Source organism: Pseudomonas sp. NPDC077408 (genome assembly GCF_050269105.1).
Classification (GTDB): Bacteria; Pseudomonadota; Gammaproteobacteria; order Pseudomonadales; family Pseudomonadaceae; genus Stutzerimonas.
Genome location: NZ_JBNNHS010000002.1, coordinates 56,770 through 112,195, shown reverse-complemented (window position 1 = coordinate 112,195; position 55,426 = coordinate 56,770). Strand labels below are relative to the sequence as shown.

General features: G+C 58.7%; 59 protein-coding genes and 1 other RNA gene (1 of these 60 cut by a window edge). 36 read left to right on the top strand and 24 right to left on the bottom strand.

Annotation, left to right across the window (positions count from 1 at the left end):
- The 7 genes from mreC to tldD form a co-directional block, all read left to right on the top strand.
- A protein-coding gene (mreC, locus tag ACQKEK_RS05620) for a rod shape-determining protein MreC (protein WP_499142207.1) crosses the window boundary here: on the top strand, positions 1-624 show its 3' portion. It extends 345 nt beyond the left edge of the window; the window shows 624 of its 969 coding nt (coding positions 346-969); its start codon lies off the left edge, out of view; the stop codon is at positions 622-624.
- The gene (gene mreD, locus ACQKEK_RS05615; protein WP_128120057.1) at positions 621-1,109 is read left to right on the top strand and encodes a rod shape-determining protein MreD; all 489 of its coding nucleotides are present in this window, start codon (positions 621-623) and stop codon (positions 1,107-1,109) included. The genes mreC and mreD overlap by 4 nt, the downstream gene beginning before the upstream one ends.
- Positions 1,110-1,178: 69 nt before the next feature.
- Positions 1,179-1,769, top strand: a complete 591-nt coding sequence (locus tag ACQKEK_RS05610; protein ID WP_499141486.1) for a Maf family protein — start codon at positions 1,179-1,181, stop codon at positions 1,767-1,769.
- 89 nt (positions 1,770-1,858) lie between these two features.
- On the top strand, positions 1,859-3,316 hold the full coding sequence (gene rng / locus ACQKEK_RS05605; protein ID WP_128120055.1) for a ribonuclease G: 1,458 nt from the start codon (positions 1,859-1,861) through the stop codon (positions 3,314-3,316).
- Positions 3,317-3,365: 49 nt separating this feature from the next.
- A complete protein-coding gene (locus ACQKEK_RS05600; RefSeq protein WP_499141484.1) occupies positions 3,366-7,166 on the top strand; it encodes a YhdP family protein in 3,801 nt (1,266 codons plus the stop codon).
- 45 nt (positions 7,167-7,211) lie between these two features.
- Positions 7,212-8,057, top strand: a complete 846-nt coding sequence (locus ACQKEK_RS05595) for a carbon-nitrogen hydrolase family protein (protein WP_499141482.1) — start codon at positions 7,212-7,214, stop codon at positions 8,055-8,057.
- A gap of 2 nt (positions 8,058-8,059) precedes the next feature.
- Positions 8,060-9,502, top strand: a complete 1,443-nt coding sequence (tldD, locus tag ACQKEK_RS05590; protein WP_499141480.1) for a metalloprotease TldD — start codon at positions 8,060-8,062, stop codon at positions 9,500-9,502.
- Positions 9,503-9,569: 67 nt separating this feature from the next.
- Here the strand turns inward: tldD and yjgA are convergent, their stop codons facing one another.
- On the bottom strand, positions 9,570-10,091 hold the full coding sequence (gene yjgA / locus ACQKEK_RS05585) for a ribosome biogenesis factor YjgA (RefSeq protein WP_128120051.1): 522 nt from the start codon (positions 10,089-10,091) through the stop codon (positions 9,570-9,572).
- A 106-nt stretch (positions 10,092-10,197) separates the two neighbouring features.
- On the opposite strand from yjgA, the gene pmbA reads away from it, so the two are divergent.
- A complete protein-coding gene (pmbA, locus tag ACQKEK_RS05580) occupies positions 10,198-11,544 on the top strand; it encodes a metalloprotease PmbA (protein ID WP_128120050.1) in 1,347 nt (448 codons plus the stop codon).
- Between the two features lie 96 nt (positions 11,545-11,640).
- On the opposite strand, the gene ACQKEK_RS05575 is transcribed toward pmbA, so the two are convergent.
- The 10 genes from ACQKEK_RS05575 to ACQKEK_RS05530 form a co-directional block, all read right to left on the bottom strand.
- Positions 11,641-11,913 (bottom strand): HPr family phosphocarrier protein, encoded by a 273-nt coding sequence (locus ACQKEK_RS05575; RefSeq protein ID WP_499141477.1) that lies wholly within the window; start codon positions 11,911-11,913, stop codon positions 11,641-11,643.
- Between the two features lie 8 nt (positions 11,914-11,921).
- The gene (rapZ, locus tag ACQKEK_RS05570) at positions 11,922-12,779 is read right to left on the bottom strand and encodes an RNase adapter RapZ (protein ID WP_064480521.1); all 858 of its coding nucleotides are present in this window, start codon (positions 12,777-12,779) and stop codon (positions 11,922-11,924) included.
- A 329-nt stretch (positions 12,780-13,108) separates the two neighbouring features.
- On the bottom strand, positions 13,109-13,573 hold the full coding sequence (ptsN, locus tag ACQKEK_RS05565) for a PTS IIA-like nitrogen regulatory protein PtsN (RefSeq protein WP_128120048.1): 465 nt from the start codon (positions 13,571-13,573) through the stop codon (positions 13,109-13,111).
- A 6-nt stretch (positions 13,574-13,579) separates the two neighbouring features.
- A complete protein-coding gene (gene hpf / locus ACQKEK_RS05560) occupies positions 13,580-13,888 on the bottom strand; it encodes a ribosome hibernation-promoting factor, HPF/YfiA family (protein WP_045424707.1) in 309 nt (102 codons plus the stop codon).
- Positions 13,889-13,966: 78 nt separating this feature from the next.
- Positions 13,967-15,484 (bottom strand): RNA polymerase factor sigma-54, encoded by a 1,518-nt coding sequence (locus ACQKEK_RS05555; RefSeq protein WP_499141475.1) that lies wholly within the window; start codon positions 15,482-15,484, stop codon positions 13,967-13,969.
- 145 nt (positions 15,485-15,629) lie between these two features.
- On the bottom strand, positions 15,630-16,355 hold the full coding sequence (lptB, locus tag ACQKEK_RS05550) for an LPS export ABC transporter ATP-binding protein (protein ID WP_045424713.1): 726 nt from the start codon (positions 16,353-16,355) through the stop codon (positions 15,630-15,632).
- Positions 16,355-16,903, bottom strand: coding sequence for a lipopolysaccharide transport periplasmic protein LptA (lptA, locus tag ACQKEK_RS05545; protein WP_045424716.1), 549 nt, complete (start codon positions 16,901-16,903; stop codon positions 16,355-16,357). The genes lptB and lptA overlap by 1 nt, the downstream gene beginning before the upstream one ends.
- Positions 16,890-17,462 (bottom strand): LPS export ABC transporter periplasmic protein LptC, encoded by a 573-nt coding sequence (gene lptC, locus ACQKEK_RS05540; RefSeq protein WP_499141473.1) that lies wholly within the window; start codon positions 17,460-17,462, stop codon positions 16,890-16,892. The genes lptA and lptC overlap by 14 nt, the downstream gene beginning before the upstream one ends.
- An 8-nt stretch (positions 17,463-17,470) precedes the next feature.
- Entirely contained in the window at positions 17,471-17,992 is a 522-nt protein-coding gene (locus ACQKEK_RS05535; RefSeq protein ID WP_046163080.1) for a KdsC family phosphatase, read from the bottom strand.
- The gene (locus ACQKEK_RS05530) at positions 17,993-18,967 is read right to left on the bottom strand and encodes a KpsF/GutQ family sugar-phosphate isomerase (RefSeq protein WP_499141471.1); all 975 of its coding nucleotides are present in this window, start codon (positions 18,965-18,967) and stop codon (positions 17,993-17,995) included.
- Positions 18,968-19,227: 260 nt separating this feature from the next.
- Between ACQKEK_RS05530 and ACQKEK_RS05525 the strand changes: the two genes are divergently transcribed.
- From ACQKEK_RS05525 to hisC, 11 genes are all read left to right on the top strand, one after another.
- Positions 19,228-20,043, top strand: a complete 816-nt coding sequence (locus ACQKEK_RS05525; RefSeq protein WP_046163078.1) for an ATP-binding cassette domain-containing protein — start codon at positions 19,228-19,230, stop codon at positions 20,041-20,043.
- Positions 20,036-20,833, top strand: coding sequence for a lipid asymmetry maintenance ABC transporter permease subunit MlaE (gene mlaE / locus ACQKEK_RS05520; protein WP_128120042.1), 798 nt, complete (start codon positions 20,036-20,038; stop codon positions 20,831-20,833). Before ACQKEK_RS05525 ends, mlaE begins: the two co-directional genes overlap by 8 nt.
- Complete coding sequence (mlaD, locus tag ACQKEK_RS05515; RefSeq protein ID WP_045424730.1) at positions 20,833-21,291, top strand: outer membrane lipid asymmetry maintenance protein MlaD; 459 nt, start codon at positions 20,833-20,835, stop codon at positions 21,289-21,291. Before mlaE ends, mlaD begins: the two co-directional genes overlap by 1 nt.
- A gap of 10 nt (positions 21,292-21,301) precedes the next feature.
- On the top strand, positions 21,302-21,952 hold the full coding sequence (locus ACQKEK_RS05510; RefSeq protein ID WP_499141468.1) for an MlaC/ttg2D family ABC transporter substrate-binding protein: 651 nt from the start codon (positions 21,302-21,304) through the stop codon (positions 21,950-21,952).
- Positions 21,945-22,271 carry an STAS domain-containing protein gene (locus tag ACQKEK_RS05505; RefSeq protein ID WP_499141466.1) on the top strand — a complete coding sequence of 109 codons (327 nt, stop codon included), beginning with the start codon at positions 21,945-21,947 and terminating at the stop codon, positions 22,269-22,271. Before ACQKEK_RS05510 ends, ACQKEK_RS05505 begins: the two co-directional genes overlap by 8 nt.
- Complete coding sequence (locus tag ACQKEK_RS05500) at positions 22,271-22,753, top strand: phosphate-starvation-inducible protein PsiE (protein WP_499141464.1); 483 nt, start codon at positions 22,271-22,273, stop codon at positions 22,751-22,753. Before ACQKEK_RS05505 ends, ACQKEK_RS05500 begins: the two co-directional genes overlap by 1 nt.
- A 99-nt stretch (positions 22,754-22,852) precedes the next feature.
- Positions 22,853-23,092 (top strand): BolA family protein, encoded by a 240-nt coding sequence (locus ACQKEK_RS05495; RefSeq protein WP_045424742.1) that lies wholly within the window; start codon positions 22,853-22,855, stop codon positions 23,090-23,092.
- A 102-nt stretch (positions 23,093-23,194) separates the two neighbouring features.
- Complete coding sequence (murA, locus tag ACQKEK_RS05490) at positions 23,195-24,460, top strand: UDP-N-acetylglucosamine 1-carboxyvinyltransferase (RefSeq protein WP_446697542.1); 1,266 nt, start codon at positions 23,195-23,197, stop codon at positions 24,458-24,460.
- A gap of 115 nt (positions 24,461-24,575) precedes the next feature.
- Positions 24,576-25,205, top strand: coding sequence for an ATP phosphoribosyltransferase (hisG, locus tag ACQKEK_RS05485; protein ID WP_045424748.1), 630 nt, complete (start codon positions 24,576-24,578; stop codon positions 25,203-25,205).
- A 131-nt stretch (positions 25,206-25,336) separates the two neighbouring features.
- Positions 25,337-26,647, top strand: a complete 1,311-nt coding sequence (hisD, locus tag ACQKEK_RS05480) for a histidinol dehydrogenase (RefSeq protein ID WP_128120038.1) — start codon at positions 25,337-25,339, stop codon at positions 26,645-26,647.
- Positions 26,648-26,765: 118 nt separating this feature from the next.
- On the top strand, positions 26,766-27,821 hold the full coding sequence (gene hisC, locus ACQKEK_RS05475; protein WP_499141461.1) for a histidinol-phosphate transaminase: 1,056 nt from the start codon (positions 26,766-26,768) through the stop codon (positions 27,819-27,821).
- Between the two features lie 256 nt (positions 27,822-28,077).
- On the opposite strand, the gene algW is transcribed toward hisC, so the two are convergent.
- Positions 28,078-29,235, bottom strand: coding sequence for a Do family serine endopeptidase AlgW (gene algW, locus ACQKEK_RS05470; RefSeq protein ID WP_045424755.1), 1,158 nt, complete (start codon positions 29,233-29,235; stop codon positions 28,078-28,080).
- 216 nt (positions 29,236-29,451) lie between these two features.
- On the opposite strand from algW, the gene ACQKEK_RS05465 reads away from it, so the two are divergent.
- The 3 genes from ACQKEK_RS05465 to cysN all read left to right on the top strand — a co-directional run bounded on the left by ACQKEK_RS05465 (position 29,452) and on the right by cysN (position 33,216).
- Positions 29,452-30,210: a Nif3-like dinuclear metal center hexameric protein gene (locus ACQKEK_RS05465; protein ID WP_499141460.1), complete on the top strand. Its 759-nt coding sequence runs from the start codon at positions 29,452-29,454 to the stop codon at positions 30,208-30,210.
- A gap of 177 nt (positions 30,211-30,387) precedes the next feature.
- Complete coding sequence (gene cysD, locus ACQKEK_RS05460) at positions 30,388-31,305, top strand: sulfate adenylyltransferase subunit CysD (protein WP_463287431.1); 918 nt, start codon at positions 30,388-30,390, stop codon at positions 31,303-31,305.
- Positions 31,306-31,317: 12 nt separating this feature from the next.
- Complete coding sequence (cysN, locus tag ACQKEK_RS05455; RefSeq protein WP_499141459.1) at positions 31,318-33,216, top strand: sulfate adenylyltransferase subunit CysN; 1,899 nt, start codon at positions 31,318-31,320, stop codon at positions 33,214-33,216.
- A 418-nt stretch (positions 33,217-33,634) separates the two neighbouring features.
- Here cysN and ACQKEK_RS05450 read toward each other — a convergent pair whose 3' ends face one another.
- The 6 genes from ACQKEK_RS05450 to ACQKEK_RS05425 form a co-directional block, all read right to left on the bottom strand.
- Positions 33,635-34,072: a YtoQ family protein gene (locus ACQKEK_RS05450; RefSeq protein ID WP_499141457.1), complete on the bottom strand. Its 438-nt coding sequence runs from the start codon at positions 34,070-34,072 to the stop codon at positions 33,635-33,637.
- A 200-nt stretch (positions 34,073-34,272) separates the two neighbouring features.
- Positions 34,273-35,169, bottom strand: coding sequence for an ABC transporter ATP-binding protein (locus ACQKEK_RS05445; protein WP_499141456.1), 897 nt, complete (start codon positions 35,167-35,169; stop codon positions 34,273-34,275).
- On the bottom strand, positions 35,166-36,002 hold the full coding sequence (locus ACQKEK_RS05440) for a hypothetical protein (RefSeq protein WP_499141454.1): 837 nt from the start codon (positions 36,000-36,002) through the stop codon (positions 35,166-35,168). The genes ACQKEK_RS05445 and ACQKEK_RS05440 overlap by 4 nt, the downstream gene beginning before the upstream one ends.
- Before the next feature lies 1 nt (position 36,003).
- Positions 36,004-36,813 (bottom strand): ABC transporter permease, encoded by an 810-nt coding sequence (locus ACQKEK_RS05435; RefSeq protein ID WP_499141452.1) that lies wholly within the window; start codon positions 36,811-36,813, stop codon positions 36,004-36,006.
- A gap of 357 nt (positions 36,814-37,170) precedes the next feature.
- A complete protein-coding gene (locus ACQKEK_RS05430; protein ID WP_499141450.1) occupies positions 37,171-37,602 on the bottom strand; it encodes a hypothetical protein in 432 nt (143 codons plus the stop codon).
- A 22-nt stretch (positions 37,603-37,624) separates the two neighbouring features.
- On the bottom strand, positions 37,625-37,810 hold the full coding sequence (locus tag ACQKEK_RS05425) for a prepilin-type N-terminal cleavage/methylation domain-containing protein (protein WP_499141448.1): 186 nt from the start codon (positions 37,808-37,810) through the stop codon (positions 37,625-37,627).
- 502 nt (positions 37,811-38,312) lie between these two features.
- Between ACQKEK_RS05425 and pilB the strand changes: the two genes are divergently transcribed.
- The 5 genes from pilB (at position 38,313) to yacG (ending at position 43,272) form a co-directional block, all read left to right on the top strand.
- Positions 38,313-40,019 carry a type IV-A pilus assembly ATPase PilB gene (gene pilB / locus ACQKEK_RS05420; protein ID WP_499141446.1) on the top strand — a complete coding sequence of 569 codons (1,707 nt, stop codon included), beginning with the start codon at positions 38,313-38,315 and terminating at the stop codon, positions 40,017-40,019.
- A gap of 2 nt (positions 40,020-40,021) precedes the next feature.
- Positions 40,022-41,242, top strand: a complete 1,221-nt coding sequence (locus tag ACQKEK_RS05415; protein WP_499141444.1) for a type II secretion system F family protein — start codon at positions 40,022-40,024, stop codon at positions 41,240-41,242.
- Positions 41,243-41,246: 4 nt separating this feature from the next.
- Positions 41,247-42,110, top strand: coding sequence for a prepilin peptidase (locus tag ACQKEK_RS05410; RefSeq protein WP_499141442.1), 864 nt, complete (start codon positions 41,247-41,249; stop codon positions 42,108-42,110).
- A 359-nt stretch (positions 42,111-42,469) separates the two neighbouring features.
- A complete protein-coding gene (coaE, locus tag ACQKEK_RS05405; protein WP_128120170.1) occupies positions 42,470-43,078 on the top strand; it encodes a dephospho-CoA kinase in 609 nt (202 codons plus the stop codon).
- The gene (yacG, locus tag ACQKEK_RS05400) at positions 43,075-43,272 is read left to right on the top strand and encodes a DNA gyrase inhibitor YacG (RefSeq protein WP_128120029.1); all 198 of its coding nucleotides are present in this window, start codon (positions 43,075-43,077) and stop codon (positions 43,270-43,272) included. Before coaE ends, yacG begins: the two co-directional genes overlap by 4 nt.
- A gap of 54 nt (positions 43,273-43,326) precedes the next feature.
- On the opposite strand, the gene ACQKEK_RS05395 is transcribed toward yacG, so the two are convergent.
- Entirely contained in the window at positions 43,327-44,019 is a 693-nt protein-coding gene (locus ACQKEK_RS05395; protein WP_128120028.1) for an energy-coupling factor ABC transporter permease, read from the bottom strand.
- 93 nt (positions 44,020-44,112) lie between these two features.
- Positions 44,113-45,150 (bottom strand): NADP(H)-dependent aldo-keto reductase, encoded by a 1,038-nt coding sequence (locus tag ACQKEK_RS05390; RefSeq protein WP_499141440.1) that lies wholly within the window; start codon positions 45,148-45,150, stop codon positions 44,113-44,115.
- A 393-nt stretch (positions 45,151-45,543) separates the two neighbouring features.
- Here ACQKEK_RS05390 and rplM point away from each other — a divergent pair, with 393 nt between their 5' ends.
- From rplM to ACQKEK_RS05355, 7 genes are all read left to right on the top strand, one after another.
- The gene (gene rplM / locus ACQKEK_RS05385; protein WP_019342644.1) at positions 45,544-45,972 is read left to right on the top strand and encodes a 50S ribosomal protein L13; all 429 of its coding nucleotides are present in this window, start codon (positions 45,544-45,546) and stop codon (positions 45,970-45,972) included.
- A gap of 14 nt (positions 45,973-45,986) precedes the next feature.
- Positions 45,987-46,379 carry a 30S ribosomal protein S9 gene (gene rpsI / locus ACQKEK_RS05380; RefSeq protein ID WP_021209313.1) on the top strand — a complete coding sequence of 131 codons (393 nt, stop codon included), beginning with the start codon at positions 45,987-45,989 and terminating at the stop codon, positions 46,377-46,379.
- A 263-nt stretch (positions 46,380-46,642) separates the two neighbouring features.
- A complete protein-coding gene (gene petA, locus ACQKEK_RS05375; protein ID WP_128120026.1) occupies positions 46,643-47,236 on the top strand; it encodes a ubiquinol-cytochrome c reductase iron-sulfur subunit in 594 nt (197 codons plus the stop codon).
- Positions 47,236-48,447, top strand: coding sequence for a cytochrome b (locus ACQKEK_RS05370; protein ID WP_128120169.1), 1,212 nt, complete (start codon positions 47,236-47,238; stop codon positions 48,445-48,447). The genes petA and ACQKEK_RS05370 overlap by 1 nt, the downstream gene beginning before the upstream one ends.
- Positions 48,447-49,256 (top strand): cytochrome c1, encoded by an 810-nt coding sequence (locus ACQKEK_RS05365; protein WP_499141437.1) that lies wholly within the window; start codon positions 48,447-48,449, stop codon positions 49,254-49,256. The genes ACQKEK_RS05370 and ACQKEK_RS05365 overlap by 1 nt, the downstream gene beginning before the upstream one ends.
- Before the next feature lie 85 nt (positions 49,257-49,341).
- Complete coding sequence (locus tag ACQKEK_RS05360) at positions 49,342-49,959, top strand: glutathione S-transferase N-terminal domain-containing protein (RefSeq protein WP_127840021.1); 618 nt, start codon at positions 49,342-49,344, stop codon at positions 49,957-49,959.
- Between the two features lie 12 nt (positions 49,960-49,971).
- A complete protein-coding gene (locus ACQKEK_RS05355) occupies positions 49,972-50,385 on the top strand; it encodes a ClpXP protease specificity-enhancing factor (RefSeq protein WP_128120023.1) in 414 nt (137 codons plus the stop codon).
- An 88-nt stretch (positions 50,386-50,473) separates the two neighbouring features.
- On the opposite strand, the gene ACQKEK_RS05350 is transcribed toward ACQKEK_RS05355, so the two are convergent.
- From ACQKEK_RS05350 to ACQKEK_RS05335, 4 genes are all read right to left on the bottom strand, one after another.
- Entirely contained in the window at positions 50,474-51,052 is a 579-nt protein-coding gene (locus ACQKEK_RS05350) for a BON domain-containing protein (RefSeq protein ID WP_499141435.1), read from the bottom strand.
- Positions 51,049-51,642, bottom strand: coding sequence for a phosphoheptose isomerase (locus tag ACQKEK_RS05345; RefSeq protein ID WP_128120021.1), 594 nt, complete (start codon positions 51,640-51,642; stop codon positions 51,049-51,051). Before ACQKEK_RS05345 ends, ACQKEK_RS05350 begins: the two co-directional genes overlap by 4 nt.
- Before the next feature lie 109 nt (positions 51,643-51,751).
- Positions 51,752-52,120, bottom strand: a complete 369-nt coding sequence (locus ACQKEK_RS05340) for a YraN family protein (RefSeq protein WP_499141433.1) — start codon at positions 52,118-52,120, stop codon at positions 51,752-51,754.
- Positions 52,117-53,883, bottom strand: a complete 1,767-nt coding sequence (locus tag ACQKEK_RS05335; protein WP_499141431.1) for a penicillin-binding protein activator — start codon at positions 53,881-53,883, stop codon at positions 52,117-52,119. Before ACQKEK_RS05335 ends, ACQKEK_RS05340 begins: the two co-directional genes overlap by 4 nt.
- A 92-nt stretch (positions 53,884-53,975) precedes the next feature.
- Between ACQKEK_RS05335 and rsmI the strand changes: the two genes are divergently transcribed.
- The gene (gene rsmI / locus ACQKEK_RS05330; RefSeq protein ID WP_413818149.1) at positions 53,976-54,881 is read left to right on the top strand and encodes a 16S rRNA (cytidine(1402)-2'-O)-methyltransferase; all 906 of its coding nucleotides are present in this window, start codon (positions 53,976-53,978) and stop codon (positions 54,879-54,881) included.
- Between the two features lie 94 nt (positions 54,882-54,975).
- Positions 54,976-55,334: RNase P RNA component class A (gene rnpB / locus ACQKEK_RS05325), an RNA gene on the top strand.
- Positions 55,335-55,426 lie beyond the last annotated feature (92 nt).

Below are 55,426 nucleotides of genomic sequence, written 5' to 3'. Positions count from 1 at the left end.
ACCCACCGCATCCTGATTGACAAGGGGGAGCGCGACGGCGTGTTTCTCGGCCAGCCAGTGCTCGACGCCAGCGGGCTGATGGGTCAGGTCGTCGAGGTCATGCCCTACGCGGCACGCGTGTTGCTGTTGACAGACGTGACGCACAGCATTCCAGTGCAGGTCAATCGCAATGGATTGCGCGCCATTGCTGTTGGCACCGGGAGCCCGGATTATCTCGAGTTACGTCATGTCGCCGAGACGGCGGACATCAAAGAAGGCGATCTTTTGGTCAGTTCCGGTTTAGGGCAGCGCTTTCCCAGTGGCTATCCGGTTGCCCAAGTCACGGAGGTGGTTCGCGGCTCCGGTCAGCCCTTCCTGATCGTTCGCGCCATTCCAACCGCCATGCTCAATCGCAGCCGTTACCTGTTGCTGGTCTTCAGCGATGCAAGGACGCCTGAAGAGCGAGCGACTGCTGCGGCCCAAGCCCAGGAGTCCGCCGACCGCAAGGCGGAAGAAGCAACGGCTGGCGACAGTGCGGTTTCGGAGCAGCCGGCGCCCGCCGCGCCCGCTTCACCAACAGGGTCCGATACGCCATCGCCATCGCCATCCCCTGCACCTGCACCTGCACCGGAGGAGCGGCCATGATCAATGGTCGTTCAAACAATGGCTGGGTTATCTGGCTGTCGCTGTTGCTGGCGCTACTGCTGAGCGTGGCCCCCATGCCCCAGAGTTTCGGCTTGGCGCGTCCGCTCTGGCTCGGCATGTTCATCGCTTACTGGGCAATCGCCCTGCCGCATCGAGGAGGGATGGCAGCGGCCTTCTTCTTTGGGCTGATGCTGGATGTGTTGTCGGGCACTTTGCTTGGGCAGAACGGCTTACCACTGCTGTTGATTACCTTTCTGGTGCTGAGCCTGCAACAGCGCCTGCGTATGTTCCCGTTGCTTCAGCAAAGCCTGGTGCTGCTGGTGATTCTAGGAATCGGGCAACTGGTGCAGTTGTGGCTCAATACACTGACCGGCAACCGACCACCGACACTGTTGTTTCTGGTCCCCGTACCGGTCAGTGCACTCTTTTGGCCCTGGGTGTTTGTCGGGCTGGAATGGGCGCGGCGGCGCTTCAACGTCTATTGAACTTCCAGACGGCTTTCGATCGTTGTTCGGATGTGTGAATCTGCTGCGCTCGTCCACCAAGGAGCCGGCATGCCCATTTTGTTTCTTGCCTCCGCGTCGCCACGACGCCGTGAATTGCTGACTCAGATCGGCGTTCCATTCTCTCTTCTTTCCGTCGCTATCGACGAAACGCCCAGCGCGGCGGAAGCGCCTGACGTCTATGTCCAGCGCCTGGCGCGGGAGAAGGCCTTGGCTGGCCTGTCGCTTGTAAGCGACGACTCTGCTTGTGTGATGGGCGCAGACACGACGGTTGTGCTCGATCAGCAAATTCTGGGCAAGCCGGTCGACAAGGCGGATGCTCTGGCAATGCTGGGCGCCCTCTCTGAGCGTGAGCACGAGGTGATGACGGCCGTTGCATTGGCTAACCGGTCGGGTTGCGAGGTGCGTCTGGTTACCAGTCGGGTGCGCTTCCGACCGATCAGTGCCGACGAAGCCGAAGCCTACTGGGCCAGCGGCGAGCCTCAAGACAAGGCAGGCAGTTACGCGATTCAGGGCTGGGGTGCGGTCTTCGTAAGCGCGCTGGAAGGCAGCTATTCGGCAGTGGTTGGGCTGCCGTTGTGTGAAACGGCCCAGCTGCTCGACGCATATGGGCTCCGCTACTGGTGTAAAAGCTCGGTATAGAGCCTGGGGCTTGGCGGCTTATGCCGTTAGAATCGAGCCAACTCGTCAGCTTCGGCTGCTATACCCACCGCCATCGGCCGAGAACAATAATGAGCGAAGAAATCCTGATGAACATCACCCCCATGGAGTCGCGGGTGGCGGTGGTGGAAAACGGTGTCCTGCAGGAAGTGCACGTTGAACGCACCCAGCGTCGGGGCATCGTCGGCAATATCTACAAAGGCAAGGTGGTGCGGGTGCTGCCCGGCATGCAGGCGGCTTTCGTCGACATCGGGCTGGAACGCGCGGCTTTCATCCATGCCTCGGAGATCTCCAGCCGTGAAGGCAATGCTGTCGAACCGATCAGCGCCTTGGTCCATGATGGGCAGGCCTTGGTCGTGCAGGTGACCAAAGACCCGATCGGCACCAAGGGCGCGCGGCTGACGACCCAGTTATCGATACCTTCGCGCTACCTCGTGTACATGCCCAAAACCAGCCATGTCGGAATTTCTCTGCGTATCGAGGATGAAGGCGAGCGCGAACGTCTCAAGCAAGTAGTGGCTGAGTGCGTTGCGGCCGAAGGGATCAAGGAAACCGGTGGCTTCATCCTGCGCACCGCAGCGGAGGGCGCCGGCAGCGATGAGATTCTGATGGACATCCGCTACCTGCGCCGCTTATGGGAGCAAATCGACGGGCAGATGAAAACGGCCGGCGCGCCCTCGATCATCTACGAGGACTTGTCTCTGGCCATGCGCACCCTGCGTGATCTGGTCAATCCGCGTATCGAGAAGATTCGCATCGACTCTCGGGAAAACTTTCAGAAAGTCAGCCAGTTCGTCGGTGAGCTGATGCCCGAGCTCGGCGAGCACCTTGAGCATTACCCCGGTGAGCGGCCGATCTTCGACCTGTACAGCGTCGAGGACGAGATCCAGAAAGCGCTCGAGCGCAAGGTCATGCTCAAGTCTGGCGGTTATCTGATCATTGATCCGGCCGAAGCGATGACCACCATCGACGTCAACACAGGTGCTTTCGTCGGTCATCGCACCCTCGAAGAAACCATTTTCAAGACCAACCTCGAGTCGGCCACCGCGATTGCGCGCCAGCTGCGACTGCGCAACATCGGCGGCATCATCATCATCGATTTCATCGACATGGAAGATGAAGAACACCGGCGCCAGGTTTTGCGTACGCTGGAAAAGCAGCTTGAACGCGATCACGCCAAAACCAACATCATCGGCATCACCGAGCTGGGCCTGGTGCAGATGACCCGCAAACGCACCCGCGAAAGCCTCGAGCAGGTGTTGTGCGAGCCCTGCATGTGTTGCCAAGGGCGGGGCAAATTGAAAACTCCGGAAACCGTCTGCTACGAGATCTTCCGGGAAATCCTCCGTGAAGCGCGCGCGTACCAGCCTGAAGGCTATAGGGTACTGGCGAATCAGAAGGTCATTGACCGGCTGCTGGATGAGGAGTCGGGCAACGTCGCTGATCTCGAGAGCTTCATTGGCCGCTCGATCAAATTCCAGGTGGAGACCATGTATTCCCAGGAACAGTACGACGTGGTGCTGCTCTGACTAGATGCAAGCCTGGCCGCTTGGGCCTGGGCGTGCGGAGCGTATCCGTATGAGTCGGCTCTTGGCTATCGTGCTGGCCGTTTTGCGCCGCAGCCTCTGGCTGGGTGCAATGGGCCTCATATTGCTTGCGCTCTATGTGAGCCTCGGGCGGCAGTTGGTGCCGCTAGTGGCTGAATATCGCCTCGAGGTTCAAGACAAAGCGCGCGACCTGCTCAATATGCCGGTTACGCTCGGCCAGCTGGAAGGTCGCTGGGAGGGCTTCGCTCCTCAACTGGTGGCCCATAATGTGATTCTCGGTGAGGGCGACGGGGCGGTGCGCCTGGATCGTTTCGCTCTGGTGCCTGACGTTTCGGGCAGTCTTCTGGCGCGACAGCTGAAACTGGATACCGTTGAATTGGCCGGCCTACACCTCGATCTGGTGCAGACGGCTGAAGGTAAATGGCGTGTCGATGGCCTGCCCGAGCGGGCTGACCAACCGCCTCTGAACCTGTCGCAGCTGATCACTCGATTGCAGAGTATCGGGCATCTTCGGTTGCTGGATAGCCAGATTACCGTTGAGGCGCTCGACGAAGCGCCTCTGACGTTGACTTACGCCAATCTCGAATTGCACAGCCTGGGACAGCGTCTAGCGCTGGATGGTCGCCTGTTGCTTCCCGATGGGCAGCCGCTGAGCCTGCATGCCGAGGCGCAGGTGCAGCCGAAGGATTGGCTGGCCAGCGACGCTGAGCTGTACCTCAGCTTGCCGCAAAGTGACTGGGCGGCCTGGTTGCCTGCGAGCCTGACTGGAAGCTGGAACCTCGAGCAGCTCAAGGCGGGCGGCGAGGTGTGGCTCGACTGGCGCGAGCGCGGACTGTTTCGAGCAGTCGCTCGGCTGAATGCGCCCGCGGTGCAGTTGGGCCGGCAGCCAGATGGTCCGTTAACGATCGAGGATCTCGTGGTAAATGCCTACATTGACCGAGCGAGCGAGGGCTACCGGCTCCAGTTCGACGGGCTGGCGTTCACCTTCGACGATGACCGTTGGCGGGATACAACGCTGGTTGCTCAGCAGAATCTTGCTGAGGAGAGCTGGCGATTGCAGGCTGATCGCATCGCTGTCGCGCCGGTGGCAAAACTGGTTGAGGCGATACTGCCACTGCCTGAGTTGGCCAGCGAATATCTGCGAGGTCTTGCTCCCAGCGGAACGCTGCGCAATCTGCAAGTCGATTACCGGCCCGCGGCGACCAGTGACGAGCGCCTGGCCTTCACTGCCAACCTCGATGCAATCAGTATCGCTGCTCATCAGTGGGTGCCGGCTGTGCGCAACGTCAGCGGCGAGGTGCGGGGCAATCTGGGCGGGGGCGAGCTGCGCTTCGATAATCGGGATTTCGCGCTGCATCTGGCCAAACTGTTTCCGCGCCCCTGGGATTATCAACGTGCCCGTGGACGCCTGCGTTGGACCCTTGACGATCAGGCGTTCACCCTCGCCGCGCCCTACCTGCAGGTGGAAGGCGAAGAAGGCCATATCGCTGGCGATTTCCTCATCCGTCTGATGCGCGATCCAGCGGCTGAGGACTACATGGATTTGCGTGTTGGCCTCTCAGATGGGGACGCGCGCTACACCGAGAAGTATTTACCAACACGCTCGCCAGCACTGAGCCCGGCATTGACCGAGTGGCTGACCACCGCGATTCGCGGCGGCACCGTCGAGCAGGGTTATTTTCAGTATCAGGGCTCGCTGAACAAGGACGCTGCGGTGACAGCACGCAGCCTGAGCCTGTACTTCAAGGTGAAAGATGCCGAGTTAGCGTTCCAGCCGGGCTGGCCGGTGTTGCGTGAAGGTCGCGCAGAGGTGCTCATCGAGAACAGCGGAGTACGCGTGCGCCTCGCCGATGCACGGATGCTCGACAGCCGTGTGCACGACGCGACGGCTGAGATCCTTCGCAACCACGATGCCCAGGCGCCAATGCTGAAAATCAACGGGCAGGTCGACGGCTATATTCGGGATGCATTGACCCTGATGCAGGTGGCGCCAATCGGCACGAATACATTATTTGCCGGTTGGCACGGCGATGGGCCGTTGAGCGGCACGCTCAAGCTGGGCATCCCTCTAGCCAAAGGCGGGCAGCCTCAGGTCGATGCCGAGTTTTCGACGGCTGATGCCTCTCTATACATCGCACAGGCGGATCTGCAAATCGGGGCGCTGGACGGTGCCTTTCGCTACGACAGCGAACGTGGCTTCAGTGCAAAGGCTTTTCAGGGTCGCGCGCTGGGCAGTGCGATCAAGGGGCGGGCATTTGCGTCCGGCGAACCGGGCAGACCATCCACGCGGATCGAAGCGACCGGGACGGTCGGCGTGCCTCCACTTCTGGCCTGGCGCAACATTGAACAACCCTTGCCTGCCTCAGGGACGCTGCCCCTGCGCCTGAGCCTTTTTCTGAGTAGTACGGACAACCACCTGCAGGTGGACTCTTCTCTGTTGGGCACCACGTTGGCGCTTCCTGCGCCGTTCGGCAAAACGGCCGGGGAGCGGCGCGACACGACGTTACGTATGACTTTCGGTGGTGAGCGGCAGCGCTATACGCTCCGATATGACGCGCTGGCAGCACTGACCTTCGTCGCGCCGAACAACGACTGGCGCGAGGGCGGCGGTGAGTTGGTGCTCGGTGGCGCTGCGGCGAACCTGCGCACCGATGAGGGCTTCTATGTGCGCGGGAGCGTGCCGCGCTTCGATCTGAGCGAGTGGCAGACCTTGCTGGATCAATATGGCGGAGCGGCAACGGCTCCAGGCGGTTCGATGTTACGGCGCGCTCAACTCGAAATTGGTGTCTTTTCCGGACTTGGTACCGAGGTCGAAAATCTTCACATCGACCTGCAGCGCCGGCGAGCAGGCTGGCGGCTTGGCTTGCAGAGCGACACGGTGGCGGGGACCGTTCGCTTGCCAGATGCCGAGGGCGAGCCGATCGCGGTTGACCTGTCGCGCTTGCGCTTTCCGGGCGCCGAACCAAAGGACGCTGAGGCGCCGCTTCAGGATCCCCTGGCTGGCGTCGATCCGAAGGCTCTGCCTGCGGTTGATATTGCCGTAGCCGAACTGCTGCGGGGCGATGAGCTGCTGGGGGCGGGCGCATTGAAGATGCGACCCAGCGCAGAGGGGGTCACATTCCTTGACCTCAACCTGAATCTCAAGGGGCTGAAGATCGGCGGTACTGGCGGCTGGAACGGTTCGCGGACCTGGTACAAAGGTCGGTTGGAGGGTGGGGATCTTGCCGATGTCTTGCTGGCCTGGGGCTTCGCGCCCTCGACCACCAGCGAGGATTTCCGGCTGGACGTGGATGGCGGCTGGTCGGGCTCACCGGCGGTCTTCGCGCTAAATCGGTTCTCCGGCCGGCTCGACGCTCGGTTACGCAAAGGCCAGCTCCGTGAAGTAGACGGCGGCGCGCAGGCGCTACGGGTATTTGGCTTGCTGAATTTCGATTCGATTGGGCGGCGGCTGCGGCTGGATTTTTCGGACTTGTTCAGCAAAGGCCTGAGCTACGACCGAATCAAGGCCGAGTTGCGTGCGACGAACGGCGTCTACGTGACGACCGAGCCGCTGACAGTCGCAGGGCCCTCCAGCAACCTCGAGCTGGATGGCCGCCTGGATCTGGTCGAGGATCGGATCGACGCCAAGCTGTTGGTGACACTCCCGGTCAGCAACAACTTACCGTTGGCTGCGCTGATTGTCGGCGCACCGGCCATCGGTGGCGCCCTGTTCGTCGTCGATAAATTGCTGGGCGACAAGGTCGCACGCTTTGCGACTGTTCAATACAGCGTCGAGGGGCCTTGGCAGGCACCGAAAATCAGTTTCGATAAGCCCTTCGAAAAGCCCAACTGATCCGCGTTCCGACAGATGGAAGCGTGCTGCAGAGAGAGTCCCAGTATGACCCTAGCGGTTATCCAGATGGCCAGCCAGGCCAACATCCAAGCGAACCTCGCCAACGCCAGACGGCTGCTGGAACGGGCCGCTGAGGCGGGCGCACAGCTTGCGGTGCTGCCAGAGAACTTCGCAGCCATGGGCCGCACCGATCTGCCGGCGGTCGGGCGTGCCGAAGCCGAAGGGATCGGGCCGATACTGCCCTGGTTGAAACGGACTGCCATCGACCTCAGGTTATGGATAGTTGCCGGCACGCTACCGCTGCCGGCGGATGGTCAGCCGCAGTCCAAGGTTCGGGCTTGCTCGTTGCTAGTGGATGATCAGGGGCAGCGAGTAGCACGCTACGACAAGTTGCATCTGTTCGATGCGCAAGTCAGCGATGCGCGTGGCCGCTATCAGGAGTCGAATGACTATGCGGCGGGCGACCGCTTGGTGGTCGTCGACACGCCGGTTGGTCGGCTGGGCATGAGTGTCTGTTACGACCTGCGATTCGCTGAGTTGTACACGGCTCTGCGTCTGGCTGGAGCCGAGTTGATCAGTGTTCCGTCGGCGTTTACTGAAGTGACCGGCCAGGCGCATTGGGGGATGTTGTTGCGCGCGCGGGCCATCGAGACGCAATGCTATATGCTGGCGGCAGCGCAGGGTGGCGAACACCCAGGCGGGCGATTGACCCACGGCCATTCATCTATTGTTGATTACTGGGGCCGAGTGATGTGCGAGCAAACCACCGGCGAGGCTGCATTGGTCGTCGGGCGAGACACGGCTGGTCAGGCGGAGACACGCCAACGTATGCCGGTGCTGGATCATCGTCGTTTTACCGCGCCCCGTATCGTTTCGGGGACATTGGAGTAGATATGAGTGAACTGTTGTTACCTGTCACCGAGCGTTTGCTAACTCCGGGCGGGTTGGGCCTCGATGACTTGCCTGAGTTGCTTGGCGAGTTGGCGGGCCCCGGGATCGACGCCGCCGACCTTTATTTCCAGGATCAGGTGACCGAGTCTTGGGTGTTGGAAGATGGGATCGTCAAGGAAGGCGGTTTCCATCTGGAGCAAGGCGTAGGTGTTCGCGCGCTGTCCGGTGAAAAGACCGGCTTCGCCTACAGCAATGCGATCACTGCCGAGGCGCTACGCCAGGCCGCTGAAGCGGCTCGTTCGATTGCCAGAAACGGCCAGCAGGGGCGTGTCAAAGTGCTGTCCAAAGCAGCTTTTTCGCCGCTGTACGGTCAGGACAATCCGCTGGACGGGCTCGGTCGAGCAGAAAAGGTCGAGCTGCTCAAGCGTATCGATGTCGCCACACGGGCGCTGGATCCGCGTATCAAGCAAGTCACCGTAAGCCTGGCGGGCGTATGGGAACACATTCTGGTGGCTGGCCTGGATGGCGGAATGGCGGCCGACATACGTCCGTTGGTGCGCTTCAACGTCAGCGTTATCGTTGAGCAGAACGGACGTCGTGAGCGCGGTGGCCAGGGCGGCGGCGGCCGTACCGGCTACGAATATTTTCTCAGCGAGGACCGAGCAATGGGCTATGCCCGCGAGGCCTTGCGTCAAGCGCTGGTGAATCTGGATGCCGTTGCCGCACCCGCGGGGACGCTCCCGGTAGTGTTAGCGCCGGGCTGGTCGGGCGTATTGCTGCACGAGGCAGTCGGGCATGGCCTGGAAGGCGACTTCAATCGCAAGGGCAGTTCGGCCTACAGCGGCCGGATAGGTCAGCAGGTCGCCTCCAAGCTGTGCACCATCGTAGATGACGGCACACTGGCCAATCGGCGTGGCTCATTGAGCGTCGATGACGAGGGCACGCCGACGCAGTGCACCACGCTGATCGAGAACGGAATACTCAAGGGCTACATCCAGGACAAGCTCAACGCACGCTTGATGGGGGTTGCACCGACCGGCAACGGACGGCGCGAATCCTATGCTCACCTGCCAATGCCGCGGATGACCAATACCTACATGTTGGCGGGCGAAAGTGACCCCGAGGAAATCATCCGCTCGGTAAAGAGGGGGATCTACTGCGCGAGTCTCGGTGGCGGGCAGGTGGACATCACCAGCGGTAAGTTCGTGTTCTCGACCAGCGAGGCGTATCTGATCGAGGACGGCAAGATTACCGCGCCAGTGAAGGGGGCGACCCTGATCGGTAACGGGCCCGAGGTGATGAATAGAGTGTCGATGGTGGGTACCGATCTGGCCCTGGACAGCGGCGTCGGCACCTGTGGAAAAGACGGCCAGTCGGTACCGGTCGGCGTAGGTCAGCCGACCGTGAAAATCGACGGGATTACGGTCGGAGGAACCGGGGCCTGAAGGCAGCCGCAGGCCAGAGACCTGCGGCGCTGTGCTTATGGGTCGGGGTTGCGGCCTGCAGCTTGGTTTAACGCAATCCCCGTTGGGTTTCGTCCAGCTCGCGGATGTACTTGAAGATCTTGCGGCTGGCGGCCGGCGGCTTTTCCCGCGCAGCTTCGTGTTGGGCATGGCGGATCAGGCCGCGCAGGTGCTGACGGTCTGTTTCGGGATATTCGATGATGAAGGCTTCGAGTGTCTCGTCATTGCCAGCGATCAAACGGTCGCGCCAGCGCTCTAGTGCGTGGAAGCGTTCGTTGTACTGGCGGGTTGAGGCATCGAGCTGGTCGACCAGGGCGAGGATGGCATCGACATCCTGATCACGCATCAGTTTGCCGATGTATTGCAGGTGGCGTTTGCGCGCGATATGCGCAGTGTGTTTCGGTGAGTCGGCAAGCGCCTTGCGCAGTGCATCGGTAAGTGGCAGGCGGTCTAGCACATCGGGTTTTAGGGTAGCGAGGCGTTCACCCAGATCCTGGAGAGCATGCAGTTCGCGCTTGACCTGGGTTTTGCTTTTTTCCTCGAAACCGTCGAGATCGGAAATATCAGACATGGGGCTGGTCCAGTAGGTAATGCCGCCATGATAACAGTAGCCTAGCGACGGAGCTCAGCCGAGCACCGCTGGCTGCAACTTGATCGAATCAGTTGTTGGAGTATGTATGAGTGAAGTCGAGGGGATCGGTCCGCATGCGTTGCCAGGCTTGCGCGAAAAGGTCGAGAAGATCTTAGAGGAGGCCAGCCGACAAGGTGCTAGTGCCTGCGAAGTCTCCGTCTCGATGGAGCAGGGCCTGTCCACAACGGTCCGCCAGCGGGAAGTGGAAACGGTCGAATTCAATCGCGATCAGGGCTTCGGTATCACGCTTTACGTCGGCCAGCGCAAAGGCTCAGCGAGCACGACTGGCAGCGGTGACGAAGCGGTCCGCGAAACCGTAGCGGCTGCTTTGGCGATCGCCAAACACGCGTCTGCCGACGAGTTTGCCGGGCTTGCTGATCCGGCGTTGATGGCGAAGGAGGTGCCGGACCTGGATCTCTATCATCCTTGGGGGATCTCTCCTGACGAAGCCATCGAGCTGGCGCTCAGTTGCGAGGCGGCGGCTTTCGCCACGGACAAACGCATTCTCAACGCCGACGGCACCAGCCTGAGCACCCACCAGGGGTGCCGTGGTTATGGCAACAGCAATGGCTTTATCGGTGCTTATTGCAGTTCTCGTCACAGCCTCAGCAGCGTGATGATTGCCGAAGCCGACGGGCAGATGCAGCGGGATTATCACTACGACGTCTCGCGTGTGGCAGCTGACCTGGCCTCTGCTGAGTCGATTGGCCGGCGTGCCGCCGAGCGTGCCGTTCGCCGACTGGGTGCGCGCCCTGTACCGACCTGCGATGTGCCGGTGTTGTTTTCCGCGGACCTCGCGACGGGCCTATTTGGACATTTTCTCGCGGCGATCTCTGGCGGGAATCTCTATCGAAATTCGTCCTATCTAGAAGGCGCACTGGGGCAGACGCTGTTTCCTGAGTGGCTGAATCTCGACGAACGTCCGCATCTGCCTCGCGGGCTGGCCAGTTCGGCTTATGACGGCGATGGCCTGGCGACCTATGCCAAGCCGTTCGTCGAGAATGGCAAGCTGGTCTCTTATGTGCTTGGCACCTATTCCGGGCGCAAGCTGGGCATGCCCAGTACTGCGAATGCGGGTGGGGTACACAACCTTTTCGTCACCCAAGGTGATGAAGACCAGGCCGCATTGATCCGCCGTATGGGGCGTGGGCTGTTGGTCACCGAGCTGATGGGCCAGGGCCTAAACCTGGTGACGGGTGACTATTCGCGCGGCGCCGGTGGTTATTGGGTCGAGAACGGCGAGATTCAGTTTCCGGTGCAGGAGGTCACCATCGCGGGAAACCTGCGGGACATGTTCCGGCAGATCGTTGCGGTTGGCTGTGACGTCGAGTCGCGCAGCAGCATTCACACCGGGTCGGTGCTGATCGAGCGCATGAAGGTGGCGGGTCAGTAGATAATCAGTAGCAAGCAAAGCGAAAAGATAACGTACAGGAGAACACCTGGCGTTATCTGGCCTGAAGCCCTTGTTATCGGCCGCGTTTGCTGCTTGCTATTCGCCTTCTTCGAAATAGTCTTCGATCAGGGCGATCAGCGCCTGGAGCGCTTCATGCTCCTGCTCGCCCTCTGTCTGCACGTGCAAACGGGTGCCTTTACTGGCAGCGAGCATCATCACCGCCATGATGCTTTTGCCATCTATGAGGCTGGAGGGGCAGCGCCCCAACCGGATCTCGCAAGGGAATCGATTAGCAACGCCGACAAACTTGGCAGCTGCCCGGGCATGCAGACCGAGCTTGTTGATGATGGTGATTTCGCACGACGGCATGTGTATTCCTAAGCCAGGTCGCGGTGGCGGACCTGGACGTTCTTTAGAGGTGCGCGCAGCGCATGACCGAGCCGCTCGGCCAGATAGACCGAGCGGTGGTGCCCACCGGTGCAGCCAATGGCGACCGTGACATAGGCGCGGTTGCTGGCGGCGAAGCGGGGAAGCCATTTGCTCAAGTAGGCCAGGATGTCTTGGAACATTTCCTCGACGTCCGTTTGTGCAGCGAGATAATCGACAACAGGCTGATCCAGCCCCGAAAAATCGCGCAAATCGGCCTTCCAGTAAGGATTCGGCAGGCAACGCACATCGAATACCAGATCGGCGTCAACCGGCATGCCACGTTTAAAGCCAAAGGACTCGAAGAGAAAAGCTGTACCCGGCTCTGGCTTGTCCAGCAGGCGAAGCTTCAGCGTGTCTCGCAGCTGATAAAGATTCAGGTGTGTGGTGTCGATCTTCAGGTCGGCGTGATCGATGATAGGCGCCAGAAGCAGTTCTTCGTCACGGATGGCTTCGGCCAGGGAGCGGTTCTGGTTGGTCAGCGGATGCCGCCTACGGGTCTCCGAAAAGCGCTTAAGCAATGTCTCGTCGGCGGCATCGAGATACAGTACATCGCACTGGATATACCGGGCACGGACATCTTCGAGTAGCTCGGGAAAGCGTTTTAGTTGACTCGGCAGGTTGCGCGCATCGATAGATACCGCGACTTGTGGCTGCAGCAGCTCTGTGTGCAACAGTGCCCTTTCTGCCAGCTCTGGCAGAAGGCCGGCGGGAAGGTTGTCGATACAGTAGAAACCATTGTCTTCAAGGACATTTAGCGCAGTGCTTTTGCCCGACCCAGAGCGCCCACTGACGATGATCAACCGCATCGAACTGTTCCATTCAGCAAGGCTTGGCCTCGAAAACCTATTTTCGCGTCGCGCCGGCAGGGTGTGTATTGGCAGATAAGGGGCACGTTTCTTTCCTCACTCAGCGTAGGGCGACAGAATATTGCTCTGTCCTAGCAGGCTGTTGGGAAACTACTCGAGTAGACATGTCTCGTTAAAACAGCCACGGCCTCGACCCCAGCCAGAACGCATCGATAGCCAATCAAGGTGCGTTTTTCGGTCTGTTAACCTCGGTCCAGCCTTAGGCTTTGTTCCTGGGAATCCGGTGGTTGGGATTGCCAGCCACCGCTTATGTTGTCCCGGACGGCCAACTAACGACCGTTCTGAATATCCATCACAGCCTGATACAGTTCCTGTCCCGACGTGGTCCCGCGCAGCCGTTCACGGACCTCTTCGCGATCCAGCATGCTGGCAATCTGGCGAAGCAGCTCCAGATGTTCATCGGTGGCTGCTTCTGGCACCAGCAATACGAACAATAGATCGACGGGAGCGCCGTCGATTGCATCGAAATCTACTGGTGTATCGAGTCTCAGCACTGCACTGAGCGGCGATGTGCAGCCGGGCATACGGCAGTGCGGGATAGCAATGCCATTGCCGAAGCCGGTTGAGCCAAGCTTCTCGCGGGCGATGAAGCTTTCAAAGATCGCTTGGCTATCAAGATCTGGCAGATCCCCACCAAGCACCTTGGCGATCTGCTCCAGTACGCGCTTCTTGCTGCCGCCCGGTACGCCCACTAGGGCGCGGCCGGGGGTTAGGATATTTTCGATTCGGATCATGATGGGTTAGCGAGCCAGGGCGCCCTGATGGTGGTCGAGCTGTTTTTCTTTGTGCTTGATGAGCTGCCGATCGAGCTTGTCCGCAAGCAGATCGATCGCAGCGTACATGTCGCTGTGCTCGGCGTTAGCGACAACTTCGCGGCCAGCTACATGTAAGGTCGCTTCGGCCTTCTGCCTCAGCTTCTCGACTTGAAGAACGACTTGAATGGCGATGATGCGATCGAAATGCCGTTCTAACCGCTCGAATTTCTCTTCGACGTAGTCACGCAGGGGTTCTGTGATTTCCAGGTGAAGGCCAGTGATGTTGACTTGCATACTGCATCTCCTTTTTGCCACATGCGGATTGGTGGGCAGCAAGCCCGCCATCGGAAGAACTCGACCAGTGCTCTGGTGTTACATCAGCCGCTTGCGCTCGCTGGATGGCGCGATACCGAGTGATTCGCGGTACTTTGCGACGGTGCGGCGTGCGACCTGAATCCCCTGTTCCTCCAGTAGACCAGCGATCTTGCTGTCGCTCAATGGCTTTTTCTGGTTTTCCGCGGCCACCAGTTTCTTGATGATTGCGCGGATGGCGGTGGACGAGCACTCGCCGCCTTCGGCAGTGCTCACATGGCTCGAAAAGAAATATTTGAGTTCATAGATGCCCCGGGGCGTGTGCATGAACTTTTGCGTCGTGACCCGCGAAATGGTCGACTCATGCATACCCACCGCTTCGGCGATGTCGTGCAGCACTAGCGGCTTCATGGCTTCGTCGCCGTGCTCGAAAAAGCCCCGCTGATGCTCGACGATCTGGGTGGCCACCTTCATCAGCGTTTCGTTGCGGCTGAGCAGGCTTTTGATGAACCAGCGTGCTTCTTGCAGCTGGTTTCGCATGAAGGTGTTATCCGCGCTTGAATCGGCCCGTTTGACGAACCCGGCGTATTGCGCGTTTACCCTCAGGCGCGGCATTGCCTCCTGATTCAGTTCCACCAACCAGCGGCCATTGTGCTTGCGCACGATAACGTCAGGCACCACATATTCGGGCTCACCCGCTTCGATCTGAGAGCCGGGACGTGGATTGAGCGTTTGAATCAAGTCGATGATCTGGCGCAGTTCGTCTTCTTTGAGCTTCATCCTGCGCATCAGCAAGCTGTAATCGCGCCCGCCAAGAATATCCAGGTGGTCACTCACCAGCCGGATGGCCTCACTCAGCCACTCGGTGCGTTCGGGCAGTTGACGAAGCTGCAACAACAAACACTCGCGTAGATCCCGCGCACCTATACCTGCGGGCTCGAATTGTTGGATGCGGCGCAGAACCACTTCGATCTCATCGAGTTCGATTTCAAGTTCTGGATCGAAGGATTCGAGGACTTCTTCAAGCGTTTCGTCGAGATAACCCTGTGGATTGATGCAATCGATCAGGGTGGCCGCGATGAGACGGTCGGTATCGCTCATCGGGGCAAGGTTGAGTTGCCAGAGCAGGTGGCTTTGCAGGCTTTCGCCACTGGACGTGCGGCTGGTGAAATCCCACTCATCGTCATCGCTGCTCGGCAAGCTGCTGGCGCTGGTCTGATAGACGTCTTCCCAAGCGGTGTCTACCGGCAGCTCATTTGGGATGCGGTCGCCCCAGTCGCCTTCTTCGAGGTTCTCCACCGTGTTGATGGGCTCCTCGTAATTGTTGTCCGGCTCGCTTTGCACGGTTGAGTCAGTCGAAGGGCTTTCGCTTTTCTTTTCGACAGACTCGGCCATCGGATCGGAGTTGTCGAAATCATCCCCGTCTTCTTCGCGCTCGAGCATGGGATTGGAATCCAGCGCTTCCTGAATCTCTTGTTGGAGATCAAGCGTGGATAGCTGGAGCAATCGTATGGCTTGTTGCAGCTGCGGTGTCATCGTCAGCTGCTGGCCCATCTTCAGGACTAGCGATGGTTTCATGGCAGAGGACTTCGAACCTTTTTTGCCGGCGCAACCGCGCCTGTTCCGATTTCGCTGGCGCCGCGCGCCCGTGTAAGCAAATTATATGCCTGCCATTGAAGCCTTTGCCTAGCCCTGTAGGTTCGTCCGGGCAGAAAAAACGACTTCAAAGTCGGAATTCGTGTCCCAGATAGACTTCCTTGACCAGCTGGTTGGCCAAGATGGTCTCTGCGTCGCCTTCGGCGATCAATTGACCGTCGTTGACGATGTAGGCGGTTTCGCAGATATCCAGCGTTTCGCGGACGTTGTGATCGGTGATCAGTACGCCGATGCCCTTGGCCTTCAGGTGATGAATAATCTGCTTGATGTCGCCGACCGAGATCGGGTCGACGCCTGCGAAGGGTTCGTCAAGAAGAATGAACTTGGGTGCCGTGGCCAGGGCGCGGGCTATCTCGACGCGGCGTCGTTCGCCACCGGACAGGCTCATGCCGAGGCTGTCACGGATGTGGTGAATGTGAAACTCCTGCAGCAGGCCTTCGAGGGCTTGTTGCCGACCGCTGCGATCAAGGTCCTTGCGCGTTTCCAGGATCGCCATAATGTTGTCGGCTACCGACAGCTTGCGAAAGATCGAGGCTTCCTGCGGCAGATAGCCAATACCGGCTCGGGCTCGGCCGTGCATGGGCAGGTGCGTCACGTCCTGGTCGTCGATCAGGACCCGGCCCTGATCCGCTTTTACCAAACCGACGATCATGTAGAAGCAGGTGGTCTTGCCGGCACCATTTGGGCCCAGCAGGCCCACGATCTGGCCGCTTTCGATGGAGAGACTGACATCACGCACGACCTGACGACTCTTATAGCTCTTAGCTAAATGCTGGGCCTTGAGAATTGCCATTACTCGGTCTGCTCCGTTGCCGGCTGATCTTTATTACGCGGCTGGATGACCATGTCCACACGAGGGCGTGGCGTGGTGACATCAGTATTGGTGGCGCGACCAGCATTGACGATCTGCCGCTGGGTGTCATAGACGATCTTTTCGCCTTCGAAAGTGTTGCCTTCCTGCACGACCTTGGCCTGGTCGATCAGCACGATCCTTTCGTTCGCGGCGAAATACTGGATGGTTAGCCCATAGGCCTTGACGATTTCCTTGTCTACCGCCGGTTTCTGCTCGTAGTAGGCCGGCTTGCCGATGGCGGTGAAAACCTCGACATCACCGTTTTCGTCCTGGGTGATGGTGACCGTGTCGCCAGTAATTTTCATGGTGCCTTGGGTGATGACCACATCGCCGCGATACACGGCGACGCCCTGTCGGTCGTCCAGTTCGGCGGTGTCGGCCTGCACACGGATAGGCTGGTTGCGGTCCTCTGGGAGCGCATGGGCGTTCGAACCGAGCAGGAAGATAGTCAAACCGATCAAAAGGGGGAGGGTCTTAACGCAGCTCATGCTGGCCTCTTACGTTGGATAGCAGGAGCATCCTGCCTTCATCTAGATACGCTTTCATGCCCGTAGCGGTCGTTACACCGTTTGCGGCGATGATTCTAACGGGTTGGCGGGTCTCGGCATAATCCTTCTCGGGGAGCACCGTCATCCTGCTGGTGGTAATGATCGTCGGGCGGCCTTTGGCGTCATTGCGTTCGATCCTGACGTTATCGATCAGCTCGACTTGCTCGCCCTGCGGGCCCACTTCGCCGCGCTCGCTGGTGACGTGCCACGGTAGCTCGGAACCTCGAAAGGAACGAAGGTCGGGGCGGGTCAGCAAGCTGACATCGCTGGCCTTGATATGCTCCACCTTTTCGGCAGTCAGCTCATAGTTGCGCTTGCCGTCCGGCTGGTATTGCACGGTGCGGGAGTTGGTGACGTAGAAGTCGATGGGCGACTCTTTGGCCTGGGTCGCTGGTGCGTCCTGCATGAAGCTCTCGGGGCGAATGTTCCAGTAGCCAATCGCGATCAGAAGCAGGGCGATGAATAGCAGAATGACGGGGAAGCGGAGTCTGCTTAGCATGGATGCCTCTAGAGGTAAGCGGTCTGAGCGGCTTCGAGGCTGCCCTGGGCTCGCATGATCAGTTCGCAGAATTCTCGCGCCGCGCCCTCGCCACCACGGGCGGTGGTGACGCCGTGAGCATGCTGACGAACGAAAGCGTCGGCACTGGCGACCGCCATGCCAAGGCCTACCCGGCGAATCACCGGCAGGTCTGGTAGGTCATCACCGAGATACGCGACCTCGGCGTAGTCCAGGCCGAGTTCGCCGAGCAATTCATCAAGCACCACGAGCTTGTCTTCACGCCCCTGATAAAGGTGCTGGATGCCCAGGTTTTGCGCCCTGCGTTCAACTACCGGCGTCTTGCGGCCGCTGATGATCGCGGTGCGTACGCCGGAATTGATCAGCATCTTGATGCCGTGGCCGTCGAGTGTGTTGAAGGTCTTGAACTCGCTGCCATCGACAAGGAAGTACAGTTTGCCGTCGGTGAGTACGCCATCGACATCGAATATGGCCAAGCGAATGTCGCGGGCACGCCGTAATAAGTCGTTCACTTACATCACTCCTGCGCGCAACAGATCGTGCATGTTCAACGCGCCAATCGGTCGGTCGTTTTCATCAACCACCACGAGCGCGTTGATCTTGTTGTCTTCCATAATTTTCAGTGCTTCGGCAGCAAGCATGTCGGCGTGAGCGGTCTTGCCATGCAGTGTCATGACCTGATCGATGCTGGCTTGACGAATGTCGATGCCCTTGTCCAGCGTGCGGCGCAAGTCGCCGTCGGTGAAGATCCCCGCCAGGCGGCCGTCTGCCTCTACCACGGCCGTCATCCCAAGTCCTTTCTGGGTCATTTCCAACAGGGCCTCGCGGAGGGATGTGCCACGATTGATCAGCGGCAGGCGATCACCGGCGTGCATCACATGCTCGACCTTCAGCAGTAGGCGTCTGCCCAAAGCGCCGCCCGGATGTGAGAAGGCGAAATCCTCGGCAGTAAAGCCACGCGCTTCCAGCAGCGCAATCGCCAGCGCATCACCCAGTACCAGGCTGACGGTCGTCGATGAAGTCGGTGCCAGGTTCAGGGGGCAGGCCTCGATGGCGACGCTGGCGTCGATGTTGACCTCTGCCGCCTTTGCGAGCACTGACTCGGGGTTGCCCGTCATGCTGATCAAGGTGATGCCGAGGCGCTTGATCAACGGCAGCAAGGTGACGATCTCGCTGGTGGTTCCCGAATTGGAAAGCGCCAGCACCACGTCATCATGCGTGATCATTCCCATGTCGCCATGGCTGGCCTCGGCCGGATGGACGAAGAACGCCGTGGTGCCGGTGCTGGCGAGCGTGGCGGCGATCTTATTGCCGATATGCCCAGACTTGCCCATGCCGACGACGACGACTCGGCCCTTACTCTGAAGGATCAGCTCGCAGGCTTTGACGAAGTGCTCATTGATGCGTGTGCTGAGCTGTTCCACCGCCTCCATTTCCATGCGGATGGTGCGTTGGGCAGTCTCGATCAACTGGCTGCTCTGGCTCATGTATGGGTCATCGCCTGAATGAAAACGCGGGATTATAGCGGTAAACCGGACGCCGCTCACTGAAAAGCGTGGCGCGGATCGTCGCGTTTGAAGCTGAACCCAGGCTGAACGAATGTGCGCTCGCTCATGCAACGACACAGAGACCAGCTTGGGGTGCACATGGGGCGGTGCTATAGTTCGCGCCGCCAAAAACGGCTCTGCGAAGTATCTCCGAAAGAACGGGGGGCGTCTGATTCGCAAGCTGTATCCGAGGAGATCCGATGAGCGCCGCCAACGCTAACGCCGTCGAGCTGAAGGGTGTGACCTTCAAGCGCGGTGAGCGGAGCATTTTCAATAACGTCGACATTGTCATTCCCCGCGGCAAGGTGACGGCCATCATGGGCCCTTCCGGCTGTGGCAAGACTACGTTGCTGCGCCTGATCGCCGCCCAACTCAAACCGACCCGCGGTGAAGTCTGGGTGTCTGGAACCAATTTGCCGACGCTGTCGCGTCGCGAGCTGTTCGACATGCGCAAGCAGATGGGCGTGCTGTTCCAGAGCGGCGCCTTGTTCACGGACCTAGATGTGTTCGAGAACGTCGCCTTCCCGCTACGCGTCCATACCAAGCTGCCCGAAGAGATGATTCGCGACATCGTGCTGATGAAGCTGCAGGCGGTTGGCTTGCGTGGGGCAGTCGAGCTGATGCCAGAAGAGCTGTCGGGAGGAATGAAGCGACGGGTGGCGCTTGCGCGTGCGATCGCGCTCGACCCGCAGATCCTGATGTACGACGAGCCGTTTGCGGGGCAGGACCCCATTGCAATGGGCGTTCTGGTACAGCTGATTCGATTGCTAACCGACGCGCTGGGAATCACCAGTATCGTCGTCTCCCACGACCTGGCCGAAACCGCGAGCATCGCTGACTACATCTACGTGGTGGGCGACGCCCAGGTATTGGGGCAGGGGACGCCGGCGGAGCTTCACGAATCGACCAATCCGCGGATTCGGCAATTTATGAAAGGGGCCGCGGATGGTCCGGTACCGTTCCATTTTCCGGCGCCGGCCTATGCCGAGGATCTTTTGCGAGGCTCAGATGCGTAAGCGTTCTTTGATCGAGCGTGTCCGCCTGGTAGGTGAGGCTGGAATGAACGTAGTCGCGGCTCAGGGGCGCGCGACGTTGTTTCTTTTTCACGCATTGTTTGGCCCCAGCGGGTTGGACGGTCGTTTTTCTCTGCTGATCAAGCAGTTGTATTCGATTGGCGTGCTGTCTCTCGCGATTGTCGTGGTCTCTGGGGTGTTCATTGGCATGGTCTTGGCTCTCCAGGGCTATAGCATTCTCAGCAGTTATGGCTCCGAGCAGGCCGTGGGGCAAATGGTGGCGCTGACACTGCTGCGCGAATTGGGGCCAGTGGTCACGGCATTGCTGTTTGCCGGGCGTGCGGGCTCGGCGCTGGCGGCCGAGATCGGCAACATGAAGTCCACTGAGCAGCTATCCAGCCTGGAGATGATCGGTGTCGACCCGTTGAAGTACATCGTTGCGCCGCGGTTATGGGCCGGCTTCATATCGCTTCCTTTGCTCACCGTAATCTTCAACGTCGTCGGCATCTGGGGCGGCGCCATGGTTGCGGTGGACTGGCTCGGCGTCTATGAAGGCTCGTTCTGGGCCAACATGCAGAACAGTGTCACCTTCTCTACCGATGTGTTGAACGGCGTCATCAAAAGCATGGTGTTTGCCGTCGTGGTGACCTGGATCGCGGTATTTCAGGGCTACGACTGCGAACCGACGTCCGAAGGGATCAGTCGCGCCACCACCCGAACCGTGGTTTACGCCTCGTTGGCAGTACTCGGTCTCGACTTTATTCTGACCGCTTTGATGTTTGGAGATTTCTGATGCGTATCCGCACCCTGGAAATAGGTGTTGGTCTGTTTCTGCTAGCGGGCGTTCTGGCCTTGCTGCTGCTGTCGCTGCGGGTCAGCGGTCTGAACGTCGCCAGTACCGATACTTACAAGCTGTACGCCTATTTCGACAATATTGCCGGTTTGAGTGTCCGATCCAAGGTCACCATGGCTGGTGTGACCATCGGCAAGGTGACGGCGATCGATCTGGATCGCGAAAGCTATACCGGACGTGTCACCCTGGAAGTTCAGAAAGACGTCGACATCCTGCCGACCGACTCCACCGCTTCTATCCTGACTGCCGGGTTGCTCGGCGAGAAATACATTGGCATCAGCGTCGGTGGCGAAGAGGAAACACTCGGCGACGGCGACACGATCCGCGATACCCAGTCGTCGTTGGTGCTGGAAGAGCTGATCGGCAAGTTTCTACTCAATTCAGTCAATAAAGAGTGAGGTGCAACCCATGATGACTGCCCTGCGTCGCGGCTTGCTGGTGCTGCTGGCTGCCTTTCCCCTCCTGGCTCAGGCGGCGCCCAGCGCCCATGAAGTGATCCAGCGCACCACTGATGAATTGCTTGCTGATCTCAAGGCGAACAAGGAGCAGTACCGGCAGGATCCAAGCGCATTTTACGAGTCGCTCAACGATATTCTGGGGCCGGTGGTGGATGCCGAAGGAATTTCACGGAGCATCATGACAGTGAAGTACTCGCGTAATGCGAGCCCTGCCCAGATGACTCGCTTTCAGGAAAACTTCAAACGCAGCCTGATGCAGTTCTACGGAAATGCGCTGCTGGAATACAACAATCAGCAGATCAAGGTCCTTCCCGCCAGCGGCAAGCAGGACCCGGACCGCACCAGTGTCGGTATGGAAGTGACGGGTCGTCAGGGCGAGATTTATCCCGTGTCCTACACCATGGTCAATCATGATGGGGTTTGGATGGTTCGCAACGTCATCATCAACGGAATCAATATCGGCAAGCTGTTCCGAGATCAATTTTCCGATGCGATGCAGAAGAACAATGGCGATCTGGATAAGACCATCGATGGTTGGGCGGAGGTAGTGGCGCGAGCGAAGGACACCGAAGCGGGTCAACGGGCGGCGGGCGATGAGTGACGGACGGGTTGAGCGGGGCGCTGACGGCGAGATTCGCCTGTCGGGCGTGCTCGACTACCAGTCCGGCCCAGCCTTGCGTCGACAGGGGCAGGCGCTGATTCGTCAGGCCAAGGGTGCGCGCGTGTCGGTCGATTGCTCCGCGGTTGAACGATCCAGTAGCGTCGGCTTGTCTTTGCTTTTGGCCTTCACCCGGGATGTGCAGAAACAGGGCGATGAGCTTGTTATTACTGGTTTGCCCGCTGACATGCGGGAGCTAGCGCGGGTATCCGGTCTTCTGGATGTTCTTTCGCTGGCGGACGAAACAGAAGGAGCTGTGTAATGTTGCTGCGCTGGGCGGAAGCGACGCGGGCCAAGGTGCACTTGGCCGCTGAGTCGTTGGGTAACCTTCTGGTCGAGACCTTTCACTACCTTTCGCTGTTCGCGATCGGTGCCGTCACCGCCTGGGCGGGGTTGGTTGCGTTTCTGGGCATGGTCGAGAAAGGCAGCATCAGCGTTGATGACATTCTGCTGCTATTCATCTATCTCGAGCTCGGTGCGATGGTGGGTATCTACTTCAAGACCAACCACATGCCGGTGCGCTTTTTGATCTATGTGGCGATCACCGCATTGACCCGACTGCTGATCTCCGATGTCTCGCACCACCACCGTCCGGATATGGGTGTCGTCTATATTTCCGGAGCGATCCTGCTGCTGGCGGTGGCTATTCTGGTGGTGCGCTTCGCGTCATCTCGTTTCCCCGCGGTGGCGCCCAGCAGCCGACATCCGCAGCGGCGCGGCGCCGATGCCGAAACGCTCGACTGAATGCAGCTTCGTCAGTCAGCGAGGCTTCGGGGTTCGCAGCCTCCGGGCTTTTTTGTATGATGACCGGCCGTGCGCGTCCGGCGCCGATCGAGGTTGAACATGCAGGCCGTAGAAGTTAAGAATTTTCTGGAAGAGAAGCTTTCAGGTGCTCAGGTGGAAGTCGAAGGCGAGGGCTGCAACTTCCAATTGAATGTGATCAGCGACGAGTTGGCGGGCATGAGTCCGGTCAAGCGTCAGCAACAGATTTATGCTCATCTGAATCCGTGGATCGCCGACGGCAGCATCCACGCCGTTACGATGAAATTCTTCAGCCGTGCCGACTGGCTTGCGCGTGGCTGATCGCCGGTCATAACAGGCATCTCTACAGTCCGTGCGCGACCGTCAAAATCGTGCGCGACTCTTCTTCGCCAGTGCTTCGAGCCTGCGGTAACGGGAACATTCATGGATAAATTGATCATCACCGGCGGTGCCCGCCTCAACGGCGAGATCCGCATCTCCGGCGCCAAGAACTCGGCCCTTCCGATTCTGGCCGCTACCTTGCTCGCCGATACTCCGGTAACCGTCTGCAACCTGCCGCACTTGCACGACATTACCACCATGATCGAGCTGTTCGGTCGCATGGGTGTGCAGCCGGTCATTGACGAAAAACTCAGCGTTGAAGTCGACGCCAGCAGCATCCAGACGCTGGTCGCGCCGTACGAACTGGTCAAGACCATGCGTGCTTCGATCCTGGTTCTGGGGCCAATGGTGGCTCGGTTCGGCGAAGCCGAGGTGGCCCTGCCCGGCGGCTGTGCCATCGGCTCACGTCCGGTGGATTTGCACATACGTGGCCTGGAGGCAATGGGCGCACAAATCGACGTCGAAGGCGGTTACATCAAGGCCAAGGCGCCAGCTGGCGGCCTGCGCGGTGCGCACTTCTTCTTCGATATAGTCAGCGTGACCGGTACCGAGAACATCATGATGGCGGCGGCATTGGCCAATGGTCGTTCTGTGCTGGAGAACGCTGCGCGTGAGCCTGAGGTGGTCGACCTGGCCAACTTCCTCAACGCCATGGGCGCACAAGTATCCGGCGCCGGTACCGACACCATCACCATCGACGGTGTGAAGCGCCTGGGTGGCGGCCGTTATAGCGTGATGCCTGATCGCATCGAGACGGGCACCTACCTGGTGGCCGCTGCCGCCACTGGCGGGCGCGTAAAACTCAAGGATACCGATGCGACGCTGCTCGAGGCGGTGTTGCACAAGCTCGAAGAGGCTGGTGCCCACATCGACACCGGGAGCAACTGGATCGAGCTGGACATGAAGGGCAATCGGCCAAAAGCGGTGAATGTCCGCACAGCGCCTTATCCTGCGTTTCCGACCGATATGCAGGCGCAGTTCATTGCCATGAACGCGATCGCTGAAGGCACTGGGACGGTTATCGAGACGGTGTTCGAGAACCGCTTCATGCATGTTTACGAAATGAATCGCATGGGTTCGCAGATTCTTGTCGAGGGCAATACCGCTATCGTGACCGGCGTACCCAAGCTCAAGGGTGCTCCGGTCATGGCGACCGACCTGCGCGCGTCAGCGAGCCTGGTCATCGCGGGCCTGGTGGCTGAGGGCGATACGCTGATCGACCGCATCTACCACATCGACCGCGGTTACGAATGCATCGAGGAAAAACTGCAATTGCTGGGCGCTAAGATTCGTCGCGTACCGGGCTAACTGACGGAATAGGCTAGGGTTGCCGGCTCGGTTTTGGCAGCCCACCGCCGAGGTCTGCAATTGTCCGGGCCGATGTCAGGGTCGCCATCAATAGGCTTCAAGGAATAAACCGTTCATGCTCACCATCGCCCTGTCCAAAGGCCGCATCCTCGACGATACGCTGCCGCTGCTCGCCGCCGCCGGTATCGTCCCCACCGAGAATCCTGAAAAAAGCCGCAAGCTGATCATTCCGACTACGCAAGATGATGTGCGTCTGCTGATCGTGCGTGCCACGGATGTACCGACCTATGTCGAGCACGGCGCTGCGGACCTTGGCGTCGCGGGCAAGGACGTGCTGATGGAATACGGCGGGCAAGGGCTTTACGAGCCACTGGACCTGCGAATCGCCAACTGCAAGCTGATGACCGCCGGAAAGGTCGGTGCAGCAGAGCCCAAGGGGCGTCTGCGGGTTGCGACAAAATTCGTCAACGTCGCCAAGCGCTACTACGCCGAGCAAGGGCGGCAGGTCGACATCATCAAGCTTTACGGCTCGATGGAGCTCGCGCCTCTGGTGGGGCTGGCAGACAAGATTATTGACGTCGTCGACACCGGTAATACGCTGCGCGCCAATGGTTTGGAGCCTCAGGAACTGATCGCCATGATCAGCTCGCGCCTAGTGGTCAACAAGGCCTCAATGAAGATGCAGCATGCGCGCATCCAGGCCCTGATCGATGCGCTCCAAAGCGCCATTGCCCACCACGAGTAATCAACGGCCGGGCGGTAGAAGGCCGGCCAGCCTATCCGCGTCATAGCCTAAATATCCAGGTGCCCGCGCGGTCGGCTTGTTAGTCTAGGGCGCCTGGCTATCGCTGTACTCATCCCTTCATGAGGCCCGTTATGATCACTCCCATCGACATCCGCCGACTCAACGCAGCTGATCCCGATTTCGCGCGACACCTGGATCATCTGTTGAGCTGGGAAAGCGTGTCCGATGATGGTGTCAATCAGCGTGTGCTGGAGATTATCAAGGCCGTCCGCGAGCGTGGCGATGCCGCACTGGTAGAGCTGACCCAGCGCTTTGACGGCCTTGAAGTCGCCTCCATGGCTGACCTCATCCTGCCGCGTGAGCGGCTTGAGCTGGCGCTTACACGGATCAGCCCGGCCCAGCGCCAGGCGCTGGAAGCTGCCGCTGAACGTGTCCGCCTCTATCATGAAAGGCAAAAGCAGGACTCCTGGACCTACACCGAAGCTGACGGCACCGTGCTTGGTCAGAAAGTCACGCCGCTTGATCGCGCGGGCCTATACGTGCCAGGTGGCAAGGCATCGTATCCATCGTCAGTGCTGATGAACGCCATCCCTGCGAAGGTTGCAGGGGTGCCGGAGGTCGTGATGGTGGTCCCCACTCCGCGCGGTGAAATCAACGAACTGGTGCTGGCTGCTGCGTGCATCGCTGGCGTCGACCGGGTCTTCACCATCGGTGGGGCTCAGGCTGTCGCTGCGCTGGCCTACGGAACTGAAAGCGTCCCGCCGGTGGACAAGATTGTCGGGCCAGGCAACATCTATGTCGCGACGGCCAAGCGCCACGTATTCGGCAAGGTCGGTATCGATATGATCGCAGGCCCCTCCGAGATTCTGGTGGTGTGCGACGGCCAGACCGATCCCGACTGGATCGCCATGGATCTGTTTTCCCAGGCCGAGCACGACGAAGATGCGCAGTCGATCCTCGTCAGCCCGGATGCAGCTTTCCTCGACCGGGTCGCTGAGAGCATCTCCCGTTTGCTGCCGACCCTTGAACGTAGCGAAATTGCTCGCGCCTCGCTGCAGGGGCGTGGGGCATTGATTCAGGTTGCTGACATGCAGCAAGCGATTGATGTCGCTAATCGCATCGCGCCCGAGCACCTCGAGCTATCAGTGGCTGATCCCGATGCGTGGCTGCCGCAGATTCGACATGCGGGAGCGATTTTCATGGGGCGTTACACAGCCGAGGCGTTGGGCGATTACTGCGCTGGGCCGAATCATGTCCTGCCAACCTCGGGCACTGCGCGATTCTCGTCGCCCTTGGGCGTGTACGATTTCCAGAAGCGCTCCTCGATCATCAACTGTTCGGCTGAAGGTGCATCCGAGCTGGGCAAGATCGCCTCGGTACTCGCGCGGGGTGAGTCTCTTACCGCCCACGCACGCAGCGCCGAGTACCGAATCAAGGGGTAACTGTAACCAAGCGGAGCGGATGAGGCTTCGCTTGTTCTGTCTTGCCACCCGACCGGTAGGGAACGCCTCACCGATTCCACCGGCGGCAATCGATCATTTTCTGAGGAGAGAAGGGCGGATGAGCAAATTCTGGAGCCCCTTCGTAAAAGAGCTAGTTCCCTATGTGCCCGGTGAGCAGCCGAAGCTGACCAATCTGGTCAAGCTCAACACCAATGAGAACCCCTACGGCCCTTCGCCCAAGGCGCTCGCAGCGATGCAAGCCGAGTTGACCGACAACTTGCGGCTGTATCCGGACCCGAACGGTGAGCGACTCAAGCGCGCCGTCGCTGATTACTATCACGTCCGGCCGGACCAGGTTTTCGTCGGCAATGGTTCGGACGAGGTACTGGCCCACGTCTTTCACGGGCTCTTCCAGCATGGCAAGCCGCTGCTGTTTCCCGACGTAACCTACAGCTTCTACCCGGTCTATTGCGCCCTGTATGGCATCGCCTACGAGGCTATCGCGCTGGATGACAAGTTTCAGATTGAGGTGGCCGATTACGCTCGGCCAAACGGGGGAATAATTTTTCCCAATCCCAACGCGCCGACAGGTTGCCTGCTGCCGCTTGAGGCCATCGAGCGGCTGCTGCAGAAAAACCCCGATTCGGTCGTTGTGGTCGATGAAGCCTATATCGACTTCGGCGGTGAGTCGGCAATCGCATTAGTGGATCGTTACCCGAACCTGCTGGTTACCCAGACATTATCCAAATCTCGCTCGCTGGCAGGGCTGCGTGTCGGTCTGGCGGTAGGGCATCCGGATCTGATTGAGGCGCTGGAGCGCATCAAGAACAGTTTCAACTCCTACCCGCTGGACCGCATCGCCATTGCCGGCGCTGCGGCTGCGTTCGAAGACCGCGCTTATTTCGAGCAAACCTGCCAGAAGGTGATCGCCAGCCGCGAAGCCTTGACGGTTGCGATGCAGGCGTTAGGCTTTGAAGTGCTGCCCTCGGCAGCGAACTTCATCTTCACCCGGCATCCGCAGCGCGACGCTGCTGCGCTGGCAGCCGGGCTTCGCGAACACGGCGTTATCGTGCGGCACTTCAAGCAGGGGCGCATCGAACAGTTTCTGCGGATCAGTATTGGGGCGCCGGAGCAGAATCAGGCATTACTCGATGCGCTAAAGCACATCGGCTAATCCGGCGCGCTGCAAGCGTCCTGTCACATGCAGCTGCTACCTCCGGTCGGTGTTAGCAGCGGCCAGTTTGAGCGTATCGTTGTTCTCCGAACACTCTGCTCGGCATAGACCGGGCAGCAGTGTTCCGTTTCTACAGTGATCTCCCTGCTCAATTGAATTTCCGCTACGGTTTTCGCCTCATTGCGAACGCAAAGCCTGGGTCTGCTCGAGAGTCGAGTACGCCCACTCCGCTTGATTGCTTGGCCGAACGAGCGGGCTATTGCGGAGCTTTCTCCACCAGTGGCCGCATGCCCACCTCGGCTGTCAGCGTCAGCGGCTTGCCGTTACGCAGAATGTCGATATCGATTTTGTCCCCCGGTCGCACCTGGGCAACCTGGTTCATTGAACTGCGACCATCGCTTGCCTGCGCACCATCGATGCTGAGGATGAGGTCGCCCGGCAGCAAACCGGCGCGTTCAGCCGGCCCATCGCGGTAGACACCGGCAACAACGATTCCGGGTCGACCGGCTTGGCCGAAGGACTCTGCCAGTTCCGGTGTGAGCGATTGCACCTCGACTCCCAGCCAGCCGCGAATGACCTGGCCATGCTCGATGATGGATTTCATCACGTCCATGGCTAGCTTCACTGGGATGGCGAAGCCGATGCCCTGTGATCCGCCGGACTCGGAAATGATTGCCGTGTTGATGCCGATCAGGTGGCCGGCGGTATCCACCAGCGCACCACCCGAGTTACCGCGGTTGATCGCCGCGTCAGTCTGGATGAAGTCCTCATAGGTATTAAGACCCAGCTGGTTACGGCCGGTTGCGCTGATGATGCCCATCGTCACGGTTTGCCCCACGCCGAACGGATTACCGATCGCCAGCGTCACGTCCCCGATGCGAATGCCATCCGAGCGGCCGATGGTGATCGCAGGCAGGTCCGCCAGGTCGATCTTGAGTACCGCTAGATCGGTTTCAGGGTCGCTGCCGATTACCCGTGCCAGGGTTTCCCGACCATCGCGCAATGCCACGACGATTTGTTCCGCATTCGCCGTGACGTGGTTGTTGGTCAGCAGGTAGCCTTCCGGGCTCATGATCACCGCCGAGCCCAGGCTCGATTCCATGCGGCGTTGACGCGGCAGGTTGTCCCCGTAGAAGCGCCGGAACAGCGGATCGTCCTTGAGCATGGGCGGCTGGCTGGCGCTATCGATAACCTTGGTGGTGTAGAGATTAGCTACTGCGGGCGCAGCGCTGCTGACTGCGTTGGCATAGGAGTAGGGGCCTTGCTGGGGGATGCCGATCAGCGGCGCTTGCTGCAGGCTGTACTCCGGCTCGGCGCCGAGCCCTACCAGATGCGGGTAGCGCTGAATGATCAGCAGGGCCACTAGCAGGCCTACCAGCAACGGCCAGCCAAAAAAACGCAGGGCATTGATCATCGCGATGGGACGTCCGAGCAGGTTGCGGAAGGCGAGAGCGCCTCTTAAGGTGGCGGCATTATACGAAGCTGGCCGTGAAATGCAGCCTTGCCGGCCGCAAATCTGCAACGCACCGTCTAGAGCGGTTAATCCGCAACATTTTCTGATGTTTGTCTCGTCTGTTTTTTTGCAAATGACGCCGCTTTCTAGTCACTGATCCCGTAGGAGGATGCTTGCATGGCCGTCGCGCTGACCACCCTGGTCGATGAATCCGACCGCTTCCTGAACGCCGCGAAGATTCCTGATTATTGTCCTAACGGCTTGCAGGTGGAGGGGCGCCCGCAGGTACAGCGCATCGTCAGCGGCGTCACCGCTAGCCAGGCGTTGCTGGATGCGGCCGTCGAGGCGCAAGCCGATGTGGTGCTGGTACACCACGGCTATTTCTGGAAGAACGAAGATCCGCGTGTAGTCGGGATCAAGCAGCGCCGGCTGAAAACCCTGCTCAGCAATGATATCAGTTTGCTTGCCTATCACCTGCCACTCGACGTCCATCCCGAGGTGGGTAACAACGTGCAGTTGGCGCGCCTGCTCGGGTTGACCGTTGAGGGCGCTTTGGAGCCGGATAATCCTCGCTCGGTCGGGCTTGTGGGTGCCCTCGATACGCCGCTTACGCCGGCTGATTTCATGCGTCGGGTTCACGCTGCGCTTGGGCGTGAGCCGCTGATGGTCGAAGGTCCGGGCTTGATCAGGCGGATCGCCTGGTGTACTGGCGGTGCACAGGGCTATATCGATCAAGCGGTAACCGCAGGCGTCGATGCGTACCTGACGGGAGAAATTTCAGAGCCCACTGTGCATATCGCACGCGAAAACGGACTGAGCTTTTTCGCCGCCGGTCATCACGCCACTGAGCGGTATGGCGTTCAGGCCCTGGGTGAACATCTGGCGAAGCGGTTCGCCATCGAGCATCTGTTCATCGATTGCCCGAACCCCGCTTGACGCGTCGCCTTCGAAGGCTGCGGGGCTGTGTGATTCGAAAAGTAGGGAGGGTTTCGCTCGGCATAAAGCTAGAGCTTTTAGATCTAACAGGCGTCCTGATTAGAATCTAATGCCGTGCTAAAGTTGCGCCTCGTTCCGGCCGTGCCGGCCGTCCCATCTGCAAATTCGTGAGTAGCCATGGTCGACAAACTGACGCATCTGAAACAGCTGGAGGCGGAAAGCATCCACATCATCCGTGAGGTGGCCGCCGAGTTCGATAATCCGGTGATGCTCTATTCCATCGGTAAGGATTCGGCCGTGATGCTGCATCTGGCGCGCAAGGCCTTCTTCCCTGGGCGTCTGCCGTTTCCGGTGATGCACGTGGATACGCGCTGGAAGTTCCAGGAGATGTACCGGTTCCGCGAGCAGATGGTCAACGAGATGGATCTGGATCTGATCACCCACATCAACCCGGATGGCGTGGCGCAGAACATCAACCCGTTCACCCATGGCAGCGCCAAGCACACCGATATCATGAAAACCGAGGGCCTCAAGCAGGCGCTCGACAAGCATGGCTTCGATGCAGCTTTCGGCGGCGCGCGGCGTGACGAAGAAAAGTCCCGCGCCAAGGAACGCGTCTATTCGTTCCGTGACAGCAAGCACCGCTGGGACCCGAAGAATCAGCGTCCTGAGCTGTGGAACGTCTACAACGGCAACGTGAAGAAGGGCGAATCCATCCGCGTCTTCCCCTTGTCGAACTGGACCGAGCTGGATATCTGGCAATACATCTATCTGGAACAGATCCCGATTGTGCCCTTGTATTACGCTGCCGAGCGCGAGGTTATCGAGAAGAACGGTACGCTGATCATGATCGACGACGAGCGCATCCTCGAGCACCTCACCGACGAGGAGAAGGGACGCATCGAGAAGCGCATGGTCCGCTTCCGTACTCTTGGCTGCTACCCATTGACCGGTGCGGTGGAATCTACGGCGTCAAGCCTTCCCGAGATCATCCAGGAAATGCTCCTGACGCGTACTTCCGAACGTCAGGGCCGTGTCATCGACCACGATGGCGCAGGTTCGATGGAAGAAAAGAAACGTCAGGGCTACTTCTAAGGATTCTGCACCATGTCTCATCAATCTGATTTGATCAGCGAGGACATCCTCGCGTACCTGGCGCAGCACGAGCGCAAAGAGCTCCTGCGCTTTCTCACTTGCGGCAACGTCGACGACGGCAAGAGCACCCTGATCGGGCGGCTGCTGCACGACTCGAAGATGATCTATGAAGATCACCTTGAAGCGATCACCCGCGATTCGAAGAAATCCGGCACCACGGGCGATGACGTCGACCTGGCGCTGCTGGTCGACGGCCTGCAGGCCGAGCGCGAGCAGGGCATCACCATCGATGTTGCCTACCGCTACTTCTCCACTGCCAAGCGCAAATTCATCATTGCCGACACCCCCGGTCATGAGCAGTACACGCGCAACATGGCCACCGGCGCCTCGACCTGCGACCTGGCGATTATCCTGGTCGACGCCCGCTACGGCGTGCAGACCCAGACCAAGCGCCACAGCTTTATTACCTCGCTGCTGGGCATCAAGCACATCGTCGTGGCCATCAACAAGATGGACCTGATGGACTTCGACCAGTCCGTATTCGAGCGCATCAAGGCCGATTACCTGGCCTTTGCCGAACGTATCGAGCTCAAACCGTCGTCTCTGCACTTTGTGCCGATGTCCGCGCTCAAGGGCGATAACGTGGTCAACCGTTCCGAGCGCGCGCCTTGGTATGAAGGGCAGTCGCTGATGGAGATTCTCGAGAGCGTCGAGATCGCCGGCGACCGCAATTTCGACGACCTGCGCTTCCCCGTGCAGTACGTCAACCGTCCCAACCTCAACTTCCGTGGCTTTGCTGGCACGCTGGCAAGCGGCATCGTGCGCAAGGGCGATGAAATCGTTGTGCTGCCGTCCGGCAAGCGCAGCACGGTCAAATCCATCGTGACCTACGACGGCGAGCTTGAGCAGGCGACACCAGGCGAAGCGATCACGCTGACGCTGGAAGACGAGATCGACGTGTCCCGTGGCGACATGCTCGTGCATGCCGACAACCTGCCGCGCATCACTGACAGTTTCGACGCCATGCTGGTTTGGATGGCCGAGGAGCCGATGCTGCCCGGCAAGAAATACGACATCAAACGCGCCACCAGCTACGTGCCCGGCTCTATTGCCAGCATCACCCATCGTGTGGACGTGAACACGTTGGAGCATGGCCCGGCCAGTAGCTTGCAGCTCAATGAGATCGGTCGAGTTAAGGTCAGCCTGGACGCGCCGATTGCGCTGGACGGCTATGCGAGGAATCCGGCTACCGGCTCGTTCATCATCATCGACCGCCTCACCAACGGCACCGTCGGCGCGGGCATGATCATTGCGGACCCGGTCGGCCATGGCTCTTCAGGTCATCACGGTGCGCTGGCTCATGTATCCACCGAAGAGCGTGCAAGCCGTTTCGGTCAGCAGCCCGCTACTGTGCTGTTCACCGGCCTGTCCGGCGCCGGCAAGAGCACGCTGGCCTATGCGGTTGAGCGCAAGTTGTTCGACATGGGCCGCGCTGTGTATGTGCTGGATGGCCAAAACCTGCGTCACGACCTAAACAAGGGGCTGCCGCAGGACCGTGCTGGGCGGACCGAAAACTGGCGCCGTGCCGCCCATGTGGCGCGTCAGTTCAACGAGGCCGGTCTGCTGACCCTCGCCGCGTTCGTCGCTCCAGATGCCGAAGGTCGCGAACAGGCCAAGGCGTTGATCGGCACCGATCGGGCTATCACCGTTTATGTTCAGGCTTCACCGCAGGCCTGCCAGCAACGCGATCCGCAGGGACTATATGCGGCTGGTGGCGACAACATTCCGGGTGAGTCCTTCCCCTATGATGTGCCTGGCAATGCCGATCTGGTAGTCGATACCGAATCGATGACGGTGGAAGAGGGCGCCAGGCAAGTGATTGGTCTGCTGCGTAAGCGTGGAGCCATCTAAGCGAGCTATCTGTCGCAACGAAGCGCTCTGCAGAAGCAGGGCGTTGAGGCTGACGAACCCCGCCCACTGGCGAGGTTTTGTATTTGGGCAGTGTGGTGTATTGGGTGTCTCGTCTCGGAGAGAGGCGCAAGACATTGATGGGGCTTCGGTCCGCTTCGCCGCGGGTCGCGCCTCCCACAAAAAAGCAGTCCGTTGTTTTGCTTTGTGGACGGGCTGGCCCAGCGCACCCATTGGCTCACCGACTGCACTCGCCGCGACGTAGCCACTCCAAAGATCGTGACGCACAGGTCGTTTGGTGGGAGGCCCGCCCCGGGGCGAAGATTTTTAGCTTATCGGTCCCTAATTTTCTGTAGATGAAGGCCTTGTTCGTCATGCGGGAAGTGTTTCGCGAACCGACCGAAACCCGCCTTTAACCCGGCTATCGCACCACATATCTCAAGATTTCCACGACCTGTTCGGTGGTGGTAGCCCACGCCATGGCAGCCGCATCGACCTCCTTCAGCGGGTGCACGATGTCGGCGTCATGCAGCGTGACATAAGGCTTGCCCAGCGCCGCGCAATAACCGGCATCGAACGCCGCGTTCCACTGCTTGTACTTGTCGCCAAAACGCACCACCACAAGGTCCGCTTGCTGGATTAGCGTCTTGGTGCGGATTGCATTGACCTTGGACGACTTGTGGTCGCGCCAGAAGGCGTTGGGCTCGGCGCCTAGGCAATCGCCGGCGGCGTCACTGGCTTCGTGATCGGTTACGGCTGAGGCGAATCGCACATCCAATCCGGCTGCGGCGGCGCCACGCTTGATCTCGTCGCGCCAGTCGGTGTGAATTTCGCCGGACAGGTAAACGGTAAAGCTCATGAATCCTCCTGATGTCTTTGGCTACGCTGCTCTTTGGCAAAGAGGGCTCGATGCTAGCCCGTCGGGCGCCTCAAGGCCAACTACTGGCAAAGCTCGGCGGATGATCAAGCTTTTGTAGGAGGCGCGCCCTCGCGGCGAAAGCGGCCTAAGGTCGGCGAAACCAGGTGCATCCCGCAAAAAGGCGCTCTGTACGATTGCGTCTACGAAGCCTCGGCGAGAATGCGGAAGAACACAGTCTCCAGCGATACGGCAGGCTTGACGGTCAGCAGATGGCCACCAGTGTTACCCAACTGCGCGATGGCAGCCGGAAGCTGGCTTTGTGCAAGCTCGCACTCGAACTCGCCAGGCCGAAGTGTGATGCACGCTGGCGTAAGCGACTGATCCGCCTGGTAACGCAGGATAAAACAGTCAGCGCGCTCAGCAGCCAATTCGCGCGGCGAGCGAACCGTGACCAGCTGGCCCTTGTTGATAAAGCCGAAACGGTCGGCAATGCGCTCCACGTCATGCAGGACATGAGAAGTGAAGAATATTGCGCCACCTTGTTTCTTGTATTCATTGAGGATCTCGACCACATCCTTGCGGCCCACCGGGTCAAGGCCGGACAGCGGCTCGTCGAGAATCAGCAGGCGTGGCTCGACAGCCATGGCATGTGCCAGCGCGACCCGCTGTGCGTTGCCTTTGGAGAGCTCGCGCATCCGCCGTTTACCGGTGCCGTCCACGGAGAATCGCTCCAGCCACTGCAAACACCAGGCATCCGCATCGCTGCGCTTGATGCCATACATGGAAAGGCCCATGCGGAGTATTTCCAACGGCGTGAATTGGTCGTACAGCGCCGGCGCTTCCGGCACATAGGCCATGCCCTGGCGGGCTTCGGCCCGGCGGGCATCAATGCCGTAAAGCGTCACGTTGCCCTGGTAGTCGTTGATGATGTCCAGCATGATCTTGATCGTGGTGGACTTGCCGGCGCCGTTGGGGCCGACAAAGCCGAACACCTCGCCTTCGGCCAAGCTGAAGCTTACATCCCGCACAGCCTGAACCTGTTTGCCCTTGGCTCGGTAGGTATGGCTGACACCCTTAAACTCTACGGCTGCGCTCAAGGCTGTTCCTCCAATCCGGCAATCTTCAGTTTTTTCAGTTCGATGTGCCCATCACGCAATTCGTAGCCGAGGCGCAAGGGGTCCGCTGGCAAATTGTCGATCAGGTGCTGTTCGACCAGTTGCTCAAGCGCTATCAGCGAACCATGTTTGTCTTCATAGCGGCGTTGCGCCTCGCGCAGCGCGATCAGACCCTGAAGGCGAACAACGCGCTTGTCGAGCATATCTCGCAGCTTTGGGTCGGCTGCGCTGTCACGTTGTTGAATCAGGTAGTTGAGTGCCAGGTGTTCGTCGTCGAACTGCTCGGCGCGCAGCATCACCGCTAGTTTGCGCATAGCGGCGGCGTTCTGCGGAGAGCGCTCTGCACCAATCTCCAAAACCCGCGCGGCTTCTTCGTTGTTGTGCTGGAAGAACGAGAGGTTGATGCCATAGAAGAAGGGCGGGATTTCATCCCAGAAACGACACTCGACGGCCGCACGCAAAACGTCATTGCCTTCTTCGACCGCTCCGCCCCAGGTCAGCAGACCGTTTGCTAAATAGTAGTTGTCTTCATGGCAGGGGTTGAGCCGAGCAACCTCACGCTGAGCGCGGACCAGATAGCCGGTGTCAACGCCGCGGTCGTCCATGCCAGTGGCAGCCAGGCGCATAGTTTCAAGGTCTGCCGCTAGAAAGCGGTCGCCGCCATGAAGCGCGATTAGCAGTGGTGCAGGAATCACTACTCGGTCGGTGAAGAATTGCGGTGTCAGTGCCACTGGTTGCTGCGCGCGCCAGGTGGCGAACCCGGCGAACAGAGCGAAACTAAGCAGGGCAATCGATAGTGAGCGGCGCCTGTGCATATCAGGCGAAACGCTTTCGTTGCAGAGCCCAAACTGCCAAGGCCAGCAAGCCAACCGTGTAAGTCAGGTTTGACATCACCAGCCAGGGCCAGTCGGCGGGTAGCAATTCCATCCGACCATATAGGGTGACCATGCGCACATCCAGCGCGCCCAGATCGGGCAGCAGGTACCTCAGTAGGTCGACGCCGGAGCGGTAACCGTCGGCATCGTTCACTACCGTTGTGTTGCGGGTCAGCAGTTCAACTATGGCGCCAAATGAACGAGCCACGAGCATAAAGCCTAAGGTGCCGATTAGTACAAAGCTGGGTGTGGAGGCGAGCACTGCGAGCAGGGTGGCTACAGCGCTCAGCTGTAGTAGGTCCAAACTTATGAAGGCAATCGTGACGAGGTAATGGGTGCCCAGCGTAACCGGGGTGCTCTGTGCGTAGCCGTGACCTACCATCCCAACTAGTAGCGCGAGCGCGCCGGCAAGCAAAATTAACAGCCCGAGCGTTAGTAGAACTACGGCAATAAAGCGGCCCAACAACAGATGATGCCGTGGGTGCGGATACGACAAAGTATTGAAAAAATAACGCCGATCAAATTCGCGTGATAACAGCTCCTGAGTCATCAATATTAGCACCAGTGGCAACATCAGCCGGATCACCGATAGGCCGATATCCATTGCCACTGTCGCGGGTTGGCGGCCGCTGAATTGGGCGGCCAAAAAAACCGCGAGGGCTAGAACAAGCAACGAGTTGCCAGTCAGCCAGCCAAATCGTGCGCGAAAAGCGAGGCGGAGCCCGGTTGGTAGGTTTGAGAAAGACCGCATGCGAGGTTATCTAGCCAAAGAGATTAAACGTGAGCGTGAGATTGGATTGTAATGCGTGCCGAAGGTGCGTGGCATTATCAGCGTGCAGCTGGGGGTAAATGTCGCAAAGCTTGTCCAGACTTTCTATAGGCTTTTGAGCTTGTCGGATAAAAGCGCGTGCGGTTCACCCCACAGGTAGCCTTTGACGGTGTAGAACGTAATCGTGAAAACAAAACCCCGCCGAAAGGGGCGGGGGTTTTGTGTAGCTATCAGGCAATGCGTAACCGCACGGATTTATCCGCTTGGAGGGCTTCGCATTAGCCAATGCTAGTATCTCTAAGTGAGAGGACTACCGACCTCCCCACCTTACTATTGCAATCAATCCGCTAACCGCGTGGTAGCAGCAGCTTCGGCGACAGCGGTTGTACATGCTGCTGCTTCTGGGTAAAGCGAAACGACCGTCCCCTGGAATGTCGATCCGGTGGCAACGGCAGGGCCCTTAGCGGTCTTATAGACTTTCGGGTTCTGCGAAACCATGGTTCCGGTCGGTGCAGTTGGATCTGGCGACGCCACCAATACTTCAACTTCACGTGCAGTTGTGCGACCGGAAGTATGGCAGCCTGCCAAGGCGATGCCAGCTGTATTGCAAGACGCACCCGCTACGACGCCTGTCGACAGATTGATCTGCACGTTCTCATTTAGCAGCGGTGCGCAATCGGTCATCTTGAGCGAGCCAGACTGTTCAAATGTCACGGCGGACGCCATTCCAGAAGCCATCAAACCTGCGATCAATAGTGTTAGCTTTTTCATTTTACGCCTCCAAGGCTTCTGATTAGTTCAAAGACGAGATGATGGCGGTTGTGCCGTTTTTTACGTCAGCTACTGCAGACGTATCATTAGCCTTAGCTCGGTACTCATTGAACTGAGGAATTGCGATAGCTGCCAAGATTCCGATAATGGCAATTACGATCATCAATTCAATCAGAGTGAAACCTTTTTGCTTCTTGATGGACTTCATTGAAAAGCTCCTTGTTGGTGAGGTCGTTGGACCTGGAGATATAGGAGCAGCTTCTGTGCCAAGCGGGGCGGGGAGGCTTTGAGAGGGGTTAGAGCTGTGCGGTGGTTCACTTTTTGGCTTCTGTACTGGGTTGGTGGTGGCGCCGGACTTTAACTTGTTTGGTGGGAGCTTTCGCCGCGGGGCGCGCCTCCTACAGGAGTGCGAATCTAGAGCCTGATGCCCGCTGGGTTTGAGCTGTGGGCGCTTTAGCGCTGGCCTCGGTCGAATACCTTCGCTTATATAAGAGATTCTCGACAGCGTTTCGCCGCAAGGGTGCGCCTCCTACAGTGTGTGCTGCGGGTAAGTCAGTTGAGCTAGTGGTTGTTGGGGGGTAGCTCGGTTAGACAGTAACGCCCCCAGTCAACAAGTGACAGAAATTGCCACATCTCATTAGCGCGTTTGGCAGGTCTTTGGAACTGCGTTATAAGGGCGCCACATTCCCCCAGCCTTTATAGGCAGTTCAATGAACGAAAACGCTCCCCTCGGTGGTTTGGCTCGCCAGTTGGTTTTGGTCGGTCAGCTTGATGAAAAAATTGCGCTGCAGGCGCAGCAGCAGGCCCAGCGTAACCAGGTGCCGCTGGTTTCCTGGCTGGTGCAGAACAAGCTGGTCAAAAGCCGGGCGGTAGCAGAAGTCGCGGGTGAGCAGTTCGGTGTTCCATACTTCGATCTGACTACGTTGGATAAAGAAACCCAGCCTCAAGATCTCGTCAGTGAAAAGCTGGTCCGTCAGCACCGGGTGCTGCCGCTGCAGCGACGGGGCAATAAACTGTATGTCGCGGTGTCCGACCCGACCAATCATCAGGCCATCAGCGATATCCAATTCAATACCGGGCTTTCGGTCGAGTCGGTGCTGGTCGAGGATGACAAGCTTGGCGAGGCGATCGAAAAGCTGTTCGAGTCGGCCAATACGGCGCTGGATGGTCTGTCCGATTCCGATCTGGATGATCTGGATATCGAAGTGGGAGGCGGTGCGGCCGAGAAGGAAGAGGGCGAGCATAACGAGGCGGATGACGCCCCGGTTGTACGCTTCGTCAATAAGATGCTGCTGGATGCGATCAAGCGCGGCTCCTCCGACTTGCACTTCGAACCCTACGAAAAGTCCTATCGCGTGCGGTTTCGTACCGATGGGGTGTTGCATGAGGTGGCGAGGCCGCCGGTGCAGCTGGTCAGTCGGATTTCGGCTCGCCTCAAGGTCATGGCGGCGCTGGACATTGCCGAGCGACGCAAGCCTCAGGATGGCCGGATAAAGATGAAGGTCTCTAAGACCAAGTCTATTGATTTTCGGGTCAACAGCCTGCCCACGCTGTGGGGCGAGAAGATCGTGATGCGTATCCTCGATTCCTCCAGCGCGAAGATGGGGATCGATGCGCTGGGTTATGAGGAAGACCAGAAAGCACTGTACATGGCCGCGTTGAAGCAGCCGCAAGGGATGATTCTGGTCACGGGTCCGACCGGCTCGGGTAAGACCGTTTCCCTGTACACCGGGCTGAACATCCTTAACACCGTCGATGTGAACATTTCTACGGCCGAAGATCCGGTGGAGATCAACCTCGAGGGTATCAATCAGGTCAACGTCAATCCGCGGCAAGGCATGGATTTCGCCCAGGCGCTGCGTGCTTTCCTGCGTCAGGACCCGGACATCATCATGGTGGGGGAGATTCGTGACCTGGAGACTGCGGAGATCGCCGTCAAGGCCGCCCAAACCGGCCATATGGTGATGTCGACCCTTCACACCAACAGTGCTGCGGAGACGCTCACCCGTCTGCGCAACATGGGCGTACCGGCCTTTAACATCGCGACGTCTGTCAACTTAATCATTGCCCAGCGTCTCGCTCGTAAGCTTTGCTCTAGCTGTAAAAAAGAAGTGGAGGTGCCACGCGAGGCGCTTTTGAAGGAAGGCATCCCGGAAGAGCGGATTGGCACGTTCCAGCTCTACGGGCCGGTGGGTTGTGATAATTGCAACGGCGGCTACAAGGGCCGTGTCGGTATTTATGAAGTGGTTAAAATCACGCCTGCCCTGCAGCGGCTTATCATGGAGGAAGGTAACTCCATCGATATCGCCATTCAGGCGCGCAAAGATGGTTTCAATGATTTGCGCATTTCCGGTCTGGTTAAAGCCATGAATGGCATTACCAGCCTGGAAGAAGTCAACCGCGTGACCAAGGATTAACCATGGCGGAAAAAGCGTTGAAAACCAGTGTGTTCACCTGGGAAGGGACTGACCGCAAGGGCAGCAGGATCAAGGGTGAGCTCTCCGGTCAAAGCCCGGCGCTGATCAAGGCGCAACTCCGCAAGCAGGGTATCAATCCGCTCAAGGTGCGCAAGAAAGCCGTCTCGCTGTTCGGTGCTGGTAAAAAGATCAAACCCATGGACATCGCGCTGTTCACTCGGCAGATGGCGACCATGATGAAGGCGGGCGTGCCGCTGTTGCAGTCGTTCGACATTATTGGCGAGGGCTTCGACAACCCCAACATGCGCAAGTTGGTGGACGAGGTTAAGCAGGAGGTGGCGGCGGGTAATAGCTTTGCAGGCTCGCTGCGCAAGAAGCCGCAATATTTCGATGATCTCTACTGCAATCTAGTGGAGTCCGGCGAGCAGTCCGGTGCGCTTGAAACGCTGTTGGACCGAGTTGCTACCTATAAAGAGAAAACTGAGCAACTCAAGGCAAAGATCAAGAAGGCAATGACTTACCCGATCGCAGTCATCGTTGTGGCGATCATCGTGTCCGCCGTTCTTCTGATAAAAGTGGTGCCGCAATTCGAAAGTGTGTTCCAAGGTTTTGGTGCCGAATTGCCAACGTTCACCATGATGGTGGTCGGGCTGTCCCGATGGCTGCAGGAGTGGTGGTATCTGGTGGGGATCGGGTTGTTCCTGTTCGCCTTCACGTTCAAACATTTCTACAAGCGTTCACAGAAGTTCCGCGATGCGCTTGATCGCGGTCTGCTGAAGACCCCGATCGTTGGGGATATTTTGTACAAAGCGGTGGTGGCTCGCTATGCGCGAACTTTGTCGACGACCTTCGCTGCAGGGGTGCCGCTAGTAGATGCGTTGGACTCAGTCGCCGGGGCTACTGGCAATGTGGTCTTCCGTAACGCCGTCTCCAAGATACGCAATGACGTTTCCTCTGGCGTGCAACTGAACTTCTCCATGCGCACCACCGGTGTGTTCCCCTCCATGGCGATTCAGATGACGGCTATCGGCGAGGAGTCCGGCTCGCTGGATGAGATGCTGGACAAGGTCGCCGGGTTCTACGAAGACGAAGTCGACAATATGGTGGATAACCTCACGACTTTGATGGAGCCGATGATCATGGTGGTTTTGGGTACGCTCGTGGGTGGCCTGATCGTGGCCATGTACCTGCCCATTTTCCAGCTCGGCAGTGTGGTCGGATAAGTCGATGATTTTTGACGTTTTGGCCAGCAACGCGCTGGCCTTTGTTTTATGTGCACTGGTGCTGGGTTTGCTGGTGGGCAGTTTTCTCAACGTGGTTATCCACCGTCTTCCGATCATGATGCAGCGGGACTGGCGTGCTCAGGCGCGTGAATATCTTGAGTTGCCGGCCGAACCGACTGCGACCTTCAATCTTGTTCTTCCTAACTCTCACTGCCCGCATTGCGATCATGAGATCCGTCCTTGGGAGAATATTCCCTTGGTCAGTTGGCTGGCGCTGCGCGGTAAGTGCTCGTCTTGTCGGGCGCCGATCAGTCGCCGCTACCCCTTGGTCGAACTGCTGTGCGGTGTTTTGTCCGGCTATGTGGCCTGGCACTTCGGCTTCTCCTGGCAGGCCGGGGCGGTGCTGTTACTGACCTGGGGCTTGCTGGCGATGAGCATGATCGATGTCGATCATCAGTTGTTACCTGACTCCCTTGTGTTGCCTCTGCTTTGGCTGGGCTTGATCGCTAACCATTTCGGTTTGTTTGCGCCGTTGCCTGATGCAGTGTGGGGGGCGGTTGCAGGCTATCTGAGCCTGTGGTCGGTGTACTGGCTGTTCAAGCTCGTGACCGGCAAGGAGGGCATGGGCTATGGCGACTTCAAGCTGCTGGCGATGCTGGGCGCTTGGGGTGGGTGGCAAGTTTTGCCGCTGACCATTTTGCTCTCGTCCGTCGTGGGCGCGGTGCTGGGTACGATCATGCTGCGCATGCAGAAGGCCGATAGCGGCACGACTATTCCCTTTGGCCCCTACCTCGCGATTGCGGGTTGGGTCGCGCTGCTCTGGGGTGATGAGATCACGTCGGCCTATCTGCAGTTTGCCAGGTTCTAGCGGTTGGTTATCCAGGGCCGGTTCGCTTTAGCCGTTTCCCGCTCCGCAAGTTGGCCGCCCCGCTCACCAGCTGTGGAGTGATAGGCTGGCTGCATAGGCAGCAGCTCGTTGCTGGTCTCACTTCTGATAGCTGTTTGTAACGCCGTGAATGCAAATAAGTGCACAGCGACGTGGAATCCCCACCATCGCTCAGTAGGCTGCAACGTGTTGCATTGGTGTGACGTTCGTTCCCTTGGCGAATGCCAGCTTCCCCAGTTCTGAAAAGGTCGATCAATTCGATCGGGCATTTACCTTGCGCTTGCATCCTCGTATTTCAGACGTTACTACTGCGCGTCGTTTTATCCTTTGGACGGATCGTGATGAAGCCTTGGGTGCTTGGTTTGACCGGTGGTATCGGTAGCGGCAAGAGCGCCGTTGTGGAAGCGTTCGGCCGCCTCGGGGTTCATTGGGTCGATGCTGATCATGCTGCGCGCTGGGTTGTCGAGCCAGGCCGGCCGGCCTTGGGGATGATTGTCGAGCGGTTCGGTGAAAGTGTTCTCGCGTCCGATGGTGGTCTGGATAGAGCGGCACTGCGTGAGCGGGTGTTCCGTGAGCCGGAACAGCGCAAATGGCTTGAACAGCTATTGCATCCGTTAATACGCCAGGAGACCGCTGAGCACCTCGCTCGGGCTAGCTCGCCGTACGCAATCATGGTCTCACCGCTATTGGTGGAGTCCGGTCAGTACCAGCAGGTTGCTCGCGTGTTGGTGGTTGATGTACCAGAGGCGTTGCAGTTGGAGCGCGCCATCCAGCGTGATCAATCCAGCGAAGCGCAGATCCGTGCCATTCTCAAGGCACAGGCCAGTCGCGAAGAGCGTTTGCGCCATGCTGATGATGTGCTGGTCAATGATCGGGACCGGGCCTGGCTGGAGAGTGAGGTTAGACGTTTGCATGATTTTTATCTGACGCTAAGAGGAGGTCAGGAATGAGTATTCCTGTTGTCGAATGCCCAACATGCGGCGCGCCGGTCGAATGGAGTGTCAAAAGTGCGAATCGACCTTTCTGTTCGGAGCGGTGCAAGCTGATCGACTTAGGTGCATGGGCGTCGGAAGAGCACGCGATCCCGGGTAATGAGCTTGAGGATGATCTTTTCTCGGATGACATGCCGCCGCGCCAGCACTGAGGGCGCGTTCGCGTTGCGGCTTGGTTGTGCGGCTGGCTAGCGCTACGGCTTCACTCACATATCATCGTTGCTGTCGTCTTTCCAAGGAGCTTGCAAGTAGCGACTGCGGTTGAATGTTTCCATCCAGTCCGGATAGAACACCACTAACGCACTGACGACCGCGCCGTTGATAAAAGCCTCGGGAAACATCACCAGCCAGATGTACCCGGCGAAGTCATCCAGCCAGGGAGGCATTGGATAGAGGCCGTCGATTAGCAAGATTCCGAGCCCTGCCAAGATGCAGATCAGGGTCGCGAGGCCGGCCGCAAAAAAACCCGAAAAGAATATATAGACGAATAGATTGCGAGGCTGGGTGCGCTCCACGGCGATCGCGCAAGCTTCGGTGACCGTCACGGGTATCAATACCAGCAGCACGCCATTCAGGCCGAGGGCAACCAGTTGCTGGTGGCCTGTGACCGTCAATCCAAGTTGGGCGATAAAGGCAGCGAGAATCGCCAAGGGCCAGTCAAGCAGTAGCGTGACCGCCGTCAGTCCAATGAAGTGGAAAGATAAACCCGAATCGAAGTCACGGCGGACCAACCAAAGCAGAAAGATCGCCAGGACCGCACCGAACAGCAGGTGCTGGCGCCGCGTATCGCTGAACAGCTCGACCCAGGGCGCACGCATGCAAGCCCATATCAGTCCGGCGGCATAGAGCAGCCATCCCAGCACAAGGCTGGTCGGCGCGAGCAGTTCGGCAGCGATCATCTACGGGCTCCTCACGCCAGAGGCTGACTTGGTGGCCGCATCGACAAGGCTTGCGCCTTGTTTCGGTCAGCGGATAGTTGGTTCAAGAGTTCCTCAAGGGGCGGGGTTGGGTTGTTCGGTGTGAATTGCTTCGATGGCTTCGAGCACCTCTGCTGATAATTGCAGTTCGGTGCTAGCGAGATTGCTTTCCAACTGTTCGATTGAAGTGGCACCGATAATGTTGCTGGTTACAAAAGGCTGTTGGGTCACATAGGCCAGTGCCATTTGTGCAGGGTCCAGGCCATGCTCCCTGGCAAGCGCCACATACCGGGAGCATGCCGCCTGCGATTGTGGGTTGGCGTAGCGAGCGAAGCGGCTGAACAGCGTCAGGCGTGCTCCGGCTGGCCGCGCGCCTTGCTCGTACTTGCCGCTGAGCATGCCGAAGGCCAGCGGAGAGTAGGCGAGGAGTCCGCACTGCTCGCGCATGGCAATTTCGGCGAGCCCGACCTCAAAGCTTCGATTGAGCAGGTTATAGGGGTTCTGAATGGATACGGCGCGCGGCCAACCTCGGGCTTTCGCGATCTGCAGGAACTTCATGGTGCCCCACGGCGTTTCGTTCGACAGGCCGATATGGCGGATCTTGCCGGCTCTTATTTGCTCGTCGAGCACTTCCAGGGTTTCCTCGATTGGCGTGAAGTCCTGATCCTGGTGACGGTAGCCGAGCTGGCCGAAGAAGTTTGTGCTGCGCTCCGGCCAATGCAGCTGATAAAGATCTATCCAATCCGTTTGTAGGCGCTGCAGGCTCGCATCCAGCGCAGCAACGATGTGCTGGCGGTTCATCTTCAGGTGACCGTCGCGGATGTGGCTGATGCCGTTGCCGGGGCCGGCGATCTTGCTGGCCAGGATCCAGTCGGCACGATTACCGCGTGCCTTGAAGTAGTTACCTATGTAGCGCTCAGTGGTGGCATAGGTGTCCGGCTTCGGCGGTACCGGGTACATTTCGGCGGTGTCGACGAAATTGATACCGGCAGCTTTCGCGCGGTCCATCTGGGCGAAAGCTTCGCTTTCATTATTCTGCTCGCCCCAGGTCATAGTGCCCAGGCAGAGGGCTGTGACATTGAGTTCGGTACGGCCGAGTTGGCGCTGTTCCATGCGGTGTCCTTGCGTTTGAAGAGTTCTCAGATTGGGATGGTAGCGCAGGCGGTAAGTTTCTTGTCTTCGCCTGCAGCGCTGGTGCCATCGTCGCGGTAGCTGGTAGCGTCGATTGGATCGCGATGCGTCGTACCAGTGCGCGGAAGGGCGAGAAGCTGCTTGCTATTTGGCTGGTAATCCGGATAATTCCGCAGCCTGTCGCCGGGGATGCCTAGCCCGTTGACGCAAAAAACAAGGTAGGGGATGCCTAGCCTACCGAACACTGCCGTAGCGGACGCGCTGACCCGAGCCCCCGATAGCGTCTGTTTCCGGCTGTCCTGGTCTTGCCAGGGCGAGCACCATTCAGTAAGATTCGCCGTCTTATTTTCAGGGCGGCCCCTGAGGCTATAACGAATGAAGACTTTTACTGCTAAACCGGAAACCGTCAAGCGCGACTGGTTCGTCGTCGACGCTGCCGGCCAGACCCTGGGTCGTCTGGCAACCGAAATCGCTAGCCGCCTGCGTGGCAAGCACAAGGCGGAATATACCCCTCACGTCGATACCGGTGATTACATCGTCGTTATCAATGCCGAGCAAGTGCGTGTTACCGGTGCGAAAACCACCGACAAGATGTACTACTCTCACTCCGGTTTCCCGGGTGGCATCAAGTCGATCAACTTCGAGAAGCTGATCGCCAAGGCGCCAGAGCGTGTGATCGAGACCGCGGTCAAGGGCATGCTGCCTAAGAACCCGTTGGGTCGCGACATGTACCGTAAGCTGAAGGTGTATAAGGGTGCTAATCATCCGCATACCGCTCAGCAGCCCCAAGAACTGAAGATTTAACGGAATAGTTCATTATGTCGGCGACTCAAAACTACGGCACTGGCCGTCGTAAGACTGCAACCGCGCGCGTATTCCTGCGTCCGGGTACTGGCAAAATCTCCATCAACAACCGTGAGCTGGACAACTTCTTCGGGCGTGAAACCGCTCGCATGGTCGTTCGTCAGCCTCTGGAACTGACCGAGACTGTCGAAAAGTTCGACATCTACGTGACTGTTCTGGGTGGTGGTGTGAGTGGTCAGGCCGGTGCGATCCGTCACGGTATCACTCGTGCCCTGATGGAATATGACGAGACTCTGCGTCCTGCTCTGCGTAAGGCTGGCTTCGTCACTCGCGATGCTCGCGAAGTTGAACGTAAGAAAGTCGGTCTGCGTAAGGCGCGTAAGCGTCCGCAGTACTCGAAGCGCTAATTCAGGCTTCTCAAAAAGAACGCCCAGCTTCTCACGGAGCTGGGCGTTTTTTTATGGCTGCCGTTTCGCTGCTGCGACAGCTTGTCACGCGTCAGGCCCCGATTTTCGGGGCCTGACGTAAGGTTGTATCCCGTTATTACCTTGTCATGCGAGGGGGTTTTCTTTACCATTTGGCGAATTTTTAGCGGCCTCGTTTTACGGTAGACGCACGTAGTAGACGCCTGCTTTCGGTAGGCCATAAGAAACTGATGGGAGACGACTGAATGAGCAATGACGGCGTGAATGCTGGCCGGCGTCGCTTCCTGGTAGCCGCTACTTCGGTAGTAGGTGCTGCAGGAGCGGTGGGTGCCGCGGTCCCGTTTGTGGGATCGTGGTTCCCGAGTGCCAAGGCCAAGGCAGCCGGTGCACCGGTTAAGGTAAATATCAGCAAGATCGAGCCGGGCCAGCAGATGGTTGCCGAATGGCGCGGTCAGCCGGTGTTTATCCTTCGTCGTACCGAAGAGGCGTTGACGAATCTAGGCAAGCTGACTGATACGGTGGCGGATCCCAGTTCCGAGGCTTCGGTACAGCCGACCTATGTCGATCCGACGGTTCGCTCGATCAAGCCAGAAGTGCTTATTGTGGTCGGACTGTGCACGCACCTTGGTTGTTCCCCATCCTTCCGTCCGGAAGTGGCTGCGCCTGATCTAGGTGCTGATTGGCTCGGAGGCTATTTCTGCCCTTGCCACGGGTCGAAGTATGACTTGGCTGGCCGCGTCTACAAGGGCCAGCCTGCGCCCTTGAACCTGCCGGTTCCCCCACACACCTACGAGACGGACACCATCGTCGTCATCGGCGTGGATCAGGAGAGCGCATGATGAGCAAGTTCATGGAATGGGTCGATGCGCGCTTCCCCGCGACCAAGATGTGGGAGGACCATCTAAGCAAGTACTACGCGCCGAAGAACTTCAACGTCCTGTATTTCTTTGGTTCTCTCGCCTTGTTGGTTCTGGTCAATCAGATTCTCACCGGTATCTGGCTGACGATGAGCTTCGAGCCGTCTGCAGAAGGTGCGTTCGCCTCCGTCGAATACATCATGCGCGACGTCGAATACGGTTGGATCATTCGCTACCTGCATTCCACGGGAGCGTCGGCATTCTTCGTCGTGGTCTATCTGCACATGTTTCGTGGGATCCTGTATGGCTCCTATCAGAAACCGCGCGAGTTGGTCTGGATCTTCGGCATGATGATCTATCTGGCGCTGATGGCAGAGGCCTTCATGGGCTACCTGCTGCCTTGGGGGCAGATGTCCTACTGGGGGGCTCAGGTGATCATCTCGCTGTTCGGTGCTATCCCGGTTATCGGCGACGATCTGACTCAGTGGATCCGTGGTGATTACCTGATTTCCGGCATCACCCTGAACCGCTTCTTCGCGCTGCACGTTATTGCGCTGCCGATTGTGATCCTGGGGCTGGTAGTGCTGCACATCTTGGCGTTGCATGAAGTCGGGTCGAACAACCCGATGGGTGTCGACATCAAGAAAAGCAAGAACGAAGCCGGCGTGCCGCTCGATGGTATTCCGTTTCATCCTTACTACACGGTGAAGGATATCGTCGGTGTAGTCGTGTTCTTGTTCGTGTTCTGCGCCATCGTGTTCTTCTTCCCAGAAATGGGCGGTTATTTCCTCGAGAAGCCCAACTTCGAAGTGGCGAACGCCTTCAAAACGCCTGAGCACATTGCGCCGGTTTGGTACTTCACCCCGTACTACGCAATTCTTCGCGCGGTCCCGGACAAGCTGCTTGGTGTAATTGCCATGGGCGCCGCCATCGCTGTGCTGTTCGTGCTGCCCTGGCTCGACCGTAGTCCGGTCAAGTCGATGCGTTACAAGGGCTGGATGAGCAAAGTTGCGCTGCTGTTGTTCTGCGTCTCCTTCGTCATCCTTGGCGTGCTTGGTGTGCTTTCTCCGACGCCTGAGCGCACATTGGTATCTCGGATCTGTACTGCTATCTACTTCGGTTACTTCATCCTGATGCCGTTCTACACCAAGCTCGAGAAGACCAAAGTAGTTCCGCAAAGGGTGGCTGGCTGATGAAAAAGCAATTTGCTGCATTGATTCTTGCACTGGTGCCAGCCTTCGGTTTCGCCGCTGGCACTGGCGTTCACCTGGATGAGGTCGATATTGACCTGACTGATAAGGTGGCGTTGCAGGATGGTCTACAGACCTTTACCAACTACTGCATGGGCTGCCACAGCGCGCAGTACCAGCGGTACGAGCGTGTTGCGACAGATCTGGGTATTCCCGAAGAGATCATGCTCGACAACATAGTGTTCACTGGCGCCAAAATCGGCGACCACATGAAGATCGGCATGACGCCGGACGATGCAAAGACCTGGTTTGGTGCCGCTCCGCCGGACCTGACGCTGGTAGCGCGAGTGCGTGGGAACGACTGGCTATACACCTACCTGCGCAGTTTCTATGAAGATCCTACGCGTCCGTATGGGGTCAACAATGCGGTGTTCCCTAATGTGGGCATGCCGCATGTACTGGCCCCGTTGCAGGGGCGTCAGGTGTTGCCAAGCAAGCTGCCTGAAGGCGAATCGGTTGCGTGCAAGCAGGTTCAAATCGTCGAAGACGGTCGCAAGCAATTCGATCCGCTGACCGGTACTCCGATCACGCACGAAGACTGCCATGCCATGACGGTTGTGCCAGGTACTGGTGAGCTTACCGAGGCCGAATACGACGAGAAGATCAAGAATCTGGTGGCCTTCCTTGCGTACTCGGCTAACCCGGTCAAGTTAGAAAGCCATCGTATCGGTACCTATGTGCTGCTTTTCCTGGCCTTCTTCTTCGTGTTTGCCTATCTGCTCAAGCGGGAATATTGGAAAGATATCCACTGATTCTTCGCTTATTAGCGTTACCCTGCGCGCGCCCTCATGGGCGCGCGTTTTTTTCTGCCATCGCATATTTTTGAGGAGGGACCCTATGGCCGCTACCAATCGGTTGGCCTGCTATTCCGATCCCGCCGACCACTATTCGCATCGAGTGCGTTATGTGCTTGCTGAAAAGGGCGTCAGTGTCGAGATAATTGACGTTGATTCGGCGCACTGTCCGGTCAGGCTGACCGAGGTGAATCCGTACGCCAGCGTACCGACGCTAGTGGATCGTGATTTAGCGCTATACGAGCCGAGTGTGATCACCGAGTATCTCGAAGAGCGCTATCCGCACCCGCCGTTGCTCCCTGTCTACCCCGTGGCCAGGGCCAATACGCGCCTGCTGATACATCGGGTACAGCGCGACTGGTGCGCACTGGTGGATCGGATCGGCGATCGCCGCACAGCTGATGCGGCGCGTGCCCAGGCGCAAAAAGAGCTGCGCGAAAGCCTAACGGGCGTGTCGCCCGTATTTGCTGAAAAACCTTTCTTCATGAGTGATGACATCAGCTTGGTTGACTGCTGCTTGTTGCCTATCCTGTGGCGTTTACCCAAACTTGGAATTGACTTGCCGCGAGCGGCGAAACCGCTGCTCGATTACATGGAGATCAATTTTGCTCGGGAGGCCTTCCAGGTCAGTCTATCCGCCGTTGAGCGCGGCATGCGTTAAGAGGGGCTGTATATGACATCGAGTCGACCTTATCTGGTACGGGCGTTGTACGAGTGGATCGTCGACAACGACTGCACTCCGCATCTGCTGGTCAATGCCGATCATGCAGGTGTTCAGGTGCCTGATGGCTTTGCCAGTGATGGCCAAATCGTCTTGAACGTGGCGCCCAGTGCGGTACGTCAATTGAAGATGGATAACCAGGCGATCAGCTTCGAAGGGCGCTTCGGTGGTATTCCGCATAGCTTGCACGTCCCGTCTGCAGCGGTCATGGCTATCTACGCTAGGGAAAATGGGCAGGGGATGGTGTTCGAGGTTGAGCCTACTCCGCCGGATGACGAGACTCCATCCGATGATGCTTCGGCCGGGACGAGCACGCCGTCACGTCCAGCCCCGGGTGGGCGTCCTAGCTTGAAAGTAGTTAAATAATTGAGGTCGATAGGCGATTGAGGCTGAAAGGCAAGTCGGTGGGATGCAAGGCTGCACCCACCTATTACGCTTTCCGCCTCTAAGCCTTTTAATCGATATATTCGAACAGCTTGACGATGCGCTGCACGCCGGAAACGCCTTGCACCACGCTCGTTGCACGATTGCCTTCGTGCCGCGTGACGAGGCCAAGCAGGTAAACAATGCCGTTCTCGGTAATGACTTTTATGCGGGAGCCAGGAACGCTCGCGTCTGCCAGCATCTGTGCTTTGATTTTGGTGGTCAGCCAGGAGTCGTTGCTGCGAGCCAGGGCGGATGAAGGTTTTAGTACCTGAATTTCGTTGTGTACACGTTTGACGCGCTGAACTGAGCTGGCGGCCTGTTCGGCTAGCTGTTTCAATTCTGCACGTGGTGTTTGACCCGCCAGCAGAACCACGCCGTTGTAGCTGGCAACGATGATATGGGATGCCTGATCGAGGTCCGGGTGGGCCTTTGCAATATTCACGGCTGCTTTCGTTTCGATTAGCGAGTCGTCAATGGTACTGCCGATCGTGCGGGTTCCCCGATTATCGTCAATTGGGTCGTCGCGTGTGGCGGTAAGCACGGAACTACAGCCAGTGACGGTGAGGCACAGCGCGAGCGTAAGCGCATGCAGGTGGACTGAAGTCATTCTTCGCTCCCAAAGAGTTGGTTGTCGATCAGGTCGCATAGGCAATGAATGGTCAGCAGATGGACCTCTTGAATACGTGCGGTCACCTTGGCGGGCACTCGGATTTCAACGTCTTCCGGTAGCAGTAGCGAAGCCATTCCACCACCGTCGCGACCGGTGAGGGCGACCACTACCATTTCTCGGTCGTGCGCGGCCTGTATCGCCTGGATGACATTGGCGGAATTGCCGCTGGTGGAAATTGCCAGCAGCACATCACCCGGCTGACCCAATGCGCGGATCTGCTTGGAAAACACTTCGTTGTAACTGTAGTCGTTGGCGATGGATGTCAGTGTCGAGCTGTCCGTCGTCAGCGCGATTGCCGGCAGGCTAGGGCGCTCCCGCTCGAAACGGTTGAGCAGCTCTGAGGAGAAATGCTGAGCATCGCCGGCGGAGCCGCCGTTTCCGCAGGTCAGGATTTTGCCTTCGCTGAGCAAGGCATTGACCATCACTTGCCCGGCCTGCTCGATGCTGGGTGCGAGCACTTCCATCGCGCTTTGTTTGGTTTCGATGCTGGCGAGGAAGAGCTGACGTATACGGGATTGCATGTCCATCGGAAATAAACCTTCAGGTGACGGGCTGGGCTGCTTTAGCCGTGCCGCAAGGATCTATTGGTGCAGATGTGATGTTTGCGAGATGCTGCGAAACTCGCATGGCGCGTTTTCAGCTATCGAAGGCATTTCGAATCCAGCAGGGCTTCGCTCCGCTCTCGGTCGAGTCTATGGCAACGACATCGAAGCGACAGGGTTGTTTTGCCCAGCGACTCTCCTTTAGTAGGAACAGCTGGGCCGCCTTGATCAGCTTCTGCTGTTTGCGCAGGTCTACGCTCTCGAGTGCGCCGCCCCATGCGGCATGGCGCCTGTACCGAACCTCGACGAATACTACTGTATCGCCATCGAGCATGACCAGATCAAGCTCGCCACTGCGACAGCTCCAGTTGCGGCAGAGCAGGCGTAGCCCGTGCGCCTGGAGGTGCTGCAATGAAAAATCTTCTGCGCGCTTTCCGCTGAGCTGTTTGCTGGTCGCTATCAATCTGGAATATCCGGGAGCGGCTGGACTTCCCCGTCCCGGAACTCGGCCCACGGCAAGCGCCGTTCGATCCGCTGCTGCGGAGTTAGGCTGAGCGTCCCCGAAAGGCCATCAATCTGTGTGTCAGGTAACGCAAGAAGCTGATTCAGGCGCGGCGCCAACTGGTAGGCATCGGCACCCATGGCATACAGCCTGCCTAGGCTGCCCCGGGCTTGCGGCCACTTGCGCTCGATCTCCTGGCGCAGGGGCAATTGCGGATCGAGCAGCCAGGGGGTTTCGGTGAAGCGAATGCCTTCGAGATCCAGGTATTGCGTGCGGTTATCTGTGGCGGCATGTAGGTGCGAAGTCGCGTAGACGGGGAGGTCGCCGGCGTACTGGAAAATCAGGGTGGGTTTGACTTGTTGCGCCTGTTGCGGCGTGGCGGCAAGAAACAGGAAATCAATATCTTGGCGACGCGATGGCTGCGACTCGTCGCTGCCTCCGTTACTGCGTATCTGCAGCATATCGGCAATCTGGTTTGCCAGCTCGATGGGTTCGGCCAGGGGTTCAGCGGCAACCACTGTGCCACCTAGCGTCTGCCATTCCTGGCGGAAAGCTTCAAACACCCGATTGCCCCAGTCGCCGCGAGGCGTCAGAGCCACTGCGCGGCGGTGCCCATCGGTCCAGGCGCGGCGCGCGACTTCACGAGCTTCGTCTTCTGCCGCCAGCCCGAACTGGAACAGTTGCGGCGGCACCTGTTGGTTCGCATCGCTGTAGTTCAGGGCCAGGGTGGTAATGGGTAGCTGTTCGCGATCGGCCAGTTGGCGGACCATATCCTTTTCCAATGGGCCGATCACCAACTCAACACCCGAGGCAGACGCTTGCCGGTAAAAGTCGTCTAGAGAAGACAGGCGGGTGCTGTCGAACAGTTCGATTTTCAGGTCCTGTTGCCCTGCAAGATGGGCTGCTAGGAATCCGTCGCGCAAGGCGCGTGCAACGCTGGCCAGCGGCCCTTCCATAGGCAGCAGAAGCGCTACGTGCGATAAGGGTTTGTCTGCCAGCTGCTTGAGCTTTAGCAGCGGGTCAGGCAGGCGCCGTGCGGCTGGGTGATTTGGGTTTTGCTGCTGCCAGGCCTCGATGGCGCGTTTTTGCTGGACGAGCGTGCCGGCCTGTTTGACGGCGGTAGCCAGCGATATCCATCCTGCGAGGTCGGTGTCGGCGGTCTGTTGCAGTTGCTCCGGCGCGAGATTCGAGACCAGAGACCAGATCGTCTCGTGATTGTGCTCAGCCGCTTCACCGCTAAGTAGGGGCGCGATGAAGGTGCGCTCGCGCGCTGCATCGAGCGGCTGGTTGTTTGCTTCGAACGCCTCGGCGCGAGCCAGTTGGGTGCGAAGTTGTTGCTCTACAGGGAGTTCTGCGAGACGTTCAAAGGCTGGATGCTGTAACGCCTGGAGCGCGCTTTCGGGCTTCCCAGCGGCCAGGGCCAGCTCGGCTTCCAGCGTTTTGGCGAACATCTGCTGCGCTGGCATCAACTGATCAATGGCGACTTGTTCCAGTATCTGTCGCGCTTGGGTCAGGTTGTCGTGCTGGATGCTCTGGTCGGCTGCTGACAGCCGCAGCAACGCAGCCTTGCCTGGATCGCTGGCATCGGCATCTTTCAGCAGTTGTTGCGTCGATGCCTGTGGGGTGCGAGGCAGTTCACCGAGGGTGGAGGATGGCGAGCTGGCGCAGGCCGACAGCAAGGCAGCAATGCATAAGAAGATTAGCGGGCGAAAGCGGGCCGTCATGTGTTCATTCCTGAAAAGGCGCTGGCGGGTGTCGGTGGATTGTACCCAAGCGTTGGTGGGGTCGCGATGTCGCGGCCCGTAAACGGGCTACAATGCGCGTTTTAGTGACTGAGGTAAGCCTTGTGACTGCGACAGATGATGTGAATTCCGCGGCGGGAACGCTCTATGTCGTCGCCACACCTATCGGCAATCTCGAAGATATAAGCGCGCGGGCTTTGCGCGTGTTATCCGAGGTCGCACTGATTGCGGCGGAAGATACCCGGCATTCATCTCGCCTGCTGCAGCACTTTGGCATCACCACACCCTTGGCTGCATGTCATGAGCATAACGAGCGAGGCGAGGGAGGGCGTTTCATCCGGCGACTGTTGGCTGGCGAAGATGTGGCCTTGATCTCCGATGCTGGCACACCCTTGATATCCGACCCGGGTTACCACCTCGTCAGGTATTCCCGCGCCGCGGGTATCCGGGTCGTTCCGCTGCCCGGTGCGTGTGCGCTTATTGCTGCGCTCTGCGCTGCCGGGCTGCCGTCCGATCGCTTTATCTTTGAGGGGTTTCTGCCTGCTAAGCAGGCTGCACGCCTTGCTCGCCTGGAGCATCTTCGGGCTGAGCCGCGTACGTTGATCTTCTACGAGGCGCCGCATCGTATTCTTGCTGCGCTTGGCGACCTCGAATCAGTGTTCGGGTCCGATCGACCTGCGGTGTTGGGGCGGGAGTTGACCAAGACGTTCGAGACGCTGAAAGACCTTCCTTTGGGTGCATTGCGCGCTTGGGTAGAGTCCGATGCCAATCAGCAGCGCGGCGAGTGCGTGCTTGTAGTGGGGGGCTGGCAAGCGCCGAATGAAGACGAGGCGGTCGATGTAGATGCGCGCCGGATTTTGGATCTGCTCTTGGCTGAGCTACCGGTCAAGCGAGCCGCGGCGCTTGCTTCGGAAATTACTGGAGTCAGAAAGAACCTGCTTTATCAGCTGGCCTTGCAAGAAAAGGGTGCCAGTCAGTAAGTGCACCGGGTGGCCAGTTCGAGAGCTTCTGATGCTAAGGCGGCCAACTATCAAGCTTGCGGGTGTCGGCGTAGACAAGTACCCTGGCCGCCGGAGAGTCGATCGGGCAGTCGCTGTCTCTTTTTGTTCCGCAAGAAGGGAGGGAGGAAAGTCCGGGCTCCATAGGGCGAAGTGCCAGGTAACGCCTGGGAGGCGTGAGCCTACGGAAAGTGCCACAGAAAATAACCGCCTAAGCGTTTCGGCGCCGGTAAGGGTGAAAAGGTGCGGTAAGAGCGCACCGCGCGGCTGGCAACAGTCCGTGGCTAGGTAAACCCCACTTGGAGCAAGACCAAATAGGGATCCATTGGCGTGGCCCGCGCTGGATCCGGGTAGGTTGCTAGAGGCAGTCAGTGATGGCTGTCGTAGAGGAATGACTGTCCTCGACAGAACCCGGCTTACAGATCGACTCTCCGACTTTTCTTGAAATATCCCGCCTGTCTTAGTCCAAAAAATTCTTGCTCTTCACAAAGTACTTTAACTTCGAAGTGCAGGTTTCTGCGTTTGCT

Coding starts and splice junctions, on each gene's coding strand:
- mreD (WP_128120057.1), top strand. CDS start 621: ATGATCAATGGTCGTTCAAACAATGGCTGGGTTATCTGGCTGTCGCTG.
- ACQKEK_RS05610 (WP_499141486.1), top strand. CDS start 1,179: ATGCCCATTTTGTTTCTTGCCTCCGCGTCGCCACGACGCCGTGAATTG.
- rng (WP_128120055.1), top strand. CDS start 1,859: ATGAGCGAAGAAATCCTGATGAACATCACCCCCATGGAGTCGCGGGTG.
- ACQKEK_RS05600 (WP_499141484.1), top strand. CDS start 3,366: ATGAGTCGGCTCTTGGCTATCGTGCTGGCCGTTTTGCGCCGCAGCCTC.
- ACQKEK_RS05595 (WP_499141482.1), top strand. CDS start 7,212: ATGACCCTAGCGGTTATCCAGATGGCCAGCCAGGCCAACATCCAAGCG.
- tldD (WP_499141480.1), top strand. CDS start 8,060: ATGAGTGAACTGTTGTTACCTGTCACCGAGCGTTTGCTAACTCCGGGC.
- yjgA (WP_128120051.1), bottom strand. CDS start 10,091: ATGTCTGATATTTCCGATCTCGACGGTTTCGAGGAAAAAAGCAAAACC.
- pmbA (WP_128120050.1), top strand. CDS start 10,198: ATGAGTGAAGTCGAGGGGATCGGTCCGCATGCGTTGCCAGGCTTGCGC.
- ACQKEK_RS05575 (WP_499141477.1), bottom strand. CDS start 11,913: ATGCCGTCGTGCGAAATCACCATCATCAACAAGCTCGGTCTGCATGCC.
- rapZ (WP_064480521.1), bottom strand. CDS start 12,779: ATGCGGTTGATCATCGTCAGTGGGCGCTCTGGGTCGGGCAAAAGCACT.
- ptsN (WP_128120048.1), bottom strand. CDS start 13,573: ATGATCCGAATCGAAAATATCCTAACCCCCGGCCGCGCCCTAGTGGGC.
- hpf (WP_045424707.1), bottom strand. CDS start 13,888: ATGCAAGTCAACATCACTGGCCTTCACCTGGAAATCACAGAACCCCTG.
- ACQKEK_RS05555 (WP_499141475.1), bottom strand. CDS start 15,484: ATGAAACCATCGCTAGTCCTGAAGATGGGCCAGCAGCTGACGATGACA.
- lptB (WP_045424713.1), bottom strand. CDS start 16,355: ATGGCAATTCTCAAGGCCCAGCATTTAGCTAAGAGCTATAAGAGTCGT.
- lptA (WP_045424716.1), bottom strand. CDS start 16,903: ATGAGCTGCGTTAAGACCCTCCCCCTTTTGATCGGTTTGACTATCTTC.
- lptC (WP_499141473.1), bottom strand. CDS start 17,462: ATGCTAAGCAGACTCCGCTTCCCCGTCATTCTGCTATTCATCGCCCTG.
- ACQKEK_RS05530 (WP_499141471.1), bottom strand. CDS start 18,967: ATGAGCCAGAGCAGCCAGTTGATCGAGACTGCCCAACGCACCATCCGC.
- ACQKEK_RS05525 (WP_046163078.1), top strand. CDS start 19,228: ATGAGCGCCGCCAACGCTAACGCCGTCGAGCTGAAGGGTGTGACCTTC.
- mlaE (WP_128120042.1), top strand. CDS start 20,036: ATGCGTAAGCGTTCTTTGATCGAGCGTGTCCGCCTGGTAGGTGAGGCT.
- mlaD (WP_045424730.1), top strand. CDS start 20,833: ATGCGTATCCGCACCCTGGAAATAGGTGTTGGTCTGTTTCTGCTAGCG.
- ACQKEK_RS05510 (WP_499141468.1), top strand. CDS start 21,302: ATGATGACTGCCCTGCGTCGCGGCTTGCTGGTGCTGCTGGCTGCCTTT.
- ACQKEK_RS05505 (WP_499141466.1), top strand. CDS start 21,945: ATGAGTGACGGACGGGTTGAGCGGGGCGCTGACGGCGAGATTCGCCTG.
- ACQKEK_RS05500 (WP_499141464.1), top strand. CDS start 22,271: ATGTTGCTGCGCTGGGCGGAAGCGACGCGGGCCAAGGTGCACTTGGCC.
- ACQKEK_RS05495 (WP_045424742.1), top strand. CDS start 22,853: ATGCAGGCCGTAGAAGTTAAGAATTTTCTGGAAGAGAAGCTTTCAGGT.
- murA (WP_446697542.1), top strand. CDS start 23,195: ATGGATAAATTGATCATCACCGGCGGTGCCCGCCTCAACGGCGAGATC.
- hisG (WP_045424748.1), top strand. CDS start 24,576: ATGCTCACCATCGCCCTGTCCAAAGGCCGCATCCTCGACGATACGCTG.
- hisD (WP_128120038.1), top strand. CDS start 25,337: ATGATCACTCCCATCGACATCCGCCGACTCAACGCAGCTGATCCCGAT.
- hisC (WP_499141461.1), top strand. CDS start 26,766: ATGAGCAAATTCTGGAGCCCCTTCGTAAAAGAGCTAGTTCCCTATGTG.
- algW (WP_045424755.1), bottom strand. CDS start 29,235: ATGATCAATGCCCTGCGTTTTTTTGGCTGGCCGTTGCTGGTAGGCCTG.
- ACQKEK_RS05465 (WP_499141460.1), top strand. CDS start 29,452: ATGGCCGTCGCGCTGACCACCCTGGTCGATGAATCCGACCGCTTCCTG.
- cysD (WP_463287431.1), top strand. CDS start 30,388: ATGGTCGACAAACTGACGCATCTGAAACAGCTGGAGGCGGAAAGCATC.
- cysN (WP_499141459.1), top strand. CDS start 31,318: ATGTCTCATCAATCTGATTTGATCAGCGAGGACATCCTCGCGTACCTG.
- ACQKEK_RS05450 (WP_499141457.1), bottom strand. CDS start 34,072: ATGAGCTTTACCGTTTACCTGTCCGGCGAAATTCACACCGACTGGCGC.
- ACQKEK_RS05440 (WP_499141454.1), bottom strand. CDS start 36,002: ATGCACAGGCGCCGCTCACTATCGATTGCCCTGCTTAGTTTCGCTCTG.
- ACQKEK_RS05435 (WP_499141452.1), bottom strand. CDS start 36,813: ATGCGGTCTTTCTCAAACCTACCAACCGGGCTCCGCCTCGCTTTTCGC.
- ACQKEK_RS05430 (WP_499141450.1), bottom strand. CDS start 37,602: ATGAAAAAGCTAACACTATTGATCGCAGGTTTGATGGCTTCTGGAATG.
- ACQKEK_RS05425 (WP_499141448.1), bottom strand. CDS start 37,810: ATGAAGTCCATCAAGAAGCAAAAAGGTTTCACTCTGATTGAATTGATG.
- pilB (WP_499141446.1), top strand. CDS start 38,313: ATGAACGAAAACGCTCCCCTCGGTGGTTTGGCTCGCCAGTTGGTTTTG.
- ACQKEK_RS05415 (WP_499141444.1), top strand. CDS start 40,022: ATGGCGGAAAAAGCGTTGAAAACCAGTGTGTTCACCTGGGAAGGGACT.
- ACQKEK_RS05410 (WP_499141442.1), top strand. CDS start 41,247: ATGATTTTTGACGTTTTGGCCAGCAACGCGCTGGCCTTTGTTTTATGT.
- coaE (WP_128120170.1), top strand. CDS start 42,470: ATGAAGCCTTGGGTGCTTGGTTTGACCGGTGGTATCGGTAGCGGCAAG.
- yacG (WP_128120029.1), top strand. CDS start 43,075: ATGAGTATTCCTGTTGTCGAATGCCCAACATGCGGCGCGCCGGTCGAA.
- ACQKEK_RS05395 (WP_128120028.1), bottom strand. CDS start 44,019: ATGATCGCTGCCGAACTGCTCGCGCCGACCAGCCTTGTGCTGGGATGG.
- ACQKEK_RS05390 (WP_499141440.1), bottom strand. CDS start 45,150: ATGGAACAGCGCCAACTCGGCCGTACCGAACTCAATGTCACAGCCCTC.
- rplM (WP_019342644.1), top strand. CDS start 45,544: ATGAAGACTTTTACTGCTAAACCGGAAACCGTCAAGCGCGACTGGTTC.
- rpsI (WP_021209313.1), top strand. CDS start 45,987: ATGTCGGCGACTCAAAACTACGGCACTGGCCGTCGTAAGACTGCAACC.
- petA (WP_128120026.1), top strand. CDS start 46,643: ATGAGCAATGACGGCGTGAATGCTGGCCGGCGTCGCTTCCTGGTAGCC.
- ACQKEK_RS05370 (WP_128120169.1), top strand. CDS start 47,236: ATGAGCAAGTTCATGGAATGGGTCGATGCGCGCTTCCCCGCGACCAAG.
- ACQKEK_RS05365 (WP_499141437.1), top strand. CDS start 48,447: ATGAAAAAGCAATTTGCTGCATTGATTCTTGCACTGGTGCCAGCCTTC.
- ACQKEK_RS05360 (WP_127840021.1), top strand. CDS start 49,342: ATGGCCGCTACCAATCGGTTGGCCTGCTATTCCGATCCCGCCGACCAC.
- ACQKEK_RS05355 (WP_128120023.1), top strand. CDS start 49,972: ATGACATCGAGTCGACCTTATCTGGTACGGGCGTTGTACGAGTGGATC.
- ACQKEK_RS05350 (WP_499141435.1), bottom strand. CDS start 51,052: ATGACTTCAGTCCACCTGCATGCGCTTACGCTCGCGCTGTGCCTCACC.
- ACQKEK_RS05345 (WP_128120021.1), bottom strand. CDS start 51,642: ATGGACATGCAATCCCGTATACGTCAGCTCTTCCTCGCCAGCATCGAA.
- ACQKEK_RS05335 (WP_499141431.1), bottom strand. CDS start 53,883: ATGACGGCCCGCTTTCGCCCGCTAATCTTCTTATGCATTGCTGCCTTG.
- rsmI (WP_413818149.1), top strand. CDS start 53,976: ATGCGCGTTTTAGTGACTGAGGTAAGCCTTGTGACTGCGACAGATGAT.